The sequence below is a fragment of the Nostoc sp. GT001 genome (genome assembly GCF_030382115.1).
In the GTDB taxonomy this organism is placed as follows: domain Bacteria; phylum Cyanobacteriota; class Cyanobacteriia; order Cyanobacteriales; family Nostocaceae; genus Nostoc.
Genome location: NZ_JAUDRJ010000003.1, coordinates 5,286,992 through 5,344,662, shown reverse-complemented (window position 1 = coordinate 5,344,662; position 57,671 = coordinate 5,286,992). Strand labels below are relative to the sequence as shown.

51 protein-coding genes and 5 pseudogenes (1 of these 56 cut by a window edge) are annotated in these 57,671 nt (G+C 41.2%); 25 read left to right on the top strand and 31 right to left on the bottom strand.

The genetic code is table 11. The annotated features are described in order from the left end of the window. Positions 1-123: 123 nt before the first annotated feature. Complete coding sequence (locus tag QUD05_RS25545) at positions 124-570, bottom strand: hypothetical protein (RefSeq protein WP_289798531.1); 447 nt, start codon at positions 568-570, stop codon at positions 124-126. Between the two features lie 384 nt (positions 571-954). Here QUD05_RS25545 and cruF point away from each other — a divergent pair, with 384 nt between their 5' ends. Next, positions 955-1,863 carry a gamma-carotene 1'-hydroxylase CruF gene (cruF, locus tag QUD05_RS25540; protein ID WP_289798530.1) on the top strand — a complete coding sequence of 303 codons (909 nt, stop codon included), beginning with the start codon at positions 955-957 and terminating at the stop codon, positions 1,861-1,863. A gap of 154 nt (positions 1,864-2,017) precedes the next feature. After that, positions 2,018-3,196, top strand: coding sequence for a 2'-O-glycosyltransferase CruG (gene cruG, locus QUD05_RS25535; RefSeq protein ID WP_289800079.1), 1,179 nt, complete (start codon positions 2,018-2,020; stop codon positions 3,194-3,196). 120 nt (positions 3,197-3,316) lie between these two features. On the opposite strand, the gene rnhA is transcribed toward cruG, so the two are convergent. The 6 genes from rnhA to QUD05_RS25505 form a co-directional block, all read right to left on the bottom strand. Beyond that, on the bottom strand, positions 3,317-4,225 hold the full coding sequence (gene rnhA, locus QUD05_RS25530; protein WP_289798529.1) for a ribonuclease HI: 909 nt from the start codon (positions 4,223-4,225) through the stop codon (positions 3,317-3,319). A 134-nt stretch (positions 4,226-4,359) separates the two neighbouring features. Then, positions 4,360-5,103, bottom strand: coding sequence for a M50 family metallopeptidase (locus tag QUD05_RS25525; RefSeq protein ID WP_289798528.1), 744 nt, complete (start codon positions 5,101-5,103; stop codon positions 4,360-4,362). 298 nt (positions 5,104-5,401) lie between these two features. After that, the gene (locus QUD05_RS25520; RefSeq protein ID WP_289798527.1) at positions 5,402-6,283 is read right to left on the bottom strand and encodes a double zinc ribbon and FHA domain-containing protein; all 882 of its coding nucleotides are present in this window, start codon (positions 6,281-6,283) and stop codon (positions 5,402-5,404) included. A gap of 249 nt (positions 6,284-6,532) precedes the next feature. Beyond that, entirely contained in the window at positions 6,533-7,255 is a 723-nt protein-coding gene (gene pgl / locus QUD05_RS25515; RefSeq protein ID WP_289798526.1) for a 6-phosphogluconolactonase, read from the bottom strand. 266 nt (positions 7,256-7,521) lie between these two features. Next, a complete protein-coding gene (gene rph, locus QUD05_RS25510) occupies positions 7,522-8,265 on the bottom strand; it encodes a ribonuclease PH (RefSeq protein ID WP_289798525.1) in 744 nt (247 codons plus the stop codon). Positions 8,266-8,408: 143 nt separating this feature from the next. Next, positions 8,409-9,032, bottom strand: coding sequence for an adenylate kinase family protein (locus QUD05_RS25505; protein ID WP_289798524.1), 624 nt, complete (start codon positions 9,030-9,032; stop codon positions 8,409-8,411). 449 nt (positions 9,033-9,481) lie between these two features. Here QUD05_RS25505 and QUD05_RS25500 point away from each other — a divergent pair, with 449 nt between their 5' ends. The 4 genes from QUD05_RS25500 to dut all read left to right on the top strand — a co-directional run bounded on the left by QUD05_RS25500 (position 9,482) and on the right by dut (position 12,045). Then, positions 9,482-10,018, top strand: coding sequence for a P-loop NTPase family protein (locus QUD05_RS25500; RefSeq protein WP_289800078.1), 537 nt, complete (start codon positions 9,482-9,484; stop codon positions 10,016-10,018). Positions 10,019-10,104: 86 nt separating this feature from the next. Beyond that, a complete protein-coding gene (gene dcd, locus QUD05_RS25495; RefSeq protein WP_289800077.1) occupies positions 10,105-10,674 on the top strand; it encodes a dCTP deaminase in 570 nt (189 codons plus the stop codon). 28 nt (positions 10,675-10,702) lie between these two features. Continuing rightward, positions 10,703-11,554: a dCTP deaminase domain-containing protein gene (locus QUD05_RS25490; RefSeq protein WP_289798523.1), complete on the top strand. Its 852-nt coding sequence runs from the start codon at positions 10,703-10,705 to the stop codon at positions 11,552-11,554. 56 nt (positions 11,555-11,610) lie between these two features. Next, positions 11,611-12,045 (top strand): dUTP diphosphatase, encoded by a 435-nt coding sequence (dut, locus tag QUD05_RS25485; RefSeq protein ID WP_289798522.1) that lies wholly within the window; start codon positions 11,611-11,613, stop codon positions 12,043-12,045. Between the two features lie 218 nt (positions 12,046-12,263). Here dut and QUD05_RS25480 read toward each other — a convergent pair whose 3' ends face one another. The 4 genes from QUD05_RS25480 to thyX form a co-directional block, all read right to left on the bottom strand. Continuing rightward, the gene (locus tag QUD05_RS25480; RefSeq protein ID WP_289798521.1) at positions 12,264-12,599 is read right to left on the bottom strand and encodes a XisI protein; all 336 of its coding nucleotides are present in this window, start codon (positions 12,597-12,599) and stop codon (positions 12,264-12,266) included. Next, positions 12,587-13,003, bottom strand: a complete 417-nt coding sequence (locus QUD05_RS25475) for a XisH family protein (protein ID WP_289798520.1) — start codon at positions 13,001-13,003, stop codon at positions 12,587-12,589. The genes QUD05_RS25480 and QUD05_RS25475 overlap by 13 nt, the downstream gene beginning before the upstream one ends. Positions 13,004-13,103: 100 nt before the next feature. Then, the gene (locus QUD05_RS25470; RefSeq protein WP_289798519.1) at positions 13,104-13,961 is read right to left on the bottom strand and encodes an RpnC/YadD family protein; all 858 of its coding nucleotides are present in this window, start codon (positions 13,959-13,961) and stop codon (positions 13,104-13,106) included. 100 nt (positions 13,962-14,061) lie between these two features. Beyond that, positions 14,062-14,784 carry an FAD-dependent thymidylate synthase gene (gene thyX, locus QUD05_RS25465; protein ID WP_190942978.1) on the bottom strand — a complete coding sequence of 241 codons (723 nt, stop codon included), beginning with the start codon at positions 14,782-14,784 and terminating at the stop codon, positions 14,062-14,064. Positions 14,785-14,988: 204 nt separating this feature from the next. Here thyX and QUD05_RS25460 point away from each other — a divergent pair, with 204 nt between their 5' ends. Both QUD05_RS25460 and QUD05_RS25455 read left to right on the top strand, forming a co-directional pair. Next, the gene (locus QUD05_RS25460; RefSeq protein WP_094348273.1) at positions 14,989-15,204 is read left to right on the top strand and encodes a CAB/ELIP/HLIP family chlorophyll-binding protein; all 216 of its coding nucleotides are present in this window, start codon (positions 14,989-14,991) and stop codon (positions 15,202-15,204) included. Between the two features lie 146 nt (positions 15,205-15,350). Then, on the top strand, positions 15,351-15,932 hold the full coding sequence (locus QUD05_RS25455; RefSeq protein WP_289798518.1) for a thioredoxin family protein: 582 nt from the start codon (positions 15,351-15,353) through the stop codon (positions 15,930-15,932). Positions 15,933-16,054: 122 nt separating this feature from the next. Here QUD05_RS25455 and QUD05_RS25450 read toward each other — a convergent pair whose 3' ends face one another. Beyond that, positions 16,055-16,567 carry a hypothetical protein gene (locus QUD05_RS25450; RefSeq protein WP_094348271.1) on the bottom strand — a complete coding sequence of 171 codons (513 nt, stop codon included), beginning with the start codon at positions 16,565-16,567 and terminating at the stop codon, positions 16,055-16,057. Between the two features lie 897 nt (positions 16,568-17,464). On the opposite strand from QUD05_RS25450, the gene QUD05_RS25445 reads away from it, so the two are divergent. Continuing rightward, on the top strand, positions 17,465-18,679 hold the full coding sequence (locus QUD05_RS25445) for a type I restriction endonuclease (protein WP_289798517.1): 1,215 nt from the start codon (positions 17,465-17,467) through the stop codon (positions 18,677-18,679). Between the two features lie 182 nt (positions 18,680-18,861). Here QUD05_RS25445 and acsF read toward each other — a convergent pair whose 3' ends face one another. Next, a complete protein-coding gene (gene acsF / locus QUD05_RS25440) occupies positions 18,862-19,938 on the bottom strand; it encodes a magnesium-protoporphyrin IX monomethyl ester (oxidative) cyclase (RefSeq protein ID WP_289798516.1) in 1,077 nt (358 codons plus the stop codon). Positions 19,939-19,984: 46 nt separating this feature from the next. Between acsF and QUD05_RS25435 the strand changes: the two genes are divergently transcribed. Next, positions 19,985-20,122, top strand: a complete 138-nt coding sequence (locus QUD05_RS25435) for a hypothetical protein (protein WP_289798515.1) — start codon at positions 19,985-19,987, stop codon at positions 20,120-20,122. Positions 20,123-20,708: 586 nt separating this feature from the next. Next, complete coding sequence (locus QUD05_RS25430) at positions 20,709-21,206, top strand: TM2 domain-containing protein (protein WP_289798514.1); 498 nt, start codon at positions 20,709-20,711, stop codon at positions 21,204-21,206. Between the two features lie 73 nt (positions 21,207-21,279). On the opposite strand, the gene QUD05_RS25425 is transcribed toward QUD05_RS25430, so the two are convergent. Beyond that, positions 21,280-21,885 carry a DUF2996 domain-containing protein gene (locus tag QUD05_RS25425; protein WP_289798513.1) on the bottom strand — a complete coding sequence of 202 codons (606 nt, stop codon included), beginning with the start codon at positions 21,883-21,885 and terminating at the stop codon, positions 21,280-21,282. A gap of 382 nt (positions 21,886-22,267) precedes the next feature. Beyond that, positions 22,268-23,314 carry a DMT family transporter gene (locus QUD05_RS25420; protein WP_289798512.1) on the bottom strand — a complete coding sequence of 349 codons (1,047 nt, stop codon included), beginning with the start codon at positions 23,312-23,314 and terminating at the stop codon, positions 22,268-22,270. 256 nt (positions 23,315-23,570) lie between these two features. Between QUD05_RS25420 and QUD05_RS25415 the strand changes: the two genes are divergently transcribed. Together QUD05_RS25415 and QUD05_RS25410 are read left to right on the top strand one after the other, a co-directional pair. Then, positions 23,571-23,933, top strand: coding sequence for a hypothetical protein (locus QUD05_RS25415; protein ID WP_289798511.1), 363 nt, complete (start codon positions 23,571-23,573; stop codon positions 23,931-23,933). A gap of 971 nt (positions 23,934-24,904) precedes the next feature. After that, positions 24,905-25,870 (top strand): hypothetical protein, encoded by a 966-nt coding sequence (locus QUD05_RS25410; RefSeq protein WP_289800076.1) that lies wholly within the window; start codon positions 24,905-24,907, stop codon positions 25,868-25,870. Positions 25,871-26,051: 181 nt separating this feature from the next. Here the strand turns inward: QUD05_RS25410 and QUD05_RS25405 are convergent, their stop codons facing one another. Both QUD05_RS25405 and QUD05_RS34515 read right to left on the bottom strand, forming a co-directional pair. Further along, positions 26,052-27,569 carry an NYN domain-containing protein gene (locus tag QUD05_RS25405; RefSeq protein ID WP_289798510.1) on the bottom strand — a complete coding sequence of 506 codons (1,518 nt, stop codon included), beginning with the start codon at positions 27,567-27,569 and terminating at the stop codon, positions 26,052-26,054. A 63-nt stretch (positions 27,570-27,632) separates the two neighbouring features. Beyond that, positions 27,633-28,079, bottom strand: coding sequence for a D-alanyl-D-alanine carboxypeptidase family protein (locus QUD05_RS34515; RefSeq protein WP_502911439.1), 447 nt, complete (start codon positions 28,077-28,079; stop codon positions 27,633-27,635). A gap of 810 nt (positions 28,080-28,889) precedes the next feature. Here QUD05_RS34515 and mnmG point away from each other — a divergent pair. The 3 genes and pseudogenes from mnmG to QUD05_RS25385 all read left to right on the top strand — a co-directional run. Then, positions 28,890-30,812: a tRNA uridine-5-carboxymethylaminomethyl(34) synthesis enzyme MnmG gene (gene mnmG / locus QUD05_RS25395; protein ID WP_289800075.1), complete on the top strand. Its 1,923-nt coding sequence runs from the start codon at positions 28,890-28,892 to the stop codon at positions 30,810-30,812. A 457-nt stretch (positions 30,813-31,269) separates the two neighbouring features. Continuing rightward, a complete protein-coding gene (locus tag QUD05_RS25390) occupies positions 31,270-32,628 on the top strand; it encodes a hypothetical protein (RefSeq protein WP_289798508.1) in 1,359 nt (452 codons plus the stop codon). Positions 32,629-32,929: 301 nt separating this feature from the next. Beyond that, positions 32,930-33,274, top strand: a pseudogene (locus tag QUD05_RS25385) (hypothetical protein); the annotation flags it as partial. On the opposite strand, the gene QUD05_RS25380 reads toward QUD05_RS25385, so the two are convergent. From QUD05_RS25380 to QUD05_RS25365, 4 genes and pseudogenes are all read right to left on the bottom strand, one after another. Further along, entirely contained in the window at positions 33,203-33,397 is a 195-nt protein-coding gene (locus tag QUD05_RS25380; RefSeq protein WP_289798507.1) for a hypothetical protein, read from the bottom strand. The pseudogene QUD05_RS25385 and the gene QUD05_RS25380 sit on opposite strands and share 72 nt — an antisense overlap. 40 nt (positions 33,398-33,437) lie before the next feature. Then, complete coding sequence (locus tag QUD05_RS25375) at positions 33,438-33,824, bottom strand: hypothetical protein (RefSeq protein ID WP_289798506.1); 387 nt, start codon at positions 33,822-33,824, stop codon at positions 33,438-33,440. A gap of 29 nt (positions 33,825-33,853) precedes the next feature. After that, a complete protein-coding gene (gene miaB / locus QUD05_RS25370) occupies positions 33,854-35,218 on the bottom strand; it encodes a tRNA (N6-isopentenyl adenosine(37)-C2)-methylthiotransferase MiaB (RefSeq protein WP_289798505.1) in 1,365 nt (454 codons plus the stop codon). Positions 35,219-35,361: 143 nt separating this feature from the next. Continuing rightward, positions 35,362-35,529: pseudogene (locus tag QUD05_RS25365) on the bottom strand (retropepsin-like aspartic protease family protein); the annotation flags it as partial. Between the two features lie 39 nt (positions 35,530-35,568). On the opposite strand from QUD05_RS25365, the gene QUD05_RS25360 reads away from it, so the two are divergent. Beyond that, positions 35,569-36,260, top strand: a protein-coding gene (locus QUD05_RS25360; protein ID WP_289794349.1) for an IS1 family transposase whose coding sequence is annotated in 2 segments (ribosomal slippage) — positions 35,569-35,893 and positions 35,893-36,260 — 693 coding nt in all. Because the reading frame shifts where the segments join, the coding sequence is not laid out codon by codon here. On the opposite strand, the gene QUD05_RS25355 is transcribed toward QUD05_RS25360, so the two are convergent. Further along, positions 36,224-36,688 (bottom strand): retropepsin-like aspartic protease, encoded by a 465-nt coding sequence (locus QUD05_RS25355; RefSeq protein WP_289798504.1) that lies wholly within the window; start codon positions 36,686-36,688, stop codon positions 36,224-36,226. The two genes, QUD05_RS25360 and QUD05_RS25355, sit on opposite strands and share 37 nt — an antisense overlap. Before the next feature lie 532 nt (positions 36,689-37,220). Further along, a pseudogene (locus tag QUD05_RS25350) lies at positions 37,221-37,703 on the bottom strand (mechanosensitive ion channel family protein); the annotation flags it as partial. Between the two features lie 147 nt (positions 37,704-37,850). Between QUD05_RS25350 and QUD05_RS25345 the strand changes: the two are divergent. Then, positions 37,851-38,228, top strand: a complete 378-nt coding sequence (locus tag QUD05_RS25345; RefSeq protein WP_289798503.1) for a response regulator transcription factor — start codon at positions 37,851-37,853, stop codon at positions 38,226-38,228. Beyond that, positions 38,225-39,652: a HAMP domain-containing sensor histidine kinase gene (locus tag QUD05_RS25340; RefSeq protein WP_289798502.1), complete on the top strand. Its 1,428-nt coding sequence runs from the start codon at positions 38,225-38,227 to the stop codon at positions 39,650-39,652. The genes QUD05_RS25345 and QUD05_RS25340 overlap by 4 nt, the downstream gene beginning before the upstream one ends. An 85-nt stretch (positions 39,653-39,737) precedes the next feature. On the opposite strand, the pseudogene QUD05_RS25335 reads toward QUD05_RS25340, so the two are convergent. After that, a pseudogene (locus QUD05_RS25335) lies at positions 39,738-39,977 on the bottom strand (IS4 family transposase); the annotation flags it as partial. A gap of 38 nt (positions 39,978-40,015) precedes the next feature. After that, positions 40,016-41,530, bottom strand: a complete 1,515-nt coding sequence (locus QUD05_RS25330) for a phenylacetate--CoA ligase family protein (RefSeq protein WP_289798501.1) — start codon at positions 41,528-41,530, stop codon at positions 40,016-40,018. A gap of 229 nt (positions 41,531-41,759) precedes the next feature. On the opposite strand from QUD05_RS25330, the pseudogene QUD05_RS25325 reads away from it, so the two are divergent. The 3 genes and pseudogenes from QUD05_RS25325 (at position 41,760) to QUD05_RS25315 (ending at position 47,622) form a co-directional block, all read left to right on the top strand. Beyond that, positions 41,760-43,446: pseudogene (locus tag QUD05_RS25325) on the top strand (protein kinase domain-containing protein). A gap of 168 nt (positions 43,447-43,614) precedes the next feature. Continuing rightward, on the top strand, positions 43,615-45,795 hold the full coding sequence (locus QUD05_RS25320) for a serine/threonine-protein kinase (RefSeq protein ID WP_289798500.1): 2,181 nt from the start codon (positions 43,615-43,617) through the stop codon (positions 45,793-45,795). An 891-nt stretch (positions 45,796-46,686) separates the two neighbouring features. Then, positions 46,687-47,622, top strand: a complete 936-nt coding sequence (locus QUD05_RS25315; RefSeq protein WP_289798499.1) for a DVUA0089 family protein — start codon at positions 46,687-46,689, stop codon at positions 47,620-47,622. Between the two features lie 207 nt (positions 47,623-47,829). Here QUD05_RS25315 and QUD05_RS25310 read toward each other — a convergent pair whose 3' ends face one another. Together QUD05_RS25310 and QUD05_RS25305 are read right to left on the bottom strand one after the other, a co-directional pair. Further along, the gene (locus QUD05_RS25310; RefSeq protein ID WP_289798498.1) at positions 47,830-48,447 is read right to left on the bottom strand and encodes an NUDIX hydrolase; all 618 of its coding nucleotides are present in this window, start codon (positions 48,445-48,447) and stop codon (positions 47,830-47,832) included. A gap of 104 nt (positions 48,448-48,551) precedes the next feature. Beyond that, on the bottom strand, positions 48,552-49,754 hold the full coding sequence (locus QUD05_RS25305; RefSeq protein ID WP_289798497.1) for a phosphoglycerate kinase: 1,203 nt from the start codon (positions 49,752-49,754) through the stop codon (positions 48,552-48,554). Positions 49,755-49,843: 89 nt separating this feature from the next. Here QUD05_RS25305 and QUD05_RS25300 point away from each other — a divergent pair, with 89 nt between their 5' ends. Next, positions 49,844-50,251 (top strand): universal stress protein, encoded by a 408-nt coding sequence (locus tag QUD05_RS25300; protein ID WP_289800074.1) that lies wholly within the window; start codon positions 49,844-49,846, stop codon positions 50,249-50,251. Positions 50,252-50,393: 142 nt separating this feature from the next. Here QUD05_RS25300 and QUD05_RS25295 read toward each other — a convergent pair whose 3' ends face one another. From QUD05_RS25295 to QUD05_RS25285, 3 genes are all read right to left on the bottom strand, one after another. Next, a complete protein-coding gene (locus QUD05_RS25295) occupies positions 50,394-52,931 on the bottom strand; it encodes a CPBP family glutamic-type intramembrane protease (protein WP_289798496.1) in 2,538 nt (845 codons plus the stop codon). A gap of 296 nt (positions 52,932-53,227) precedes the next feature. Beyond that, positions 53,228-53,938, bottom strand: coding sequence for a GDYXXLXY domain-containing protein (locus tag QUD05_RS25290; protein WP_289798495.1), 711 nt, complete (start codon positions 53,936-53,938; stop codon positions 53,228-53,230). 231 nt (positions 53,939-54,169) lie between these two features. After that, positions 54,170-55,588 (bottom strand): DUF2157 domain-containing protein, encoded by a 1,419-nt coding sequence (locus QUD05_RS25285; protein WP_289798494.1) that lies wholly within the window; start codon positions 55,586-55,588, stop codon positions 54,170-54,172. A 208-nt stretch (positions 55,589-55,796) separates the two neighbouring features. Between QUD05_RS25285 and QUD05_RS25280 the strand changes: the two genes are divergently transcribed. Together QUD05_RS25280 and QUD05_RS25275 are read left to right on the top strand one after the other, a co-directional pair. Beyond that, on the top strand, positions 55,797-56,756 hold the full coding sequence (locus QUD05_RS25280) for an RsmB/NOP family class I SAM-dependent RNA methyltransferase (RefSeq protein WP_289798493.1): 960 nt from the start codon (positions 55,797-55,799) through the stop codon (positions 56,754-56,756). A 422-nt stretch (positions 56,757-57,178) separates the two neighbouring features. Continuing rightward, positions 57,179-57,439, top strand: coding sequence for a hypothetical protein (locus tag QUD05_RS25275; RefSeq protein WP_289798492.1), 261 nt, complete (start codon positions 57,179-57,181; stop codon positions 57,437-57,439). Between the two features lie 106 nt (positions 57,440-57,545). Here the strand turns inward: QUD05_RS25275 and QUD05_RS25270 are convergent, their stop codons facing one another. Then, positions 57,546-57,671 carry the 3' portion of a hypothetical protein gene (locus tag QUD05_RS25270; protein ID WP_289798491.1) on the bottom strand. 120 nt of this gene lie beyond the right edge of the window, so only the last 126 of its 246 coding nucleotides appear in the window; its start codon lies off the right edge, out of view; the stop codon is at positions 57,546-57,548.

The following is a 57,671-nucleotide window of genomic DNA, read 5'->3' as shown; positions in this document are numbered from 1 at the left end:
ATTCCCGACTTTTTAAAAAGTTGGGAATTTGAGCTATAAAGGAAATTGTAGGTAAATAATACTACTTCTAAAGGATTGGCGTAACCCAACCCAGGCATCGCTTGCTTTTTCTGGTATACTTCATCACATTAACGGCATTTGGGAGTATATGAACTTGTAGATTAGCGCACCCAAAGCTAAACCTCCCAATGAAAAGATAGAGGTAGTGGAAAAAGCTAACCCTTCCCTAAGACCTGCTCTTTGAAAGTCTATCCTGACTAATATAGTCGCTGAAATGATAAGTAAAGTATCAAGAAATACCCGAAACCAGGCAATCATAATAAAGAATAAGAAAGCTGCTAAGACGGCAACGCCAAAAGACCTGGTATTTGATTGCAGAAAAAGACTGTAGTAATATGTCATCTTCGTCCAAGGAGCGGTCAACGTTATGATTAAAAGCAAGATAGCAATTACAGTTGCCACCCACACAAATATAGGAGCACGTGTTTCTGATATTACCCAGCCCAAAGTACTGTAACTTAGCAGTACTAGTGCCAGGGACACCCAAGGAACTCTTTTCAAAATTGACATGGGTTTATATTTCTAGTACAAGATTAAGGTTTTATCACATAAATAAGTGTAGTAACTCAAGACTTTATTTTGCTTGAGGACTTGCTCAGTTATGATGGTCTTCTCCCTTCACGATATCCCAGTATCAAAGGAGTTTTTTAAAATATGGAAGGAAGTGAGACAAGAAAGCAGAAGTTCTTACAGATAAAATTATGTAGATTTTGAATATATGGCTTAGACTAGTAAGTTTAGCATCATATTTTTATAGCTTCAATCAATAGACTTTTATGCTGTTCCCAAGAAAGCTAAACAAGTTTGTCGAAAATTGCGGTACAAAGTAGTTAAAAGATTTGTAAACTGTTAGCAGCCGAGTAGCCGCGTGTCACATCTTGTTAAGGAATTATCATGAGACAACTTATTATTGCTGAACGCGTATGCCTCATTGGTCATATCGCGTCAAAAGCCTTTGGACTGGTAGGGATGCTACTGGTAGTACCTAATGCCGAAATAATTTTCAACTTATCGCAGGTAGGAGAAACTGCCGTACAGTTAAGTATGGCTGGCGGCGGTGTAGTTGATATCATCTTAGGGACAGTAGCTGTCTCTATTTATGCCTACCGGACGTTGGGATTAGGAACTTGGCTAGCATTTATGCTACAAGCTATGTTTATCTCTTTGGGAAGTGAACTACTGGGAACTAGTACAGGGTTTCCATTTGGTGATTATAGCTACTTGAGTGGCTTGGGTTATAAGATTGGAGGGCTAGTTCCTTTCACAATTCCTTTATCTTGGTTTTATGTTGGGCTGTCGTCTTACTTAATTGCGAGAACTGGTTTGAAAGTGGCTCAAAAACCCAGTTGGGGTCGCCATATTGCTGCGATAGCCGTTGGTGCTTTGCTCTTCACTTGCTGGGACTTTGCCCTTGAACCAGCTATGAGTCAAACTTCTCTGCCCTTCTGGTATTGGGAACAACCAGGAGCTTTCTTTGGAACACCTTACCAGAACTATGTAGGTTGGTTTGGTACTAGCGCTCTGTTTATGAGTGTGGCAGGATTATTGTGGAGAAATACCTCGATTAAACTAGAGCGATCGCAACTCAATCTGCCATTAGTCGTTTATTTAACTAACTTTGCATTCGCCGCCGGACTAAGCTTGGCAGCTGGATTTTCTATCCCTGTGTTACTTGGCTTATTGCTAGGTGTGATTCCGGCTGTGGTGCTGTGGTCAAGGAGTTCAACCACACTGGCTCAAGTTACTGTTGAACCAGTAACCAAAGAAGTATCAGTAGCAAAGGTTGAAGTTGCCTTGAAATAAGTCTATTTGGGAGCAGAGGAGACAAGGAAACAAGGGGGAATTTATTGAACAAGTCTCTCCCTTGTCTCTTCTCCATATCCAATGCCCTATGCCCATTTATTTTGTATAGTCGCAATTTTAATTGTTAAGTATTTTGACAACATTAGACAACGCTTTGATAGTAGAAAGCGCCATTTCTCTTTTATTGCTACTTATCCAAGTACCAGCAACGGCGATTCTGTTTTCGCGCTTGTTGAAGGGGCCAAGACGCCATCCTCCAATAGAACCACAACAGCCGACACCGGAGCTTTTGGGTAAGGTTAGCATCGTTGTTCCCACACTGAACGAAGCGCTTCGCATTAGCCCTCTGTTGGCTGGTTTAAGTCAGCAAAGCTATGAAGTTCGAGAAATTATGGTTGTAGACAGTAAATCGAGTGATGGAACGCCCGATTTAGTCAAAGCCTCACAGCAGAAAGATCCGCGCTTTCGCGTGATAACAGATGATCCCTTACCCTCTGGTTGGGTGGGGCGTCCTTGGGCGTTGCATAACGGTTTTCTATATAGCTCAGAGGCTAGTCAGTGGTTCTTGGGGCTGGATGCTGATATCCAACCGCATCCTGGTTTAGTTGCTGGTTTGGTGAAAACGGCCGAAGCACAAGGCTATGATTTGGTTTCTCTTTCACCCCAATTCATCCTCAAATATCCTGGGGAGTGTTGGCTACAATCGGCTTTGTTAATGACTTTGCTTTACCGATTTGACCCAGCGGGGATCAATACAGAGCAACCAGAACGAGTAATGGCAAATGGGCAGTGTTTTTTGTGTCGTCGCTCCGTTTTAGCTGCTGTAGGTGGTTATAGCAGTGCCAGAAGTTCTTTTTGTGATGATGTCACGTTGGCACGCAACATTGCTATCCAAGGTTATAAGGTGGGCTTTTTAGATGGCGCAAAAGTGTTGAAGGTACGAATGTATGAAGGGGCGATGGAGACGTGGAAAGAATGGGGGCGGAGTCTCGACCTCAAAGATGCAACTTCTCGCTCTCAGTTGTGGGGAGATTTATGGCTACTCACATCTGTTCAAGGTCTACCCCTTTTAATTGTCCTGACTTTTTTGTTGATTTCTCCCCCACTCTCATATTCGCCCACTCCCCCACTTCTGCTGCTGGGACTGAATTTATTCCTGTTGGTGATTCGCTTTGCGATGCTAATAGCGATCGCACCTTCCTATGATCGCACAAACGCTAAAGCAGGCTGGTTATTTTGGGTTTCCCCTTTGGCCGATCCCTTAGCTGTACTGCGAATCTTTTTATCTGCATTCCGCACCCCACGCGAGTGGCGAGGACGCAAGTATATTTAGTGGGGCATTGGGCATTGGCCAAACAGGGCATCGAGAAGAGACAAGGTAGACAAGGAAGAGGGGGAAGACTTGGGACATACTTGTTCAATAATTCCCCCTTGTCCCCCTTGTCCCTACTCCCTACTCCTCTTCCCCTCCTACTTTATCCCCGCGTTCCAATTCCCAAAGAATTTGATTTCCTTCACGGCGTACCCGTGACACTATCCAGTTTCGCCAGCGCCATTGATCTCCACGACTGGTGACAGCGCTGGCGTGGACATCCATCAAGTCTGCTAACTCAGAACTGGTGATTAAGTAGCCTTTTTCAGAAATTTCGTCAGCTATACGCAGAGTTTCGACCAAGCTGCGGAGTTGTGAAACCCTCATTTCTGGAGGTTTTTCATCGGTTACGGCCGCAGTTGGCCCGGTTGATGGTTCCATAACGGTTATTTCTGGTGCAGAAGTACTGATTTCTTGCGGACTTTGGTTAGTTATTCTAGAGTTTTTTTCATAATCAGCTACTTTTGCTACATTTAGTTCATTTTTGGAAGGTAAAGATTTATAAAAATCTGTGGAAGATAATTTTTGTAGGGAAGGGGTTTTGCCACTTGCATAAGTGCGAGCGATCGCATCACAACGTTCGTTACCTATGTTACCAGAATGTCCCCGAACGTATTGCCATTTTACTTGTTGGGTATTGAGTTCATCTAAGATTTCTAAAAGGTCTTGGTTTTGGACGGGTTTACCATCTGACTTTTTCCAGCCTTTATTTTTCCAGCCTTTCACCCACTTGGTAACACAGTTAATCAGGTATTCGCTATCGGTATGAAGGGTGATGGGTTGGGCTTGTTGAGATGTTTGCAGAAATTGAAGGGCGGCGATCGCAGCTTGCATCTCCATTTTATTATTAGTGGTATGAGGGGATGCATCGCCCATTTCGTGGATTGAGCCGTCGCTGAAGTAAACGACAACACCCCAACCGCCAGGGCTAGGATTGTCGGTGCAAGCACCATCGGTGTATATGCTTTGAATTATGGGTTGGGTGGACATGTTTAGGGTATCGAACCGCGAAGGTAGAAGTTATTAGCGGCGAATTTTTTAACAATATCCAGGCTATTATACTGATAAATTTTTACTTTAGTTCTGAAATCGCTTTGATGCTGCCTCTTACTCACTCTTACTGATTACTCAGAACGATAAGCAACACGGAGACTTTGGATTAAAATCACCAGAGATGCGATCGCCATTAACCCGCCCCAAAACCAGTAAGGTAAAAGCAAATATCGCTGCATTTGCGCTGTATCAGAAATTCCAAGGGAACCAGCAGAACTACTAAATAGATAATCGAGTTGATGGTACGTACTTACACAAGCTTGTACACCCAAAAATTGAATGACAAACCCTTGCGCCCAGCGAGGTGCTTTCAGGGAAATACCCAAGATTATTAAACCTAGTAAGGGAATTGCTACCAACCCAAACCAGGAACGCACCCAAATTAATGTAGAAAACAGCAAAAAACTGCCTAAAATTTTTAAACTTAGAGAAGCTGCTGTAAAACTGCGGGAAGCCAGAATCAAAGCTGCACCAGCAAAAGGCGGTCCCATTGGCCCTGCTGCGGCGATTATTGCCGGACTAATTGGCCCCAATGACGACCGGAGTCCATAAGTTGCGACACCGGAACCATTGCTAAAAATCTCTAATTTCTGAAACTGTCCTCCTAATAGGAGTGCCATTAAGCCGTGACCCATTTCATGAAACCAAGTTGCCAGAATTGTAAATGGGTATAAGATATAATCCCCTCCTGGTACTTGCCACAGTAAAGCAGTTGCGATCGCTGCTGCAACTAGCCAGGTTAGCCCCATACGTTCAACAACTGGCGGGGCTTCTTTGGTAAGCAAGGTTTCAAAATTTTTACTAGGTTCCCTCATAGGTCACTCAATTTTGGATTTTGGATTTTGGATTTTAGATTTTAGATTTTCTGAAAAATTCAAAATCTAAAATTGGCAATGTATTTCATCCATCCTAGTGTAATTATTAAGGGAATGGAGTTGCTGGANNNTGTAACAATTTGCACCTCGAAGCGACGGCTGTCAACTATGGCGCTATCAAGAACAACATAGTTATCCGTCGCTTGTCTGATGCAGTTCATTTGTTGCTCCTCCAAAATGGATGCCGGAGGATGGGCAGAAAATACTTAGACTGATGTCACAATTTAGCAAGAATCAGTTAAGCAAGTTGAAAGAGGAATGTCATTAAGTCTCCTTTACCCAAGCTGATGCGATCGCCTGGTCGCAAGCGATGACGGTTCCCTGGTAAAAGTGGCAAATTATTGATGTAAGTGCCATTAGAACTTCCCACATCCTCTACATAATGGGCATCTCCCTCGACGCGAATATCTGCATGAATCCGCGAGACAATTTCGGAATTGGGAAATCCTGAAACATCTATATCTGGAGGAATCCGGTCATTAGGCTTGCCGATATGAATCACAGAGAAATTTTGCGGCAATTCAATTAAGCGATCGCTTTGAACGTGGAGTAACCGCGCTGTAACCTGCTGCAATTGCGTTCTGGCAGCAGTTGCAGTTGGTGCTGGTGCTGCTGGCGGGGGTACTTCGGCTTCGGAGGCTGGTGCTGGTTCCACAGGTGGTGGAGTCGGAATACTACTTTGTCCAGAGACTACGGGTTGAGCTACAACGGTTGACACAGCTTCTTGAGGGCTGCTTTCTGCAATAGGCATCTGTGGCGTAGGTTCTGGGGGAACTGCCATCTCTGTTGGTGGTAAAGATGATTCGGGAGGATGGGAGTTAGTAGAACCGCTCATTCCCAAAGCATCTGGTTGTAAAAGTTCTAACAATGGATCGGGTGGAACTAACGCTGGCACTTCCACAGGAATATCGGGAGTAACTGTTGTAGCTACTGCGGGATGAACGTGTGGAACTCCTGCTGAGTGAAGGTTATAGCCACACTGACCGCAGAATGCAGCATCTGCCTGCACAGTTGCCCCACAACTGGGACAATTAGTAGTCGCAGGTAATGGTGTATAGCAAGCTTCACACTGGACAGCGCCATCAGGATTGGGATGATTGCAATTAGGGCAGACGATCATCGATATTTAGCCTTTGTTCAAGATCATCATAAATAGTAGGTAGGACTGGCAAGCAGAGGGCGGCCCTAGCTTTAGATTCTAGCAATTACTGCTAATGGAACAATGAATTGGACACTCTTACACGGGGAAGGGGAGCGGGGAAGCAGAGGGGTAGGGGAGCAGGGGAGCAGAGGAGAAGTTCAGTAAGTTTTTCCCCTCTGCCCCTCTGCCCCTTTGCACCTCTGCCTCTTGTCCCCAATGCCCCATTCTTCAATGTTGAAGTTCCAAACCTGCTGCCGCATCCAGCAGCCACCAAAGTTCTCCTTGGGGCTTAATTAAGCGGGATGGGTAAGTAAAGTCATCGGCTACAGGTGCAAAGACTTGCGCTAAAGCTGGTCGTTTATTAGCACCAGCAACCAGAAAAATCACGCTACGAGCAGAGTTGATGAAGGGGTATGTGAAACTTATCCTGGGGTTTCCGTCTTTGTTACCCACAGTCACAAGGCGATCGCGTACTTTAAGAGCTTCTGTGTGGGGAAACAAAGATGCGGTGTGTGCATCATCACCCATTCCTAGTAATACTACATCCAAGGGGGGAAACTCGACCCCAGAAGAATTGAAAAATTCTTTGAGATGTTGTTCATACTTGGCAGCAGCCAGTTCTGGATTGGCTTCTAAAGTTGGTACGGGGTGAATGTTAGCCGCTGGGATGTCAATGCGATCTAGCCACGCACGACGCGTCATCAGTTCATTGCTATCGGGGTGATCTGGTGGTACGTAACGCTCATCCCCCCAGAATATATGAATTTTATCCCAAGGTAGTTTTTGAGTAGCGATCGCTTCGTATAACGGTTTAGGTGTACTGCCACCAGACAAGGCGATGGTAAACCGCCCCCGCTGCTCAATGGCAGTTTCTAACTTGGACAGAATTAATTCTAGCGCTCGTGCAACCAGCGCCAGCTGATCCGGTAGAACTTCAACGGTTTTGTTCATGGCTTCATCATCATATTGCTGGCTTCCAGCAATACAATACCGAACTTATTACAATCCCCCTTTTTAACTTTTGAAACATTTAACATCGTGGATTAAGTAAACTGGAAAAACGTAGACCTCCTTATCACCTTCAAGGGTAAGTTTTCAGTAGTCAGTCGTACTAACTACTCTCATGATTATTTTTATTTACATCGCAGTTACTTGATACTTTGTTGATTAACGCCATAAAGGATACATTTATTAATTCTTATTAAAAATTAATAAACCTAATTAATCACCAACAACGTTTCCCAGTTAGGGATCGCTTCACGTTGGGCAATTAACAATTCCTGAATTCCTTTTTGGGCAATATCTAGCAGTTGATCCAGCTGAGTACGGCTAAAGCTGCCTTCTTCGGCTGTTCCTTGGACTTCAATGATTCCCAGATGTTGATTCATCACCACATTAAAATCTACTGTTGCAGCCACATCTTCGATATAATCTAGATCCAAAAATGGCTCTCCCTCCAGTAATCCTACGGAAACTGCCGCTACCTGTCCACACAAAGGCGATCGCTCCAACACGCCTTCTTGCAATAATTTAGAAATTGCATGAGCCAAGGCCACAAACGAGCCTGTAATGGCTGTTGTCCGAGTTCCGGCATCTGCTTGCAACACATCAGCATCTACAGTCAGCGTGCGTTCTCCCAGTGCCTCAAAATCCACTGCTGCGCGTAAGCTGCGGCCAATTAAACGCTGAATTTCTTGCGTCCGTCCAGATAATTTCAATAATTCCCTTTCTTGGCGTTTTTGTGTAGCAGATGGTAGCATTCGGTACTCAGCAGTTAGCCAGCCTTTACCAGTTCCTTCAAGAAACTTCGGAACTCCCTTATTAACGCTAACAGTACAAAGTACCTGAGTATCACCGCATCTTGCGAGAACAGAACCGGGGGCAAAGCGGGTGAAACTGGGGTGAAAGCTAATCGGACGTAGTTCGTAGGGAATCCGACCGTCAGGACGCTGCCAAGCCATTGGAATTGCCTCAAGTTTTACAATACTGCCTTAAGATTACCTTAGTGTTGTAAATCATCTTTTTGGGCACTGGGCATTGGCAATAATTTTTCCAAACTCCTAACTCCTAACTCCTAACTCTCCCACTCAGCACTCAGTACTCTTCAAGGAACTGAAAGCAGAGTCAAAATATTTTGCTGTACCATTTCTGGCGATTGGTCGCCGTTGATGGTCAATAAGCAGCGACGACGGTCGTAATATTCTAGGATGGGAATGGTGCGATCGTAGAATAATTCTACACGGCGCTGCACGATTTCTGGTTGGTCATCTGGTAGCGATCGCCCCAAGGATCGACTAACCATAACTGCTTCCGGGACTTGGAGATAAATTGCCCAATCTAGCTTTTGCCCTAAATCATCCAATAAAAAATCTAATTCTTCAGCTTGGAAGGCAGTACGGGGATAGCCTTCTAACACCCAATCGCAATTAATATCTGGTTGTCTGAGGCGAATTCGGATCAATTCAACGATCGTTTCGTCTGGAACTAACTCCCCTTTTTGCATGTAAGGCCGTGCGTGGTAGCCTAGTTCACTCAAGCTAGCGTAAACCGAAAGAGAAGTCCGGGGATCGGCTTCCAACCATCGAAATTCCGGTAGGGGCTGATTGCCAGATATTGCTTCTCGTAAAATCTCACCTGTGGAAATCAGAGGAATATCAAAGTATCTGCAAAGCCTTTGTGCTTGAGTGCTTTTTCCCGATCCTGAACCTCCCAGAATCACCAATCTCACAACGATTTACTCCTCATCCTGTCAAATTCACTACTAGCTAAGTCTGTTTTGCCCAAACAACCGACAAATTTAACATTTAGCGATTTTTAGGCGTTGTGCCTAGCTTTTTTAAATAATTGGAACTAGAGATTTTATGTTTTCATTTTTACAACTCATTACAGAGGAAAGACGAAAACTTACAGCAGTTAGCGGTTTTATAAACTACATCTAGAGACGTTATATGCAAAGTCTCTACAGGCTTTCGGGTTTTGTCTATGTACTTCATTTATCTGAAATCTGCTGTAAATCAAGCAGAACTCTTGACTTCAATACAAACCTAGTGTTGACTAAGAATGCAATTTGCCAAATCCACCACACCTGTGAAAAACAGATTGATTATACAGGCAAATTTGTCAGTTTTACCGCCAGTAATAACCCTTTACTTATTGTATTTTTTTGAACTTAACTTTATGGTTGCCCAGCTAGAAACTCAAAGTATCAATTCAACCCTAACTCTACCATATCCAGTTGAAGGTCTAGTGCAAGTTTTCACTAGCTCACATCGTAACTTTTTCACGAGTGTGATGGCTCAATCACTGAGAATAGCTGGACAAGGAACGCCAGTATTAATAGTACAGTTTCTCAAAGGAGGTATCCGCCAAGGGCAAGATCGACCTATACAATTAGGACAAAATTTAGATTGGATTCGCTGTGATTTGCCTCGTTGTATCGATACACCACATTTAGACGATACAGAAAATCAAGCCTTACAAAAGCTGTGGCAGTATACACAACAAGTTGTGTGTGAGAGTAAGTATTCTCTCGTGGTGTTAGATGAGTTAAGTTTAGCGATCAACTTTGGTTTAATTCCTGAAACAGAAGTTTTAGCGTTTTTGGCAAAACGCCCTCCCCACGTCGATATTATTCTCACAGGGCCAGAGATGCCAAAATCCCTCTTAGATGTAGCAGATCAAATTACAGAAATCCGTCGGAGTTATCGACCTTAAACAAAAGACTCAATTCAGGATATCCTAGTAATTCCGTTTGAATTAGCTGTGAAGTTGTGATTAAAAACGATATCTGGATTACTGAAATGGCTCAACAGGGTCTAATTTCACCCTTTGAGCCAAGTTTAATCCGAAAAGTGCAAAAAGATGGATCGGTAGCAGTTAAACATGTAATTAGCTACGGTTTATCTTCTTATGGCTACGATATACGCCTTTCTTCGGCCGAGTTCCGCATTTTTCGTCACATTCCCGGAACTGTGGTCGATCCCAAAAACTTTAATCCTCAAAATCTGGAGCCAACAGCACTGCATACCGATGCTAATGGCAGTTATTTTATTTTACCTGCTCATTCCTATGGACTTGGGGTTGCTCTAGAAAAACTAGAGGTTCCTGAGAATATTACTGTAATTTGTATTGGAAAATCTACGTATGCACGTTGTGGCATAATAGCAAACCTAACGCCTGCTGAGGCTGCATGGCGAGGTCATTTAACTTTAGAATTTTCCAATTCTTCCAGCGCAGACTGTCGCATTTACGCTAATGAAGGAGTGGTGCAATTGCTATTTTTAGAAGGCGAACCCTGCGCTATTAGTTATGAAGCAAGACAGGGTAAATATCAAGATCAGCTAGAGATTGTAACTCTAGCTAAAGTCTAAGTAATTCAAAATAAATAAGGAGTTATATATGACTATTCTAAGTAACGTAGATATAGAAAAGGAAATTGGATTAAATATAGCGATTTACCCCTTTTCTAAGCAAAAATTAAGAAGTGCAAGTTATAATTTAACAGTAAGTAAGTTGGCTTGGAATTTAGAGACAAAGCAAAGTATATATGATATAAATACTAACAAAATTACTATTGTCAAAGGCTCAACTGCATTAATACAGACTAATGAGGCTGTTTGGGTTTCTAATAAGGTCGCCGGAACATATCATTCTAAAGTAGCACTTGTATCTAAAGGGCTATCACATATTGGTACAACTTTAGATCCAGAATATATAGGTGTTTCATTGATTACAGTACACAATTATGGCAACGAAGATATTATTCTAATTGCTGAAAAAGATACTTTTGTGAGTTTAATATTTTACTATGTTGTGACAGAAGCATCTATTTTACAAGGTAGTAATTTACCAGGTAAAAGAGAAGTCTTACAGGGATTTACTGTAACTCAGGATGAAAATAATTGGCTAGATGAAGATTTTAGAAACATACCAGATCAGTTAAAATTAAAATTAAATGAATGTCCTGATTTCCAAAAGATTTTTGAAGGACGCAAATTAGAAAATGAAAAAATTAAAAATGAAGCAGAAATAAAATTTAAATTGGAACGGCAAAAGCGAATATCAAAGATTAAATATATAAGTTCTTTATTTTGTTTCTTTTTTTTGATGGGTTTACTATTATATTTGTCTTTTAATAAGGATGAGCTAGAAAAAAAGCCTTGGTATGATTTAGCAGTAAATTCTGTATATACAGTACTATTTGTTATCCCTGCCTCTTTGTTAGCAAAAGCATTTAATGATTTAAAATAGTAATTAATCAAGTAAAACATAATTACAGCAAACAAGTTATATACGAAATAATAAATATGAAACTCAAAATAATGAAGCTTAATAAACTAGCTATTATTCCTAAATATGAACACAATGATGATTCAGGTTTAGACCTCTTCTCAACTGAAGATGTAGAACTTTTGCCTGGTACAACTCAACTTATACATACAGGTATTGCAATAGAATTACCTCAAGGGACTGAGGCTCAAGTACGCCCTAGAAGCGGTTTAGCACTCAAGTATTCAATTACTGTTCTTAACACTCCAGGGACAGTAGATGCAGGCTATAGAGGAGAAGTTGGCGTTATTTTAATTAATCATGGCAAAAGTTCCTTTCAGGTCTTAAAAGGAATGAAAATAGCTCAGATGGTTATTACTCCAATTATTCATGTTGATGTTCAAGAAGTAGAAAACCTAAGTGAAACTACTAGAGGAAATAGTGGATTTGGTTCAACAGGGATGACTGTATAAAAAATAAAATAATCATTAGTAAGTTATTTCAAAATTAGCCATAAAGTGTAACGTAGGCTAAACCTTAAGTATCAAAAAATCTAAATTGTCTTGGATTTTAGCTTTTGAAGTTTTCAATGATTGATTGAAAATAACTCTCGTAGAGATTTATTCGCCTAACTGGATCTGACGATGATCGCTCTAAATCATACCCAAAAATCAAAGTGCGATCGCTTGCTTTATCCCACTGCAAATTCTGTCAGCTTTCGCATATAAGGAGGCTGATAAGCCAGCACTATATCTTGCTTAGGAATACCATATTCTATTAATTCATTAGCCACGCCAATCTCAGTCCCATCATACTGAATCCAAATCTTACCATCTCGAATATCTAGATGAATTAAACAGCCATAAACTCGACGACGATTTTCCCACCCCGTATTCACAACTTGATAATGATTTTGTTGCACATCAAAAATAGTTTGTCGTTCGATTTCACCATAGGCAGGTTTAATCTGAGCATGAATTGTCAAAACTTGCTGAATGATTTGTCTATACTTTGCTAGTTTATCCATCGTACAATTACCTCATTTTCCGGGTCAAATACTAGCAGTTTCAATTGATATTCATGAATACTCAGTTGTGGCAATTGCCGTGAAAAAAAATCTTCATAAGTTGCTAGCGGAACTGCTAAATAGAGAACTCGCTCTGGTTCTTTTAGTTTTAGTGCAACTCGATAATTTAAACATTGTCCTAAAGCTGTATGAAATTCGGAAATTGCAGAAGGAGCAACAAAACTCTTGATTTCTACAGCAATTCTTTCGTCTTGTTTTTGGGCAGCGATTAACCGTTCTGCACCCAGATCAATTTGCAATTGTCCATCTGCTAAATCAATAGACAGTGGATCGTGTGTAATTGTCCAGCCATCTTTTTGCAAAGCCAATCTAACTAAATTATGGAAAATATCTCTTGCAGACATTCATTAAAATTTTAAGTGTAATAACTCGAAAATTTTATAGTCTAAACTTTCATCATATTCTAGCTCTCAGCCAGGAGTTGGTGCGATCGCTTGCTTTATCCTACAAAACATTCCGTAACTCTTGAATTGTATTTGCTACAACAATCTTGCGTAAAATCTCTTTCAATTGCCCTAAGTCAGAAATTTGCGAAATTTGCGACATCAACTCCAAACCATCGCTGCCAAATTTTGCTTCTAAACTTGTTTCGATGCTAGAGATTATTCCACGTACTTCTCCTTCTGCTTCTCCTCGTGCTTGTCCCTCACGTAAAATTTCTTGATACCAAGGTGACTCTCTTAAGACTGTCATATCCCACCTCATGATTTCCTGAACTAAAGTACTTTCTAATACAAAGGTTGCAAAAAATGCCAGAACTGTCTCAAGTTGATTTAATTGCTCGTCAGCACGCAGCATTCGCAATGCTTCCCTAATTGTAGACTCGTTTTCTCCGCCTTTGAGAATTGGTACAAAGGGAAGCAGCGACGGTAACGGCGTCTCAAAAGCAATATTTACGTCAACCTCCCAGAGATTGATTACGCGGTAATCTTGAATTGCCCTTAACCCGATAAAATTAGATGCAAAACTTGTAGGTATTTCGCTGTTGCTAATTTTGAGAATGTTAATCAGTACAGGGTACGTTTGTAGTTTATATTTCTCTTCCGCAAGAGCAGCATAAGCACGCATCCGACGCGGCATTTCTGATGTGTGGCGTAACTGTAACTCATTGAGGATGAGAAATTTTCCGTATTGGGGACTTTCAGCCTGAATTACAACATCGCTTTGTCGGCTAATCCATTGGAATTCTGTATTTAAGATTTCGCCTGTAACAATGTCAGGAATTCCTGTCACCCATTTTGCCCAATTATTTGGTGCAAGGCTGATTAATTTTTTAGTGCTAATATCGACAGCTTTGTTCATCAAAAAAATAGATGCGATCGCCCTAAATCAAACCCAATAAATCCGAGGATAATCGCTTCGCCTTATCCTACCGCAAATTCTGTCAACTTTCAGCCATTATCTAAGGTGCTAACCTGGCTTTACCTAGACGCTGCTTTTCATACCATTGTGCGATCGCAGGTGCCCAATCTTCAAAATGAGGCCACATCATTTCACACAACTTTTGAATTTCCAATTGAGCATCTTTTTTATTTCTCAGGTCACAAAAATGTAAGAAAGACCTCAAATTAAAACTAACTACAAAATGCTGGCGATAGTCAAAAGGCACTTTACCTCTAGCGTGTTCTTCAGACATTCCACCCTCAAAATCAGCTTTATATCGTTTAGCTGCTTCTAAACACCACTCCAAATCTGCTGCTCGTTGCTCTGGTGAATAGTGATACTTTTTGCCTTGTCTATCAGTGTAATAACCAACGGGACGTAGATAAAAAACATCTTCTATGTCTTTCTTGCCTTCTACTACGTCAATAAATTGGTTGCCTGTATATCTAAAAGATTGTACATCAAATGATACAGAAACGCGATGAGTACGGGCCTGCTGCATTACACTGTGGGGAAAGTAGCCACAATTGAAAACAATCTGGGGATGCTCTAAAGGCCCATAGTGTCCCCTCTCACCCGCTAAAAGCCGCTTAACAATAACTTCGCCGCTTTGTGACTCAGAAGGCCAGGAGTCGCGCTCATCAAACACGAACCCATCGGTATAGTCCTGGTGCATCGCGGCATAAATCACCTGCTGCGGGTTTGGTGTTTTGGCAATAACCTCTACTCGAAATCGATGCATTAGCTGTTGGGGAATGGATTTGTGATTGAAAGTGCTTACGCACAAGGAGCGGAGCCTGTTGCTTAGACATGTATTTGAACTCGATTCATCATCATATCTTTTCTCTGGCTTGCTTGGACTACTACTTGATTAGATTAAGATACTTTACAAATATTAATAACTTTGTTACAGTTATTTACATAAAGAGAAAACAGGGAAAAATCCATGCGTACAAGTACTGCTATCATTGACGACCAAGGCAAGCTGAACAACTTTGCGATCGAGCCAAAAGTATATATAGATGAACAAGGCGATCGCACTGGTTTCACTCCCTATGCAGAAATGCTTAACGGTCGGTTAGCAATGATTGGTTTTGTCTCTCTGATAGCATTAGAAGTATTCACAGGACACGGTATTGTTGGTGTTTTGGCAAGTCTGTAAAAACTAATTTATTTAAAATAAATCTAAAAAAATTATAAGAGACGGTAAATTTACCGTCTCTTATTTTATGGAAAACTTAGTGCTAGAGTGAAAATATACTGATAACAAAAGCCGTTAGTTATCAGCGTAAAAATATTGGGTGAACTATGGCTTTAACTGCTTCAACTATGTTGCCGCTAGGCACTAAAGCGCCAGATTTTAATCTACCAGAAGTAGTATCTGGAAAGGCAACTTCACTTTCTACCTTTGCAGATAAAAAAGCACTATTGGTAATGTTTATTTGTCGCCATTGCCCGTTTGTAAAACACGTCCAACAAGAATTAGTGCAGTTAGGAAGAGATTATTTTACAAGTGATTTAGCGATCGTTGCTATTAGTGCTAACGATGCAAAGAATTATCCAGATGATGCGCCAGAGTCGTTACAAGCATTTTCCACAGAACAAGGGTTTAATTTTACCTTATGCTACGACGAGAGCCAAGAAACGGCGAAGGCTTACACAGCAGCTTGCACACCAGATTTTTTTGTATTTGACGATCAACGTCAACTTGTTTATCGGGGACAATTAGATGATAGCCGCCCCAGTAATGATAAACCTGTAACAGGTGCAGATTTACGCGCAGCCATTGAAGCAGTGCTAGCGGGTAAACCTGTTACAAGTGATCAAAAGCCGAGTGTTGGTTGCAATATTAAATGGAAACCTGGAAACCAACCCAGTTATTTTGGTTAAGAGGGATTGGGAATTGAGATTAGGGGAGAGGTGACAGGGGAGAGGTGACAGGTGACAGGAAATAATCTATACCCTGTAACCTGTAACCTGTATCCTGTTATCTTCTTCACTCCCCACACTTATCAATGTTTAATTTCCAAATTCAGTATGTAGCATCCTAATTGGACTTTTTCTGCCCACAATTCATATTCCAGCCGCAAATTCTCTGGCAAAGGATGTCCGTTGAGAGTTAGGCTACGAGTAAAATTTCGTAAACGAATCGGATCGTTAGGTTGCAATGACTCAGTTGGCAACCAATAGCGACTAATGCCATAAACACCCTGTTCCCAAAAGTGACGGTAACTCACTTGAGCATTACCTTGCATAGTCATGATGACTCGGTAAGGGGAAATCTCCAGCCACAAAATTCTGGGACTGTTAGGGGCGTAAGCTTTGCTCTTGCTTTGAGGAAGTGTGTCTTCTGGACTGATGACACTCTCCACTTCGCAGCTAATTAAAGGCGGTGCGGTCATCAGTAAATGGAATCGATCGGTATCTTTTTGATACAATGTGGCAGCAGTTTCGACAACAGACCAGATCGGTAGGTCAGTGGAAATCAGTGATAAGCACACGGGCTTGCGGTGATGGGTCAGCATGGGAGCGATAAGGGCTAAAAGCTATTGAACAAAGTGAAATGAACACTCTAGCTGTCTAATAGGTCTGGCTAAGAAACTAAATAGTAAAGCAGGCTTAATATTAATGAATCCGTTGATTTGTTAATAAGCTACACAAATCTGGATGAAACAGGTAGAATGTCAGCTTACACAGTAAAAATGGTACTTTTATCTAGAGAGAGCTAATTCGTAAGTAAAGCTTGTAAATATTCTAAGGCTATAGCCTCAAAACAGTGGCAGTCGTTTTAGATGCTAAAAAACCTTCTTCAGGGAGACTTACCGTAGATTGGAGTAAGTTTCATACAGCCAAAAGCAATAGGATACTAGGAAGGAAGTCACCAGAAGCGACAAACTAAGTCGCTGATGAACTTCCGGTGTATTCAAATGCCAGTGTATCCTAATGTCGGCTTCTGTTATATCCGTAAAAACTCACGAAAACCTTTCTCAACAATATTTTGGTGAGTAAAAAGTAAAATTCATTCACTCAGCAATATTTTCGTCTGCCTATTGTGCGTCTCGCAGAAAAGAAAGAGCAAAGATTTCCATTTCAAAGCAGCAACGGCAAGTTAGCTTGTATTAAAAAGCCCACGGATGAATTCGTGGGCTTTATAGCTTGAGCATTTTTTTGAGAATCGCTATAGGCTGAAGCTTCATAAAAAATCATTCTGATTTATTTTTATTCATTACCGATGTCATTGCACCTGTGAACAAGTCATGAGTGTTACAGGTGGGTACTTATTTGGGAATACTTTTATAGGAGTGATAAAAAAGGCGATCGCACTAACACTTTCAATTCAAATGTACTATGTCACCTTACAATCACTCTTATTTTACAAAAAAGACGTATAAATACTCAATAATCTACCAGGAGGAAACAAGATGGCATTCACTGAAGATATTACCAAGCTATCTGAACAAGTGCGTAAGCGGGCTGACCAAGTTGTTGGTGAAGAATCTACTAAGATGGCACTGATTGTTCCTTTTTTGAGTGTTCTTGGCTACGATGTCTACGATCCTAGTGAAGTAATACCGGAATACGTGGCAGATTTTGCTATTAGAAAAGCAGGGCAGTTTGAAAAGGTAGATTACGCTTTAGCTATTAACGGTACTAAAGTTATGCTTGTAGAAGCAAAAGCCCGTGGTCAAAAAGCTGAGGCACATGATGGACAATTGAGCAGATATTTTAATGCACTTTCGACAACAAAAGTAGCTATCGTCACTAACGGTATTGAATACCGTTTTTTTACAGACTTGCGTGAAACAAATGTTATGGACAAGGAGCCATTTTTTACTTTTAACATCCTGGAATATGATACCAAAGATATTGATAACCTCAAATTCTTTCACCGTGATAATTTTGAGGTTACAGCTATTACTAATCATGCCGAGGAAATGGTTTATGTCAAAGGCATGACTCAACTTCTAGGAAATCTTTTACGTTCTCCTTCTGAAGAATTTGTTCGCTTTTTAGTGACTGAACTTGGTACAGTTGCTCCTAGTTATGAAATTAAAGGTCGAATTACTGGTAAAATTATTGATAAATTCAAACCAATTGTTAAAAAGTCGATTCAGGGAAGTTTAGTGGAGTTAATGACTCGCTCACTTACTCCAGTAATAGATCAGCCTGTTGAACCTCCAATAGACATAGATAATGGAGAAGTTGATATACAACCAGATCCTCAAGAATCAAAAGTAGTAACAACTGCTGAAGAAATCGAAGCTTTTGAAAAAATTAAAGCAATTACGCAAACCTCAACGAGTTACAATTATCAACTCCAATACAAAGATACTGTTTCATACTTTGGTATCAATCTTGTTGGCAAAAGTACTTGGTGGTTTCTGCGGCTGTATCTATCTTCGCANGAAAAAAGTTTTGTTACTCGACTAAGTGTAGATGAAGTAAAGTCGCTAGCTTCAAACTTTGAAGTGCAGGAAGTAACAGCTTCTCTGGGAGATGCCGCATCAAAAGTAATTATTTCTTCTGTCGGTGATTTAGATAAGCTGACATCACTGATTCTCAGATGTTACGAGGCAGAAGCAGCCAAGCATCAAACATTGACTCCAGACTTAATCAGAATGGAAAAATCAGCTTAACTCAAGGGATTTACTACAAAACTACACCTAAGCAACTATCTCCGATTTTTGCCTGCTAACAAATTAGCCGCACTACTAATTGGTTGACATATCAGTAATCATTGGCTTGAAAAAAGGACAAAAAAAGTGGCTCTGCAATCAGCAGAACCACCAAAGCTTTCGCAAACAAACCTGTTATCTAATTAACGAACTGCCCCTTGAGCAGAAACAGTATCAATCGGTTTCATCAGGTACAGGCGTAATAACTGCCAGCCATTGGAGATGTAAAGCGGCAGTTTTTGGAAGATTTGCAGGAATTTGGGAGTATTGGAGTTAGCGATCGCACCCAACTTTTCATTATTGCTTATACAAACATCCAACCGCTCATAAAACTCTGGATTCTCTACATCCAGCATCAGCGGGAATACCCGACCTGCGTTTTCGTTGGTCTTCTGAATTACATGGATATCGTATTCTCGCGCATCCAATCCAAGGGTGGCATAAAAGTCCTTGCGTTGAATGTCATTGAGATACATGGTCGCAAATACCGATAATAGGAAGAACCGACTCCACAGCCGTGCTTTCCAATCATTCAACATTTGCGGCTGAGATTTCATGACCGCATCAAAGAAATCACCATGACGGTTTTCATCCTGACACCAGTTTTCAAAGAACCGGAAGATTGGATAAACTCGGTCTTCGGGATGTGCTTCTAAATGGCGATAAATGGTGATGTAGCGCCAATAACCGATTTTCTCAGAAAGATAAGTAGCGTAGAAGATGAATTTCGGTTTAAAGAAGGTATAACTGCGACTCTTAGTCAAAAACCCTAAATCTAGGGACAGATTAAAGTCCGACAAGGCTTTATTCAAAAAGCCAGCGTGTCGTGCTTCATCCCGTGACATCAGGTTAAAACACTCTGCCAATACAGGGTTTTTTCCTTTCAAGCGACGGCCGAGTTCTTTATATAGCAAAAAGCCAGAAAACTCTGCTGTACAGGAACGTTCTAGAAATTCAACGAACAACTTGCGAGTTTCCCCGTCAATGTGATCCCAGGATTGTTCAAACTCGGCATCCCGAACAAAGTGGTGGCGGTTGTAGTCCGTGCGGAACTCTTCGAGAATGGCTTGTAACTCGTCTTCGTTGACGGAGATATCCATCCGTGCCATTTCATCAAAATCGGTAGTATAAAACCGAGGTGTTAACAAGGTTTCTTTTGCCGGGACTTTAATCCCTGGCCGGATTTCTTCAAAGCCTGGTTTTTTGAGGGAATCTACCATGTCTTGATTTCTCTTTCGTCTTTATTATCTTAAGTAGACCTTTGGGGTGACGCTCTTACGTCCCTACCGCCACGGTAACGGCAGTTCCTCATGGGGAGCCAGTGCGTTGGGCGGCTGTGCCGACTTGTTCGCGCAGCGTCTCCCCTTGGGAGAAGCAACTGGCGTGGAAACCCTGTTGGTGTGAGCCTCTCCCTTTGGGAGAAGACCGGACTGCTTCACCAGAAATGCTCCGGCAAACCGTAACAGCCCACAATAATCCAATTGTATAAAGTTCAGTCTACCAAGGTGCGGGTGAGAAATTTCTAAGCAAAACATTAAGAGTTGCAACAATCATTCAATATTTGCGGAATCAAAAATCGCGGATTGGTAGTCAAATAAATATAGTTCAGCAAGCAGCATTATCTCGTTCAAGTGGAGTAGCACTCACCTCTTAATTTTCAAAGCACTACTATCTCAGTAATTTTCTCTGGTTGTTACTACAATAAATTCATAGGGTTCTACTAATACGTTGGGCATCTTAAAATTAACAATCCATGAGTAGCATAATTACTGAAAAAATCTGAGTACTTTAGTTATTTTTTGCACCTTTCTCACTAATTGGAGATTAGACAGTGCCCACAACTTCAAATCAGAAAAGCATTGTCTATTATGAAAATTGTTAGAAAGCAACTGGTGCAAGATGTAAGTCTAGCTATTAGCACTTGGTATAAAAAGCAGTCCGAAAAAACCATCTTAAACAACAAGAGTAAATCCAAAAGGTTGAAAACAAGATGAATCTTGAAAACAATCAGCAGCAGAAAGACCGACTTCTTGTCTCTTATATTTTGTGTGCAGTCGGATTTATCGGGGTGGGAGGATTACAGCGTTTCTACAATGGCAAGATCGGAACTGGTTTGTTATGGCTGTTGACTGGTGGTGTGTTTGGTATAGGGCAGTTCGTGGATTTATTCTTTATCCCCAATATGGTTAACGAATACGAACACAACTTGAGATTAAAAGCGGGTGTATCTCCCTTTGGTGTGCCGTTGAATCAAGCAGTAGTTGCTTCTCAAGTCCACCGCCCAACAGGCAACCAACTTATGATGAAACTGATTGAAGCGGCGGAAAGCAAGGGTGGTATTTTAACTGTCACTCAAGGCGTAAAGTTTACAGGAGCGACCTTTGCTGAAGTGGAAGCTACTCTCAAAGAGATGTACAAATCAGGTTATGTAAAAATTGATAACGACCCCAATACTGGAGCCGTTACCTACCATTTCCACGAACTTTAATTATTATTAGTCATTTGTCATTTGTCCTTTGTCCTTTGTTAAAAACTAATGACCAATGACCAATGACCAATGACTAATTTCTACCTAACCACTTTTGACCGTCTAAGCGCTGAACTAAGCCAAATACCAACAAATCGAGGGTCGTTTTGCGCTCATCGATTAAGAATGACTCAAGAGTGCTGGGTTTTTTGCCTTCATTACAAGAAAATCCCTTTTTTCCTTGAATATCTTCTTCGGGGAAATACAGGTTAAACTGACGCTTACCAATTTCTGACCAACTGCCGATAATTTGCCAGCATTCTTCGGCAGATTCAAAGCCAGTGATTGGCATCTTCTGCTTGGCAAAAGACACCTGTAAATCTTGCACACCTTTTTGAGCGATCGCTTTTTGTAAAGCTGGCAAGTAGTCTTGCTCAATGAACTCTACAAATGGCTTATCTTCAACAGATGGGGCTTTTTCCTTTTTAGCGGCTTTAGCTGCGGCGGGTTTTTCTCCTGTTGCGTCGGCGGCGGGTTTTTCTCGCTTGGGTGGTATAGCAGTTGGTTTAGCAGCTTTGGGATCTGGCGCGTTGGCAGTAGGAATATCTGTGGCTTCGGGTGAGTCTGTACTAGGAACCTGCTTGTCAGCAGTGGTGGGAGCTACTTCTCCCGCTTGATTTTGATTGGTTGGGTCTGCCATTGCTCAGGTCAATCCTTTAATCTAGCTTTGGGAGCGATCGCTCACCTTGATGTATCGGGTATTTTTATTTTGACATACTACTACCGCTGTGCAGAATTCGTAATTTGTATTTGTAATTTGTAATTTATATAGCGGTTCTCGGTTGAGTGAGGTACAATAACCCCACCGCCAACCCCCGCTCTTCGAGAGGAGGCTAAGATGTACCTCATGTGACTAGGAAACGCTATATACCACAAGGGTTTCATTTATTTGGGATGGGTGGTTTACTTGCAATACTGCTCGGTTAAGGTAAGAGACGCGATGAATCGCCGTTAAGACAATATTCAGTCTTTTGTCTTAACGGCGATAAATCATATCTTTAGCGATCTAGAATTTTCATCCTTCAAATCCCTTTGAATCCCATACCAGTTTCTACCTGTTGCTGTGCTGGAGTAGAATTTACCTTGCTGCTAGAAGTCTGACGCTTGGTGCCAACTTGGCTCAAGAATATACCTCCTAAAATCAAGCTACCGCCAATATATTGAGGTTGGGTAGGGGCTTCACCCAAAATTAAATAGGCTGCTATAATTCCCACAATTGGGCCAAATGAGCTAATTAGGGAAGCTGTAGATACAGTGGAAGTTTTCAAGCCTTTAACCCAAAAAGACTGGCCTACCACCACAATCAACCCGCCATAGAGAAACATCCACTGCCACAAGAATGGTGAAAGTACATCAGCAAAATGATCCTTGCCATAGAGGACTAAAGCAATGAAGAAAAAGATTACAGTTCCAAGTGCAGTCCGAAAGATGCTGTAGATTCCCAAAGGAATCTGCGAAAGATGTTTCTTGCTAATAATCGTAGAAGCGGCTATGGCCACAGATGCGGCTGCGGTCAAAAATTCCCCTATGCCTAAACCAAAACCTCCCATGTTCATCATGGTTCCTGTTGCCAGCTGAAGGATAATAGTTAGGATAACGCCAACAAAAGCTGCGATCGCACCAATAAATTCCCAAATATTTACCCGTTCTCTCAATAACCAAACTGATAAAGCCAAAGTTAGAGGTGGTTCCAAGCGTCCCACCAAGATGACATTATTCACCCCTGTGAGTGCGAGTGCCTGGAAAATTAAGCCAGGGGCTAACGCTCCTGATAAGATAGCTACTGCTGTTAGACTGACCCAATCCTTCCTTGAGAGTTGCTTCAAAGTAGCTTTGTTCCACTGCCGCCCATAGATTAGGATCAGAAGTATCAAGGCGCAAAGGTTTCCCACGAATAAAACATTACACAAAGAAATCGGATTGCGATTATCGATAAAATGTTGAGCACCAATTTCTGTTAGCTTCCGAGTAACAGCGCTAGATGCTCCAAAAATTAGCATTGCTAGCCACAGATATGTTTGTCCTGAAATTCTATAGATTTGGCGATGTGGTTTTTTGGGTCTAGTCACAATAACATCACTGCAATGAAAGCATTGCTCATTATATTAAGTTACCTTAACGCGCTTCAAAATGAGGTTTCGTTGAGAAAATACTTAAATTATCCTGTGACTTTGAGCAGCCATGATTAGCTGAGAAAATGCTGAGAATTAATTAAATTTTCTCAAAGGATAAATTCATGAAAATAGTGGCTTAGTTTCAATAAGCTCTCACTGCCACCTGAGATGCTTGGGATGTTCAGGATAAAACAAAGAAGAGAAGAAACAAATGAAACTCGCACCCTTACTTACAAGCGTAGCCTTGGTTGGTTTTTTCACAGTTTGGGACGTACCATTAAAGGCGATCAATCCTTCATTAGTCCAGGCATCAGCAGCCGAAGAAATGTCTGTAGCACAAAAAATAGACTTGCTTACTAAGAGTAAGGGTCAAATTGGTAGTGGCGATCAACTACGTCGTTTCTTTTTTGCTGACTTGGAACCAATCGGTATCCAGGTAGGTGGTGCAGGCCATGTAGTTAACCTTTATAACAAAGCTAATGATGTCACATTCGCTTACTGTTCGCATTACGATGTGATTGTTGCCATTAAGAAAGGTAAGGTAACTAAATTTGAACCCAGCGAAGTGAAGTAATAATAAATCCACTTTCTAATTAATATTTTGCTGAAACTAGAGGAGCAATTTGATTGCATCTAGGTTGCAATATATGAAGAAAAGCCCGGAGTCACGGAAACGTCTCCGGCTTTATGCTGTGCGTTTGCGCTTTAGCAAAAGTCTGATTTAGTCCTTCTCAAAAAAAATATTAAGTTTCTGGAAGATCGGGTCAAATAGAAAAGTTAAAATATGAAACTTTTTTACCCTTAAACTCTTATTTACTTATTTTCGTTCCAGGTATTTTACAATGAGGCTTTTAAAAGCGATCGCTTGTGAACAAAAATTGTTTAATAGCTATTAAAGCAATTATTCTATGCTACCTCATAGGTAATCGGTAGCAGTTCCAGATTAATGTAGTCAATGATTTTCCTTTTTTGAAAAAATATAAAAGCATATAATCGAGTCAAAAAACTTAGGAAAAACTAAACCTTAACCAAGATGCTATTCAACCTTAATGATTAGGAAAAATATTCTTAACATTATTCAAATACACTCTTGCTAAGATAACTCCAAATACAGATTACAAACTTAGTTTTTGACTTTTAATGGGTAAACAGAAGATGTTTAACTCTCGGTTAATTGTAATCAAATTTGGAAATGATGAGTTCCAAAAAAAATGTGTGAAAGTTTAGCTAGATGTAGTTTTGAGATTTCTACATCCGACATCAAGTTCTCACATATCCTAATTTCACAACTTGAGCAAATAGTAATTACAACAATCTTGAGTTAAGTTTTTCTAGCCTATTTACAGTCAAAAGTTTAGTAATTAGTATTTCAGTTTTGCAAATTTCTCTGCTACATAAGCAAAGTAAGATAACGCAGACTAATCTTAAATCTCAGCCTAGCAAAGTTAGCTTTGTTTGTGTCGTACAGGCTTTTAGTCAGATAGCAATTTGCATCTTTGGAGTGTTCCCAAAAGTTTNTACAGTTTGAATAAGGATAAAATTCTCATGGCTCTTTACGGCTATACAATTGGAGATGCGGATATCAATCCCAGCCAAGCTGGAGAACAATTCGCAGTTTACCGCTTCCCCATAGGCCCCTTCAATGCTACTCCCCAAAAAGTAGGCGAAATCAATGCTGCGAATATTCCAAACGCAGACCTAGAAGGTTTGGGCACTAACCCCACTACCGGAAGAGCAAGTGCAATTAACGAAGCACGTGCCTCTGGTTCTACAACAGCTGGTTCTGTTATTCGGGTAAATAATGTAGATCAGGCTTTTGCTCCAGCTAGTACCTCACCTACACCTACACCATCTGACCTACGTCGTTTTGGGTTTGACTCAGGTGCTGACTTTGGACGTGACTATTCAGTAGCTGGTCAACCAATTGTTCTGTACAACATTTCAGGAAATAATAGCAGCAGTAATGCAGGTAGCTCTCTTTATAAAGTTACTACAGCTAGCCCTGGAACTATTAGCCTTGTAGACGGCTTTGGCCCAGCTACTACTGCTGCACAAAGACAAGGAACTCAGGCTACCAACCCTGGAAAATTTGCCGACGGATTAGCTATCGATAATCTCAATCCTGGTCGTACTCGCGCTCTTGCTAGCGATTTCAGCACTGCTGATGGAGATGGAGCGCAGCTTTACAAAGTTGATTTGCTCACTGGTGAGCTATCTGCGCCTATTACTGTGAGAAATTCATCAGGTCAACCTCTAAATGTCAACGCAGATTCTGGGTTGTCATTTAGTAACTTCGGTTCTCAAGGATTGTTCGCTTTCCTGGAAACTGGTGCCGTCTATCAAATCACAGGCTACCAAGATGAACTTGCTGCATCAGGTTTAGGTTTAGGTAGTGCTGGTGGTACTAATGGTGCTGGCTTTGCAACTGCCACCTTAATTGGTAACGTTAATTTACCAAGTGCTGTGAGTGGAGCCATTGATTATGAAGGCTTTACGATTGTTAATGAATAACAGTCGTTAGTAGGATACTCTTTCTTCAACTCTTGTAAAAGTAGTTTTTATAAGAGTTGAAGAACGGAGCTAAAGATAAAAAAAGTTTTATTTGCCAAACTACCTGTACTTTTTGTCAAGACTAAGTAGATTTTTATTTTTAAATTTATTAAAACAAAATACGTCCGTCAGTCGCCATAATTCAGGATTGGGTGACGGAGTTTGTAGTAAGCACTCTAGTTCTTAAATAAGGGCTACCACCATTTAAAGTTCTATTTGATGAGCCATTAGAGCCTAAAGTTAAGGTTTCTCTCAAAATTAATTTATTGTTATCACTTGATAGACAAATATCTGTTCCTTCAATGACTTTCTTTAAAAATTTTGCCAACTTGTAACCATGTTGTTTTCTTCTTTGGTCAAAATTGGGAATATTATCTTTCAATATATGGTAAATCTGATTCAGATAAATACCACCTTCTTTAAGCTGACTTAATTGCTCGATGTTCTGCTTTAAATCTTGTAAAATTTTATTAGTTACTATTAAAACATCATCATTTAATAAACTTTCACTAGTTACTTCATCAATTGAAATATCCTCTATTGTTACCTGGGGAGTAGGTATAGGTATAAAGCAATCACAAACAGACTTGAGAATACGATTAATTTGTCCTTCATAAGCGCATCCGATTACAGTCTTCCCATATTCATGAAGCTTTTTAGCTAAAGCGGCAAATGCACCATCACCTGATACAATAACAAAAACTTGCAGCATAGGACGACTTTGGGCTAATTCCATGATATCAATGGCTAGTTGCATATCTGCTGCATTCCGTTTGTGACTATAATCAAAAATTTGAATTGCTTCGATGCCAAGTTCTTGAATCTCATTCTTGAGTGGCCTTAATCGAGAATCACTCCAGTCAGCATAAGCGCATTGGATAGCTATTTTATTAACTAGGGTAGTGTTTTCCAGATTTATTTGAATTTCTTTTAGAGAAAAATTTAAGTTAGGGTTGTTTCTACCCATTGTTAAGTTTTCAATATCATAAAAAATAGCTGTATTGAACTGCCCAGCTTTAGGTGAAATGTTAGCTGTAGTAGGAAACTGTTCTACACAAATCTGACGTTCCTTTAACTCTTTGAACTCAGCTATTAAAGATATTATCTCTATCCTTGATTCGGAATCACCTTTTTTCTGTTTCAACTCTGTAATTGTTGTTTTTAAGTCATTGACTTGCAGCTTTGCTTGTTGTAACTCTTCTTGTAATTGCTCAGTTAATGTATTGATTTGAGTCTGGGTTTGGATAGTCTGTTCCCGGAGTTCCCCAATGGTTCTGGAAAGAATTTGCTGGCGTTGCTGATAAGCTACTACTAAAGCTTTCTGGACGACATCCCATTCTTGGGGGAAAGCCTCACGGGTACAAACTTGCAAAACTGTTTCATAACCTGCAATTACAATTTCTAAATTACTAGCAATGTTCCCTTGTTTAAACTCTTGAATAATAGTACTCAGTTTGATAATGACTCTAGCTAAATTAATAGCAATGGCAGGTTCTTTAGCAAAGCGATCGCTTACCCATTTTCGCAGCATTAAAGCCAAATCATCATTGAGTTTACTTAAGTTATGTTGCAGAATTGGATATACTTCCTGATTTTGATAAGTCGCTCTTAATAAATTAATTAGGAAGTCTTGCTCCTGGTTAGCACCTTCATTTGGCATAGCTAAATCCCTGACAATACATCTTTTAAGTTAGTATTCCCAAGTTTTCATCATATTGAACAATCAAAGCGGCGTAATCCAATAAGTAATGCCTCGAATAGCTTGTTGTTTAAAACCAAATAAAGGTAAATTATCTTCAGGTAAACCCACATAAGTCCAATGTGGAACATCGTTTGCTACAGTTTGAAACCAACCATTTTGATTAAGAGCTTTTCTCTGTTCTTTACTACCTACGCGTAAATCAATGGCTAATCCCCAGAGATGTTGTGAAGTTCCAGGGGGNGCAACTAAACCGAGAATTTTTGTTTCTTTCCCCTGTTGAACTTTTGCTAAGACTTGATTGTTAGCATATTTATTCCAAAATTTTAAATTAGTATTGAAAGTGCGAGTACAATCACCAGATCCATAACCAGATTTGAGCGGAATTTGTTGCTGGACTCGCGCTTTATTTAAAGCATCAGCCGCCGATTTTTGTAAATAACAGTCGTTAGTACCATCAACATGACCCATTGTTAAAGTAGCTTGAAACTCTTTGGTTTCTTGTTCATTAACAAAGATATTTTTTTGTGGCAATTTAATCCCAATATCTGGATTTACGAATACTGCACCATAGCTTCGCAGCAAAGTATATTCATAAGTCTCAGGCTGGGGAATTGTGGGTAATTTTCTAGCGATCGCAGATAAAAAACGCTGTTTAACATCTAATTTTGGATCGGGAATAAATGGTTCTGATGTTGTATTTTTAGAGGTATCCATACAAAGTAATGAATTATTACTCAAGCATTCTTGTAATGGTTGAGCAGTTATAGCAACTTTGTGGTGGGTAATTTCATTGCTAGCTACTAATACAAAAATCATCAATATAACGATACTGATGAAACTTGTCTTTCTAATAAACCTAGTAATATTTTTTTGATTTCTGAGGGTGAGTTTCATTTTTAAATAATTGTTTGGTAATTTAAAGAATAAAATCAAGAAGCTTTTAGGAAATATCTATTATTGCTAAATTAAAACTACAAATAATTTATCGGTATTGAACTATAGTTTCATCCAAGTTAGAGAAAATATCTAATATATACCAACTATAAATTAATTTACATTGGCTAACGATATGAACAATAGCTGCGATCTCTAAACCGGAATGTTGTCACAACTTTTAAAAAATAATATTTTTCACTTCCTACTAAAGTTAAAAAATGGAACCTTGCTTTTAATTGAGTACTAGTAAGTTTGATAACTTTTTTATCAGAAAGTTACATCCATGAAACCACTGGAACAGCTAAAATTGAAAAGAACTCTAAGCTTGCCGATCCTGTAAGTATGACCATGCACAATTCCGTTGAATTCCAAGACGCTTTTGATGTCATAGTCGTCGGTGCAGGTCACTCCGGTTGCGAAGCAGCTCTCGCCTCTGCACGCCTCGGTTGTCGTACCCTGTTATTGACGCTCAATTTGGATAAAATCGCTTGGCAACCTTGTAACCCAGCAGTAGGTGGCCCAGCCAAATCCCAGTTGACTCATGAGGTAGACGCACTCGGCGGGGAAATTGGTAAAGTAGCAGACCGCACCTACTTACAAAAACGTATCCTCAACTCTTCACGGGGGCCTGCTGTTTGGGCATTACGCGCCCAGACTGATAAGCGCGAATATGCAGCGGTGATGAAAAATATTGTTGAGAACCAAGATAACTTGACAATCCGTGAAAGTATGGCAACAGATTTGGTGCTGGGTGCTAACGGCGAAGTCATCGGCGTTGAAACTTATTTTGGTGTAGGGTTCCAATGTAAAGCAGTCATTTTGACAATGAGCACGTTCCTGGGAGGCAAAATTTGGGTTGGTAACAAATCAATGCCAGCTGGACGTGCTGGAGAATTTGCAGCGGAAGGATTGACACAAACCCTAAATCGTCTGGGATTTGAAACGAGCAGACTTAAAACTGGAACTCCAGCACGGGTAGATAAGCGATCGGTAGATTATAGTAAAATGCTCATCCAGCCAGGGGATGAAGATGTGCGCTGGTTTAGCTTTGACCCAGATGTGTGGGTAGAACGGGAACAGATGCCTTGCTACATTACCCGTACAACCGCCGAAACCCATCGTTTAATTCAAGAAAATTTACACCTGTCGCCAGTTTATGGCGGTTGGGTGGAAGCCAAAGGGCCGCGCTATTGTCCCAGTATCGAAGATAAGATTGTCCGGTTTGCCGATAAAGAAAGCCACCAAATCTTTATTGAACCGGAAGGAAGGGATATACCCGAACTTTATATTCAAGGGTTTTCTACAGGGTTGCCAGAAAATTTGCAACTGCAAATGTTGCGGACTCTCCCCGGTTTGGAAAAATGTGTGATGCTGCGTCCTGCCTATGCAGTGGAATATGACTATTTACCAGCAACTCAGTGTTATCCCACACTGATGACTAAAAAGATTGCGGGGCTGTTTTGTGCTGGGCAAATTAACGGCACTACAGGTTATGAAGAAGCTGCTGCTCAAGGGTTGGTGGCGGGAATTAATGCCGCTCGATTCGTTCGCTCTCAAGAAATGATTGTCTTTGCCCGCGAGCAAAGTTACATTGGGACGCTAGTTGATGACCTGTGTACAAAAGACCTACGAGAACCTTACCGGATGCTTACAAGTAGGTCAGAGTACCGATTGCTACTGCGTTCTGACAATGCCGACCAACGTCTGACACCCTTGGGAAGGGAGATTGGTTTAATTGACGATCGCCGCTGGGATATGTTTACTCAAAAACAGGGTAATATCACCACAGAAAAGCAAAGATTGCAAACCACACGAGTTAAAGAACATGATGAAATTGGAATAGCGATCGCATCTGATACCCAACAAGCAATTAAAGGTTCAATTACCCTCAATGACTTGTTACGTCGTCCAGGATTACATTACGTTGACCTCGACAGGTTCGGACTGGGAAACCCCAACCTCAACCGGGCCGAGAAAGAAGGCGCAGAAATTGACATCAAGTATTCTGGCTATCTCGCTAGGCAACAAAATCAAATTGACCAAATTGCCCGCCAAGCTCACCGCCAGTTACCTGGGGATTTAGACTACACAACAATTGATACTCTTTCTAAAGAGGCACGGGAAAAGCTGACCCACATAAAACCACTTACCCTTGGTCAAGCTGCACGTATAGGTGGTGTAAACCCAGCGGATATTAACGCCTTATTATTATATCTAGAATTGCGTAGAAGCAAGAGCCAGTCAGAGTTTCCAGCGTTAGCTTAACACAAGCTTGATAAAGACTGAGTATAGTAGTAGGGAGAGAGATTGGTATGATAGATGACATAAAGATTAGTAGTGCCATCATCAACAATCCCCAGATGAAAGTTGAGTTTAATACCAACACTCAATCAACTTATCTCAATCAGATGGGGGATTGGATGTTTCATTATTTAGGAGGCAGTGTTTCGACTACGCTCAACAACCACGCAGGAGTAACCCACGCACAACTGCATAGGATTGGCGCAAGACCAGAGGCAAAGCGGCTCCTCTGTTTGTATCTTGCTCCACACGTCTCAATACAATTCTTCTTTTTCATCAGGGTAATCACTTAAGAGTAAAGTTTTTATTCATACTTTTTTTTCAATAAGAACTGCCCTCTACCTGCTGCCTCCTCTGATAATCCTAATTTCCAGGCAGTAGGGGTGGCGTTTCCTCGTCCAAGCAACAACCCAGAACGTCTATGTTACAAGAAGCCAGCACCCGTCTCATAGTACCAGAACCATCAGAAGACTTAATCACCAACGAGCCTTGGTCGATAGAAAACTATGCTGATGGTCTAATGGATGAACTCTTTGCCGATATCGACTACATTCTGGATGCTAGTGGTAATCTGCCTTCTCAAACTGTTAGGCACAGTAGTCAGAACAGATCGAGCCACTCTGTTGCTGGAGTTTCCGCCCAAGCTCAACGCCAATCGCCTCCAGAATACGTACCTCTGCAAACAGTTACGATACCACAGATTATCTTACCAAACACCCTGAACCAAGGAGTACAGTCAGTTGCTCAAAATAACCATAAGCAATTGAGTACCGTTGTATTTGACACCTCTACTGTTAAATCAGTTAGTAGAAAGCGTCAAAAAACTAGTTCGATTTTGGGCAAACTGCTGATTGTAGGAACAACTTTAGGCGTGGCGATCGCTAGTACAATCTACTTGGTGCAGTCTGGAGTTGTATATCTTTTAAATAATAAATTGCCTGAGTCAGCGCTTCTATTGCCGCAACCCCAGTCACGATTGCCCGTAAAAACAGAAATTGAGGCAGAGTTAGTTGACTATATGCTCCAAGCGCTGGCTGTTATAGACAAGCAAGGAGCAAAAAGCAATCAAAAATCTTTCAATCCAGGATTCTCCAGTCAGGCAAATACTAACCAAATAGGCCTTGGTCGCCAACAAGCAACTGGTAATCTACCAGCACTTCCACTTCTAGCTAATAATACACCACCAGCTCCCAATCGTTCTGGAAGCGTTGTTGAGCGCATCTATGTCCCCGTTTATCAAGCGCCGTCACCAATGCGCTACGCCCTTCCAGCCATTCCGGGGACTCCTACACTACCACAAGTTGCCAGTGCGTTACGGGTATCTCAACCTAATGTTGTCAAAACTGCCCTGAATACAGTCCGACAAGCTGCCAAGCCTGTAACTGTCAATATGTTAGCTGCGGCTGTACGAGCCGAACTCAAACCGGTGGCAGCAAAAACTGCACCCATTACCGTGCGCCAAACACCCAAACCTCTGCCTGCATTACCAGTAGTTCCATTGCGTGCTGCACTTGCACCAGAGTCAGAACCAACTATTACCCAGGAACAAGTATATCCGGCAACTGCGATCGCAGTGGCTCCAAGTAATACCTTAGAGGGATTGCTAGAGTTGGGTAACAAATCTGCCGCTTTGTTTAAAATTGATGGCGTGACTCGCCGCATCAATATGGGTGAAAGTATCGGCTCAAGCGGTTGGACACTAGTAGATGTCAGTAATGGCGAAGCAGTCATCCGACGTAATGGCGAAGTGCGATCGATTTATGCAGGACAGAAACTATAAATTTTTTAACCCACTGGCTGGTTGAAGAGAGTTTAAAGATTAAACTCATCTATGGCCATTAACAGAACTGCGACCAGCAATAATTGATTGAAATAATTTGATTGCGTCAAATAGTTCTCTGTCTTTGTCTGCACTGTTAGGATTGCCTATTTATATGTAGCCTAGCTAATGCGATCGCGCCTTAATAGTTTTAATATTATCAGCTTTATTGATAGCAAGATAGCTTTTACCTCCAACAGACCATGATAGATTTTGGGAAGGTCGTCAACTATGGGGAGCTTTAGTTAATACATCGCGTAACTTAACTCGTGGAATTGCGATAATAGTTAAAGAGAAAACACCACAAGATAAATTAGAAAAGGAAGCAATGCTTCGGTTAGTAACTGCTTTTGCAGTTGCAATGAAGTTACATCTTAGATCGGTGCCTTTAGACACTCAGTTGGCATCATTAATGTCTGAAAAACAATATTTACATCTCCAAGACAGCGATCATGCTCCACTACAAATTGCTTATTGGATAGGAGATTACTTGCAGTATCAGCATGATCGAAATTGTCTAAATGTCTATAATAGTTTAATAAATTATTCGCCAAGCTTTTACCGTCCCTTTACCAATTTCGCTATCAACAGTTTGACCTCCTTCTAAGACTAATCTGATATCTAAGTTCTCATCTGGAGCATTTTTCAAAGCAGTGGCTAATTCTTTACTGACAGCAAATGTGCCGGTTGAACCATCTAATTGATAAACTTTTTCTCTGATCTTGAGCAAAAGCTTATCGACTTTTTTAGTCGTTACAAATCTAAGATAGTCAGGTCTGGGATACACACGACCTAGCGGTGTAGAAAGAAGACATTGCTTGACCCGAATTTACTGTTACGAGTACTCGAATACTCGAAGGTGTCCACAAACTAATAACTTGCGTTGAACCCTCACGGAATAAATAGCCACCTAATGAATTGCGATCGAAAACTCCAACAAACTCCCCTTCAAAGGGGTCAACAATTTTTACGGCTTTCGACCAAGGCACACCCATTTCGGGGGACAGCCCAGCCGATTTGACCATTGGCAAATCGCTTGATGCTTGAGCAAGAATAGCTATTTCTTGAACAGTGAAAGCAGCACAATGTTGAGGGGAAATTACAGCCAAGCTAGCCCCAAAAAGAAGAACTGGAATCGTTTGCGGTAACTTCATCATAAATCAGGGGTATAATCTTCAAATGGTTCTTACTGCAAAACAGTTTGCCTCACTTCAACTGGTTCACCCGTCAAACTAAAAGGTCGAACTTCGGTAATTTTTACCTTCACTAACTGCCCTTTGAGTTCTTTGATGTCACCGCTAAAAAAGGTCAATCGATTACCGCCAGTGCGTCCCATTACCTGGGTTGGATCTTTAGGATTTTGATCTTCTACTAAAACTTCTTCAATGCGTCCAAAGTAACGTTGCGATCGCTCTGCTACTTTCAAGTTTCCCAGATGATTGAGTCGTTGCAGGCGATCGCTTTTAATTTCTTCACTCAGTTGATTGTCCCACAAAGCGGCTGGTGTCCCTGGACGTGGCGAATATGCTGCTGTATTCAACATATCAAAGCCAATATCTTCCACCAGTTTTAGGGTATTTTCAAACTGTGCTTCTGTTTCCCCAGGAAAACCGACTATTACATCGGCACTAATAGAAGCATCTGGCATATACCGCCGAATTGTATCGATAATTCGACGATATTTCTCATGGGTATAACCCCGCGCCATCGCCTTTAAAAGTTCGTTATCCCCAGATTGAAAGGGAATGTGAAAGTGTTCGCACACCTTGGGTAACTCAGCACAAGCTTGAATTAATCTCTCAGTAAAATAACGAGGGTGGCTAGTAGCAAATCTTAATCTTTCAATCCCCGGCACATCATGGACGTAATAAAGTAAATCTGTAAAGTTGTGTAGATGCCTACCTTCTGCTGTCACTCCAGGTAAATCTCTGCCGTAAGCATCAATATTTTGACCGAGTAGAGTAATTTCTTTGTAACCTTGCCGTCCTAATTCCTCCATTTCAGCCCGGATAGCTGACGGCGCGCGAGATTGTTCGACACCGCGCACATTGGGAACTACGCAATAGGTGCAGCGTTCGTTACAGCCGTAAATTACGTTTACCCAAGCGGTGACTGTACTATCTCGTCGCGGCTGGGTGATATCTTCAATAATGTGAACTGCTTCGGTTGCGACAACTTGGTTGCCCTCAAATACTGACTCCAACAAGTCTTTCAGACGGTTGGCGTGTTGTGGCCCCATTACCAAGTCTAATTCTGGCACTCGCCGCAACAGCGCTTCTCCTTCTTGTTGGGCAACACAACCAGCAACGATGAGGGTTAAATCAGGCTGTTCATGTTTACGCTTTGCTTGTCTGCCAAGGTAGGAATATACCTTTTGTTCTGCATTATCCCGAATTGTACAGGTATTGTAGAGAATCACATCTGCATGATTCGGATCTTCACACCACTCAAAGCCCATGTCTTCCAAAACGCCAGCCATGCGCTCTGAGTCAGCTTTATTCATCTGACAACCGAAAGTAGTAATGTGGTATTGGCGTTTAGAAGTGGTCATGGGCAATTCTGCTGAATCAGCGTAATGTATGTAAGGTTTCTTTCTATTCTATAACGCTCTTAAGCTGCTTCAGGAGTGCTGAGTACCTTGGCTCAGATTCCTTTTGATATTTCAATAGTAAAAATCTAAAGAAGTTGCAAACATTAGCGGTGATGAAATTCTACCTCTTTCTCCAGAATTTTAATATCATAATTGCCAAAGAAATCATGACCTAGTAGCCCGATGCTTGCTTTTGGTGCGATCGCCACTTGAAGATTATTGGCTGTAACTCCACCTACTGTAATAGATTTTACCTTACTGGTTGAGAATTTGGCGTTGCATAATGGCGGTATGAATTGAGGTAAAACTGGATGGAATGTCCGCGTTGTGGGTCGTCTCATATCCGTAAGAACGGAAATAAAAGAGGTAAACAGAATCACATTTGCTGTAATTGCGATCGCCAATTTATTGATCGGTACGAACCACCTCAAGGATACAGTGATGAAGTGAAACGGGAATGCCTGAAAATGTACGTTAATGGTATGGGATTTCGTGGCATTGAACGGGTCAAAGGTGTGCATCACACGACATTGATTACTTGGGTAAAACTTGTAGGAGAACTGCTACCTGATGTTTATGATCCAGAGACAATTCCAGAAGTTGGCGAACTCGATGAACTAGAAACGTTCGTCGGCTCAAAAAAAACAAAGTTTGGCTTTGGACAGCAGTGAACCACTTCACACAAGGTATTTTAGCGTGGGTTTTGGGCGACCATAGCGCCGAAACTTTTCGACCGTTATGGGATATTGTAGGTACTTGGCAGTGCTATTTCTATGTCACGGATGGATGGTTGGTCTATCCAGGCTTTATTCCAGAGGGCGACCAGATTGTGAGCAAGACTTACATGACACGAGTTGAGGGGGAAAACACCCGGTTGCGCCACTATCTCGCTCGATTGCATCGAAAAACGCTATGTTATTCCAAATCAGCACAAATGCTGAAATACTCGATTCGATTGCTACTTCACTATCTCAAGTTTTGGGATGTTCCAGTTTCAGTATGATTCATACCGCCATTATGCAACGCCGAGAATTTTACTTCACTACCATCAGCAATTTGGGCTTGCATTGTACCTGTAGCCTGGAGTTTCAGTGTATTCGCCATATCTTGAGTGATAATGGTTCCACTAGCACCTGTATCTACAATCATTTCAAAGGTTTTTTTGTCGTTGAAGGTGACATCAATCACAGGAGTTCCACCAAAACGGCGTTTGATTGAGACTCGAAAAACTCTATTGTCTGAAGGTGCGGCTATGATATTGCCACAAATCCTTCCCAATCCAACGGTTTTACCAGAGGAAGTTATCATGTAACACGCTCCGGGATCGTCTGCTATTGCCTGATGAGAGAATGCTAAAAATATCACCGTCGGCATTAGTGCAATTGCAGCTAGATTAACGGTTGTAATCCAACGCCTCCAAGCATTCTTCATGTTATACTGCGCTCCAATTTTTTGGACTACTCTTAATATCTAAACTCATCATGGTGGCTGTAAAACATGGTGTTAAAAGAACAGGCTTTTAATATAAAAATTCAAATTATATCCATTTAAAATAGACATTTATAACGATTTTTTTAGTTTTAAATTAGCTAATTATTTGTATATGTATCTCAGAAATATGAAATTGCATCTTACTCAATACATCTTACATATAATTACTGATTGGTAAATTAAAGATTAGATAAAGACATGATGAAACTACTTAGAGCAGATTTAATCTGACATACTAATCCCGCATTTCTCACAAGCTCAAGGCGTTTGATGGAGCAGAGGAGAAGTAATGAGTAATGAGTAATAAGTAATAAGTAATAAGTAATAAGTAAAAACTTCTTACTTCTTACACCATTTATTTGTGAGGCTGCGCCCACTTGTGTCAACTTAACGCGAAACCGCACGTCCGCCAGGGATTGTAAATCCCTGGCGGGTGAACTGGCGGGTGAACAACTTCACCTTTACCTGCTGGCTAACCTTCATGCTGACGTGAGCGGTTTCCATCTGTCTCTTCTGTCTGGTCGTGGAATAGAATTTGTTGAGTTGGGAAAGGTAAATCAATGCCGTTTGCAACGAGCGTTTTCTTAATTGCAGTAATCACTTTATCCCGCGATCGCAGATCGTCTATCCGTCGTGGTGGATTCATCCACCAGTGAACCCAAATGTTAACAGTGCTTTCGGCTAGTTCCATTACCAGTACATCAGGAGCCGGGTCTTTTAAAACCTCGTCTACGCTATGCATTGCCTCTAGCATTAACTGCTTGGCTAGGTCAATGTCGTCGTTATAGCCAATGCCAACATCGTATTCTAATCGTCGGTTATCAAAGGCAGTATTTACAGTCACAGAATTAGTAAATAATTCCGAGTTAGGAATGACAATTCGCCGACCATCATAAGTTCTAATTGTTGTTGCACGTGTCTCGATATCTTCGACAGTTCCTTCAAAGTCTTTAAAAAATGTTTTTTTTAAATTTTTTTATATTTTCAGGCTTTTATACTTACTAATTAACAATTTACTTCCTTAAGAAGGATGTCAGAGATCCATCATAAATATGAAAATTTTAATTATACAAAAATAACGTTAATTAATTTGGAATGAAAAATGCCACACGTATTACTTGTAGATGATGAAGCACCTCTGCGCGACAGTCTCACCTATACACTCCAAAAAGAAGGTTACACGGTGACAACAGCCGCAGATGGACATAGTGCAATTAAACAATTCCACAAGCAAGTACCAGATGTGATTTTGCTCGATCTTATGTTACCGGAAGTTGACGGTATGGAAGTTTGCTGGCGGATTCGAGCATTTTCCAATGTACCTATCGTCATGCTCACAGCTAAAGATGAGGATATTGATAAAATTTGGGGTTTAGAAGCAGGTGCAGATGATTATATTACTAAGCCCTTCAACACCCGCGAACTACTAGCACGCATCAAAGCAGTATTGCGTCGTCGTTCTGGGGAGCAGCCTTCATGAGAGGGTGGATACCTGGGATTAAATTAAATACAATTTATGCCAAGTTGTTAGGCACATACCTGATGCTAACAGCTTTTGGAACGTCACTCATGGCAGGTTATATCCTTTGGTCGTTCCATGATTACTTCATGCGATCGCGACAAGTAGATTTGGATAACTGGACGATCGCCTTGAGTGAAAGTGTTGCAGATGCACTAGAAGAAAAAGATATTAAACAAGTAAAGGTACTGGTGCAACGATATGGCGCACCACAAACTATAACTCTACGTGTTTTTAGTCAACAAGGCAGTCTATTAGCCACTTCTGACCCAAGGTTAGATAGTCAGGTTAAAGATTGGTCTCAGGTTCCGGGGATACGGGAAGCTCTACAAAACCGTGTCAAGCAAGGAATTGCTAAAGGCGTTTTATCAAATAGCGATCGCCTCTACATTACCAGACCTATTGAGCGTAACGGTCAATTGTTGGGCGTAATCCGAATGTCTATGACTTTGGAGCAGCTTCAGCGACAGTTTGCTAGGGTAATTTGGAGTATTTTGGGAACGCTAGCAATAACAATTCTACTATGTGCGTTAATTAGCAGTCGCTTTGCTCGCAGTCTCTCAAAACCAATTGAGATTATGCGGAACTTTGCCATTCGCTTGGGTGGCGGTCATTTTGGTGATAAGCTAACGATGCATGAAAACAATGAGTTAGATCAATTGGCAGCAGAACTCAACCGGATGAGTGAACGGTTAGCTTCCTTAGACAAAGAGCGACGGGTGTTTTTAGCCAATGTTTCCCATGAACTGCGTACCCCTATCAGTAACGTTCAGGTGACAGTAGACGCACTCAAAGCAGGAGCATCTGAAGAACCAGAATTACGCGATCGCTTTTTTCAAACTATCGAAAGCGAAATCAAACGTTTATCACGATTGATTCATGACTTGCTGGATTTAGGGCGTTTGGAAGCAGGAGTTACTGAACTAGAAAAGCAAGCTATTTCGCTGGATGGATTGATTAACCGTGCTGTCAATGCACTAGAACCGCGAATGCGAACTCTGAGAATTTCTACACGGGTGAATGTAGAAAACTTAATCATACAGGGCGATCCAGAACGGCTATTACAGGCAATTTTCAATTTGTTGGATAATGCGATTAAGCACTCACCAGCCAACTCTCAAGTATTTATTTCTGGATACATTCAAGGAAAACAAGCTATTATTCAAATTCAAGACCAGGGGAAAGGGATAAAAGAGGGTGATTTACCCCGAATCTTTGAGCAATTTTATACAACAGACCCCGCACGCAAAGGTAGTGGCAATGGTCTGGGGTTAGCAATTTCTAAGCGGATTATTGAAGCCCATCAAGGCAGTATTATCGCCAGCAGCACATCAAATCAAGGGGCAACTTTTACTATACATTTGCCGATAATTCGTAATTCTTAATTTGTCATTTGTCATTTGTAATACTCTACGGCTAGGGTTGCGCCTATGTAATTAAGTTTTGACCCTTACGGGGCTACAAAAAGGGCTAGGATGCAGATAGAATAAGCCTCATAGCCCTCTCTCCTTGCTGGTAGTACTTACGCTTATTAGGACTTAATCTCAATAATTCTGTGACTAACTCATAAGAATTTTCCATGAAATTGACTCAATTGTGACCATAAAGACCAATATAAAAACTACTATGTCGTCGAACAATCCTTAAGGATTCTTTAATTCGTCCAACATATTTTTGAACACCCATGCGTTTAATTTTTTGACCAGATATCGCGTCTTCTTGTGTTTGATTATTCATTGCGCCCAGTACTATTGACGCGTATAACGGTGTTTCACCCCAATCGGGAAATATTCAAAATCACCCATTGGCGCTAATGTAACCTGTGGTGTTTGATATTCTACCGGAACATAATTAGCAAACTCGCTATTTAGACGTAACAATTGTGAAAGAATAGAAGATGCGATCGCAAGTCTTTGATCTTCACTACCCTCTACCCCTACTGCTAATTCCACAACTACAGATAAAAATCGGTTTTTGTCAGCATCTTCCTTCACCTGCAACACGAATTTACCTGTAACCCATTCTTGAATTACTGGTTGCTCTAATCCCACCGTTACATTTTCGGGATAGATATTCGCACCAAAGTAAGAAACTGTAAAATTAGAACGACCGAAGACATACACAAAAGGTAGCTGATGAATACCTCTAGCTGATTCTTGAGTATCAGAACGAAGATTTTCAAGCGGGTTAAATCCCCATTCTGCTAAAAATTGCAGCATGGCATCATAACTAATTATCCCGCCAGTATCTAAAATGTCATAACGCACTAAGGGAATACCGTTATCTCCCGAAAACAGCAATCCGCCATCTTGAACTTCAAAAAAGCGAGTGAAAGGATCGTATTGTACTAGCGTGGGTAAACGCGATTCCCCAAATAGACTTTTAGCTGCATCGGGATTTTCTGCCAAAAAGCGGCGAATGCAGATACTTAGGGGTGTTTCATTACCCAAAACTCCCGCATCCGCAGTGCCGTAAAGTGATGCAGAATCATAGCAAGGATTTCGCGAACCAACTCTTTCGCCAACTAAACTCCGCCATTCTTCACTAAATACTTCTCCCGCCATCACTAATTTAATCTGATATTGCTGCCACTCCACACCACGAGCGATACCAGTATCAATGACATCTTTCAAAAATGGCGGATATCCCAATAACACCACTTGCTCAAAACCTGAACCAAGTTCTTGGACAACTCGCAATATTTCTTCTTTGTTGTTACCAGGAGTAATTACAGTGATCAGATAACCTTTGCTAGCAAGATAACGACAGCAATTAGTAGTAAACATTCCACCTACCCAAGTGCCTAAAGTGAAACAAATCACTGCTAAGGTACGTCTGCTATCTGAATAGAAACTATCGTGAAAAATCTGTTCAAAGCGTGTGGCGATTTGGAGTTCATCTGTAAAAAAACGAGGCCAAAATGTCGGTTTACCACTAGAACCTGATGAAGCAGCTATCATGTCGCACGCTTCTAGTTGTCCGTTACGGCACAAGTCAGGTAGAGGATAACGCAGTATATAATTTTGTTTAGCGATCGCTGGTAGTTTTTGAAACTCCTCTAAGGTTTGAATAGTCGCGGGATTAATTTCCCTTTCTGCTAAAAACGCCTTGTAGGCAGGTACATTCGCCGCCACATCGTGAAATAAACTCAAAGCTGGCGAAGTTTGAGTGTTGAGATGCCTTTGCAGTACAGTTTCTAGGGAGGTAGATAAAAAATCTTCAAATGCTTTAATTACTTGCTGCTGTCTTGATTTCGGGTTCATGACGCTTGCTTATTTATCCTGAAGTAGAACCAACACCGTTTAAAATAATTCGTAATATTTCGGCTGCGCTCAATACAAGTTCGTAATTCGTAATGACGCTCCTGCGGACGCTCGATTACTCGCTACCGCAACGCTTTCGCTAACGCTGCGCGTAATTCGTAGAATATCCGAAAATGAGGGTATGCGCGTTGTAGTCATTCAATAAAACCTTAATTTATCCTTCAGCACCATGCAGCTTTATTGCAGTAAACAACACACAAATAATGGTAGTAACCGCTTTTGCACCCATTGTGGTGAACCATTACCTCTTGCTGTGGGACAGGTTGTGGATAATCGCTATCAAATTATCCGTCATCTAGGACAAGGCGGCTTTGGACGCACCTATTTGGCGGAAGATATTAATAAATCCCATCAAACCTGTGTGCTGAAGGAATTTGCACCCCAAGTACAGGAAAATCAAGATTTACAAAAAGCTAAAGAGTTATTTGAGAGAGAAGCGAATGTCTTGAAAAAACTCCAGCATCCACAGATTCCGCGTTTTCACGCCTCGCTACAAGTGAAGATAGGCAGTAAAGATTTTTTCTTTTTAGTGCAAGATTATGTGGATGGTGACAATTACTACCAGTTATTAGAACAGCGTGAAAGTCAAGGCAAAACCTTTAGTGAAGAGGAAGTAATCACTCTCCTACAACAGATTTTACCTGTATTATCATACATCCACTCACGAGATGTAATTCACCGTGATATCTCTCCCGATAATCTGATATGGCGGCGTTCTGATAATTTGCCAGTGCTAATTGATTTTGGTGGCGTTAAGCAATTACCAGCTTCTCAGGGTTTTTGGCGCACTAAGTTAGTTGGAAATAACACTCTGCTGGGTAAAAAAGGCTACGCTCCAGAAGAACAGCTACGGCAGGGAAAGGCGTTTTTTAGTAGTGATTTGTACTCTTTGGCGGTGACAGCATTAGTGTTGCTCACAGGTCAAGAACCGCAGAAATTATACGATAGCTATCAGGGAATTTGGGGATGGGGCAAGGAAATCCGAGTTAGTCCAAAACTAGAAGCAGTGTTAAAAAAGATGCTGGCTTATAGACCGAGCGATCGCTACCAACGAGCCGAGCAAATCCTCAGAGATTTACCATCGCCAACTGCAACTAAATCTCCAGGCAATTATATTACCACCAAGATTAAGACAATGGTCGTTGCTCCGGGAAGACAACGCGCCAGTGCGGTTATAAGTAGATTCCAGAGGCAAACGCAAGCAATTGCTAAACCGAGAACTTTCCCTGTTTGGATTCGCCCTTTTATGATGAGTTTAGGGGTAACGGCGTTAGTTGGCTTAACTTTAGCGGCGGGAAATGCAGCTATTCGGGCCGTAACTTCAATCACCATCCCATCAATTTCATTACCTTCATTACCGCAAATCCCACAGTTTCCAACTGGAAAACCAGCTTAGCGACAAAGGAAAAAATAGCGACCTCCAGAAAATTATTAGTCGTCGTCAAGAGTTAGAAATTACTGAAGGATTTTTTATTCGCACAGTAGATGATTCATTTTATACAAAAAAACCAGAATTAAAAGGACGTAGCCTAACATCTAAACCTGAAGATGCTGGTTTACGAGATGAATGGTCTGATATGGCTGATGATTTATTGGATAAACTAGAACAGGCTAACCTCAGTACAGCAGCTCGTCGGAAATTGGGGAACTATAGTCAAAAAGATTACGATACATGGAGACGACAAGCGCGATCGGGGCAATTTGGGAACTATACAATCGATCAACTGACCAAAGACACCAATGAAAAATTTGATCGGTTATTTCCCGATCAGCAGCGTAGGAAACTCAATCAACAGACTTTTGGTCAAATTTGGTATGCGATCGCAGCCGATCGAGTCAGTAAAGTACAAAGATAAAGTTAGGAGTGAGGAGTTAGAAGTTAGGAGTTATGGGTTATGAATTAGGGCAATTTTCTTTATAGACTACGGTTTCAGACCCGGAGTAGTGTAGTTAAATCAAGTAGAAAATGCTACTTGCTACTCCTTGTTATTATTAACTCCTAACTCCTAACTCCTAACTTTCCAATGAATTCAATCTATTGTTCTAAAGGACATGAAAATTCCCCAGGTAGTCGTTTTTGTCTCCAGTGTGGCGAAAATTTGTTGGATACACCCATGAGTTATAGTATTCAACCGGGACTGACTTTAGGCGATCGCTATGTAATTGTGCGTCAAATTGGCCAAGGTGGCTTTGGACGCACTTATTTAGCTGAAGATGTCAACCGTTTCCGCGAACTTTGCGTTTTAAAAGAATTTTCCCCCCAAGTTCAAACCGCTTACGTTGTCCAAAAAGCTGAAGAACTCTTCGAGAGAGAAGCAAGTGTTCTTTATAAACTGCAACATCCCCAAATTCCCCGGTTCCGAGAACTGCTACGGCTAAATTTAGGGGGCAAAGAATATCTGTTTTTGGTGCAAGATTATGTAGAAGGGGAAACTTACAATTCTTTGTTAAATGCCCGGATACAACAGGGTTTGCGCTTTACAGAGGCAGAAATACGCCAATTATTCTTTTCAATTTTGCCAGTGTTGGAATACATCCACTCACTAGGAGTAATTCATCGAGATATTTCTCCAGATAACTTAATGCTTCGCACTGTTGACAAACTGCCAGTTTTAATTGATTTTGGCGGTGTCAAACAAGTAGTAGCAACTGTGGCTTCCGAATATTACCAACCCGGTATGGTTGCACCTCCGCCAGCACCAACCTTATTAGGTAAAATCGGATTTGCGCCCCCAGAACAAATGCAAACTGGGTTAGTATCTCCCCACAGCGACTTGTATGCAATGGCTGCAACAATGTTGGTTTTACTAACAGGGAAACAACCCCAAGAACTAATTGATACCTATACTCTCAGTTGGCAATGGCGACGGGAAGTTAATCTGAGTCAAGATTTGGCACAGGTATTAGATAAAATGCTATCTGCCAGACCAAGCGATCGCTATCAATCAGCCCGTCAAGTACTCCAAGCCCTCAACTCACCCCCAGCAAACTATCCGCCAACTCAATATCCCACTCCACCACAACCCACAGCCGCCACCGTCGCTGTCTCTCCACCTCCCCCACCTTCGCCAACCCCTGCATATCCTTCATATCCCTCATCTTCCCCCTCTTCTTCCTGGTGGACACCAACAAAAACCTTTCTTGTGGCGGCGCTAGTTGCTGGTAGTGTGGGCTTAATTTGGTGGGGATTGAATGGCAGACGAGATGTCGGGCAAGTCGATCCTAATCCTACAGCCAGCCCCATTCCAACCAGCGAACAACCAACCGATCCTCTAGCGCAATATTCGCCAGCAGAACGAGAACGCAAAGAAAGATTAAGCGATCGCCGTCAACAGTTGGGTATTGACTCTAACTTCTACGTGAACTTGGTGAATCAAGTTTTTTGGGACAGAAATCCCAGTTTACGGGGACGTACTCTCAGCAATGGCCCTGAAGATGAGAGTTTGCGCGCAGAGTGGGATAAAACAGCTTCGGAATTGCTGGAAAAGCTTGCACCACTGAGTAATAACGCACGCCAAAAGCTGGGAACTTACACAACTGCTGAACGCGATCGCTGGAAAGCAGAAGTCAACAAAATCAACGTTGGTAGCCGTTCTTTATATGATTTGGGAGATACAGCTTTTTTAAGTGTATTTCCTGAGCAGCGGGGTAAAAGTTTTCAAGGTCAGCCCATTGGACAAGTTTGGTATGGATTTGTTAGCGATCGACTCAGTGCAATCCTTGGCGGTAGCGCTTTCCAGAAACTTGTCTTCGATCCTGGGGCTACTGGCAAAACAGTCAGCAGTACTCTCCAACCTGGTGGTGGTAAAGTATTCATTGCTGGACTTGCCAAAGACCAATCTCTAGACTTGAAGCTAGAAGCAAATTCCCAAGTTTTGTTATCAGTCTATTCACCCTCTGGCAAAATTCGATTTTTAGAAGATTCTAGCAAGCGTAGTTTGTCAACTAAATTACCAGAAAATGGATTTTATGAGTTTGTTGTAGTTTCCACAGCAACGAAACCAGTAGATTATCAACTCACTATTACAGCGGAAAATCCCACAGTTCCCCCACCACCAACACCCACACCCACAGAAACACCCACGCCCACGGAAACATCCACGCCTACACCAACTCCTACGCCCACGCCCACACCAACTCCTACACCGACTCCCACAGAAACCGCCACTCCTACACCGACACCAACGCAGGAGACAACGCCTTAGTAGAGAGTCATCCTCTGCATCTATCTGGAGTGGAGTGTCTCTACGTTAATTGAAGAAGAATGGAGAATTCAGCAATCTTTGAGTGAGGGATTCAGACCCGCCACTCAATTGTTGCACCACCAAATCTACGATTTGGTGGGGTCTTAAACCCATCTATTCAGCGTTCGATTGAGCGCTCACGCCGAAGTCCGCTAGTCGCACAGAATTCATGCTGTTAGCGGTAGCGGGGCGTTTAGCCCATTCTGACTTCTGACTCCTAAATTCTGTTTCGATAAAATTTATGGGAAGCATCCCAATGCAAGCAAAAATACACAGGACTGGCACAAAAACCTAATTTTCCGATCCCAAATAACTATATAAAATCTGATGTTGAAACTTAACTTAACAACGATACCACCTTCATCTGAAAAATCTCGCAACGTTCACCAAAAAGAACAGTAGTTTTAAACAATATTTAATTAAATTTAACACCTATTTTTTCATGTCTTAATCAATCGCATTTATTGCCTTTTTAAGATTTGTTAAAGATGTTGATGTAACCTTGTACTTCATGATATGCATGTAAGTACAACGTAGGTTCAAAAAGATTTCAAAAAAGAACCAAAATATTTAAGCTAATTACTTACCATTTGGGTAATCATCAATTAAGGAATTTTCAGAAAATTGATTATCTAATTTTGTGGAGTAGGCGTCTCGTTCGCCCGCAACCAAATATGGGCTTTTCGGGTCAGCCTACAACAAATAGTTGGATATTTTTTTCTTTAGAAGTTCCTAACCAAATAATTAATGTTTTCTAACTTAGAGATTACTTAAATGGCAAGTAATCTACAATGAATAGTTCTTTGACTGAGGCTGAACTTACGTATTAGTGAGAAACTCAGGAGAGATTATATGGCATTTAAATTCGGCACTCCAGATTCTGAAACGATAGATGGGACTCCGGCAAATGATACGCTAGACGGTGGTTTCGGCAATGATATCCTCAATGGTGGCGACGGCGATGATAGTCTACAAGGCGGACCCGGCAATGACGAACTCAATGGGGGGTTTGGAAACGATATCCTCATCGGTGTTTGGCCTGGTAGTCCGCTTCCACCTGGATTAGGGGAAACTGATCAGTTGACTGGCGGGGCTGGAGTAGATAGATTTATCCTGGGCGACGCTGAAAATGTTTTCTACGACGATACCAACACTACAAGTCCTGGTTTTGGGGACTTGGCTACTATTTTTGACTTCGACTCTAGCCAAGATCGAATTGAACTCAAAGGATCTCCACAGAACTACCGCCTGCAAGTTGTTGGAAGCAGCACACGAATATTCTTAGACAAACCAACAGGAGAGCAAGATGAGATCATAGGTGTTGTGCAGGGGAGAAACAATCTCAGACTTGATAGTGATGACTTCTTGTTCTATGAGCGGGAAAATGCTGGAGAAGCTACAAACGGTACACTGGGCAGCGCTGAAGGGTTAGGTTCCTTATCATCAGGCTCAAACGTTAATCTTTCAGGCCAGTTAACAACAGTTCAACCGGGGAGTAGTCCTGGTTTCGACTTTTTTACATTTTCTTTAGCAAATCCAGGAACTGTCACTATCAGGACAGTGACATCGGGAGATACAGTTCTCGGACTATTTAACAGTGCTGGGAAGTTAGTGACCAGTAACGACGATGGTGGCGGTGGCAATTCGTCATTAATCACCAGTTTTCTGGGTGCAGGTACGTACTCCATCTCAGTGAGTGACTTTCCTTTCTTGCCTCAAGATGGCGGAACTTTCTCTGGTAGCGGCTTTAACCCTCTTTCTTATACGTTACAAGTCAGTTTGGCATAAGAACGTTGTCAACTTAAAAAAGTACTGACATCAGAGGGCAGATTCAAGGATACTTTTCTTCCTAGCTAGGGGAACACGGTAACGTGTCCCCCTTACCCGACAAGAGACTATTTACAAGTCCGGGTTATTTTATGAGTCCGAATTCAGAACTCAGGAGTCAGAATAAACCATGAATTCTGTATGCCAATTTTTGTAATGCAGAGATATTTAATCAAAGTCTGTTGGTAAAGCTGGTTGGCGGTAATGCTGGAAAAGTCGCGTGATTTGCGCTGGTGTCACACGTCCGATGGAAAGTACTGGTAACGCATCTTCACGGAAAAAACCTACTTCTTCAGTTTCAATACTTGATGATGGAGAACCACCAATAAGTTCGCAGTGAAAAAACAGCTTGTAGACATAAAAAGGTAATGGTGGATGTCCCTGTTTGTCTCTGTCATAAACTGCTAAAAGTTTGATAGCGCGTGCTTGATATCCCGATTCTTCGTATACTTCTTTCACAACTGCCTCACTGGCAGACTCGCCAACATCAGCCCATCCACCAGGCAAAGTCCAGCAGCCGTCTACCCGTTCCTTGACTAACAATATAGTATCGTCACGAAAAATTGCTCCTCGCACATCAACTTTAGGAGTTGCATATCCGACTTCACGGCTAAATAAATCGAGGACATAAGTGTGTTCTACATTTGAGTAACTCGCCATAATTTCCGTGGCGATCGCTCGTAATTGTTTGTAACGTTCTATATCGTAGACACCCTCAGAATAAGTCAACCCATTTTGAGCGATCGCTTGTAACTTCTGTCCCCATTCCAGCCATTTAGGTTGCATATATTTTTCTTATGTAGTGACTTAGGTATTGGGAAAAGGTGACAGGTGACAGGTAATAGGGAATAACCTGTAACCTGTACCCTATTCCCTTCCCCAATTCCTAATTACGCATCATCTAAAGCTGCAATTCCAGGCAATACCTTGCCTTCAAGTAACTCCAAGCTAGCGCCGCCGTCGGTGGAGATGTGGCTCATTTGGTCGGCTAAACCAACTTTTTCCACAGCCGCTACTGAATCGCCACCGCCGATGATGGTAGTTGTGCCAGTTTTACCGATTTCAGCGAGGGTATGAGCGATCGCTTCCGTACCTTTCGCAAACTTATCAAACTCAAACACACCCATTGGCCCGTTCCAAATTACCGTTTTGGTATCTGCAAGAGCTTCTTGGAAAAATTTCACCGAGTCTGGCCCAATATCCAAACCCATCCAACCATCGGGGATGTTTTCAATGCTAACGGTTTGAGAATTGGCATCAGGGGCAAAATTATCTGCCAATACCACATCTGTGGGAAGCAATAAAGCAACGCCCCGTTCTTTAGCCTTAGCTTCCAAAGACTTCGCTAGTTCTAGCTTGTCTTCTTCTACCAACGACTTACCAACATTCAAACCACGGGCTTTGTAGAAGGTGAAAATCATCCCACCACCGATGATCAGCTTGTCGCACTTCTCCAGTAGTGTTTCAATCACACCAATTTTGCTGGAAACCTTGGAACCGCCAATAATTGCCGCTAAAGGACGTTGGGGATTTTCAATGGCGTTTTGCAGATATTGCAATTCCTTCTCAACCAAATATCCAGCCACAGAAGGGCTGAGGAATTTAGTCACACCTTCAGTAGAAGCATGGGCGCGGTGTGCAGTACCAAAAGCATCATTTACATAAAAATCAGCATTAGCTGCCAATTTTTTCGCAAATTCTGGGTCGTTCTTCTCTTCTTCTTTGTAAAAACGGACATTTTCGAGTAACAGCACTTGGCCATTTTGCAACGCGCCAACTTTAGCTGCAACTTCATCGCCAATGGAATCATCAGTTTTAATGACTTCTTGCCCCAGTAACTCAGACAGACGCTTGGCAACGGGAGTTAGGCGTAATTTGTCATCCACACCCTTGGGACGACCAAAATGGCTGGTGAGAATGACCTTAGCTCCCTTCTGCGTCAAATCTTGGATGGTTGGTAGAGCGGCGCGAATGCGAGTATCGTCAGTAATGTTGCCTTGATCGTCCACAGGCACGTTAAAGTCAACCCGCACTAAGGCACGTTTCCCAGAGATATCAGCCGAAGATAAACTTGCTAAACTTTTTTTGGACACACCAAACTCTCCTGATTGCCTTTTTGTTATTGTTTTGAAAGTAGAACCATCAAGATTTTACCGGAGTCAGGGGTACCCAAGTGACAGATATATTTAAGACAGTACTATTTCCTATCGATCAAAGCCGGGAAACGCGGGAAGCTGCTGACGTTGTTACCAACGTAGTTAAAAAGTACAGCAGTCGCTTGGTGCTGCTGTCTGTGGTAGAAGAACCACCTCCAGACGCGCCTAGTGCCGATCCGATGGTGTCGCCAGAGGTAGTTGCGAAACTGCTGGAAAATGCCCAATCTTTATTTTCTGAACAAGGAATTCAATCTGAAACCTTAGAAAGGCAAGGCAAACCAGCTTTTACGATCTGCGATGTCGCTGATGAAATTGGGGCAGATTTAATTATCATGGGCTGCCGGGGGCTAGGTTTGACTGAAGAGGGAGCAGATGATAGTGTTACCACTCGTGTGATTAACCTTTCCCCTTGCCCAGTGTTGATTGTGCCTTAGCAGTGTGTTGCTCAATACTAGTGGTAGTGCGATCGCTAATAAAAAGGGGGCTGAGGAAGGTTGTCCTAGATTTATTGGTGCTAAATAAAGGCATCAAGTTTTAGCCTTAACCAAGCATTATTAACTCCTGCCCCCTACCTCCTTAAACCTTAGCGTTCTGAATTTTTTGATTATTATCTAATTTTCTGATTCCTCCAAAAACAATTAACCAAACTACTACTACAACCCAGTGAATTAAAACGATCACAAACAAAGATCCTGTGAGGGTATATCCAACAGTACAGATAATTCCCAAAAATGCAGCTAAAACAAGAAAAACACGATTAAAAAATGTGGTAATTCCAGCTTTAAAAAATGTTTTAGCATTCAAGGGATGATACAAAATAAATAATAATAAACTCACTATTGCCCACAAAGACCATTGGAACCAACTGGTAATTTCGCTAGGATGAGGAAGCAAAAAAACGCGAAAAAAGAGTTCTTCCATAATTGCAGGTAAAAATAAGCAACGTAATATCAACAAGCATTTATTAGTCCAATTTGCAGACCAAAGTTCTATCTGTAAAAATCCAAATTTCCAACCATAAGGTAGAGCAAGAATACTATAAATTATCAACAGTACAACAATAACTAACCAATCTTTGAACCTCGGAACTACTAAGGACGCTAAAACGCGATTTAAAAGAATTGAAAGTGGTGAAATATTGGTAAAAGGAATCTTAATTTGTCCTAAAAGTGCTGTTGGGGCAATGGGTGTAATATTAGATTCCCAACCACCAACTTGATTGGTTCGCAATACTTGCATAGTTGCGCCATGTTTTAAAAATATTGCAGCTAGGTCATCGTGTGCAAGTCTTGGCATTATTGTTCGCCATGTTGTCAAACCAGCCCAAATACTACGATCTTGAAATGGTTTCGTCGTTTTTCCTATGCCCGTACCTGCAAGTATACCTGCTTGACTTTGCCAATCAGCGCGAACTATACCCAAGGGTGCTAACTGTTGTTCAAAAGATTGACCTAATTCAACTAGCTGCTGAAAGCGTAATGTTTGCGGGTGATTGGGGTTGGCGCGTATCCAAGTTTGAATTTGAGGAGTTGTAGTAACTTGGTTTTTAATTGCTAATATCGCAGCATAAAGTGCTTGGCTTGAGTCTTGGACGCATGAGGTAGCAGGTGATACCATTGCACCACCAGTTCCATCACCAACTCGATAACGTGCCATTGTTATCTGTAATTGTTGCTGAAATTGTTTTAAAGGCGAAAGTTTGACACCATCAAAATCATAATCCTGCGTTACAGGGTCGAATTCGATCAGAATATCTGATACTGGACGTGTTGCCAGCCAACCACGTTGTAAATTACCCATATAATCAGCCCATGTATGCGTTCCGGCAATAATTCCATCGGGGTTATGGGCATAAATTTGGTGGTATTTAGTCTCGAAGCGTAATTCGTTAGTAAACTCGTCGCGGACAACTTCTGCAATTCCAAAAGCAAAATGTCCAGTAATAGTATAAGGTACTCCCAGTGGTTCAGCTTTACGTCCGCCAATTCCACCAAATAGGTGTAGAACAATAGCTTTATTGCCTTCTTGCCATGTTGATATAGATTGATTAAGTGAATTTTGTGTTTCTCTAGGCTTTAATAATACAGTATTGAATTTACCTTTATTTTTCTCAGTATTTTGCCAATTTACATCTTGGATGTAATTTAGACCTAATTCCTTACCAGTAATAATTTGACGGGGTTGAATTTGCAACAGAGAACGAGGTGCAAGTGCGCGTACTGTAAATACGCCCTTTGCATCGGCAGCGCCATAAATATACCACCCATCGTCACCCGCAGGCGATCGCTCGATTTGCTGCGAACTTGAAGGAGTAAAATTTCGCGAATCTATTGCTTGTTGGGGAATGCGAATAGTTTCTTCAATACCATTAAATTTATTTGTATTAGGATTATAATGTTGTACTAAAAAGTAATCGTTTAACTGCTTTTGATTTGGAAATAAACTAGTTTTATATTGAGATTCAATCGGTTTAATTATTTTTACCAACCCATAAAATCTACCAGTTGCCAAAACAGGTTCGCGTTCAATTTGCAAAATAGATTTTTCTTGATTTGCATCAATGATTGTACTTGAATCTAAAACAACAATTGTTTCATCATCAGGATTTGCACCAGTTAAAGAGCGTAAAATCCCTACCTGACGAACTCCATTTAGTCGAAAAGGATGAATATTTCCTTGTTTTTGGCTTTTAATCACTTCAGGAGTGAAATTTATATCTCGCGTTACAACTCGTTCTAAAGCCAGCAAATTTTTATTCTTCCACTCCAAACGTACAATTTTACCTACCAAATTTTGTGCTGTAGGTGGTGCATATTGTACTTCCATCCATACCCAATCTAAACCATCTTGTAATTGCTGTTTCGTTGGTAAAATTAATCTTCCTACCCAATCGCCAATAGGTTTATAAAGGTTTGTAGATGGAATTTGGGCAATGGGATAAAAAGCAGATTGATTAAAGTTTTGTTGAATATGTATTGCGTAATTACTTTCTTTCTGTACTAGCTGGGCTTGTGTTGGGGAAAGTTGCCACAACGCAATTACTGCAATGAACACTAGCGTTAAAAATATAGTAAATAGTAGCCTTGCTTTTTGACTTAATCCCCGAAAAATCATATATTATCAGCAAATAAAACTTGCTGATAATCTTACTCTAAATATACTGCTTTGAGTCTCTGCCATAATCAAGTGCTATTTTATTTTAAATGTGGGCGATATATAAGACATCCGATGAAAATAAATATGCTTGTTATAGAACCTTTGTAGAGACGTAGCATTACTACGTCTCTATATTCTTTTTCAGCAAATATCTAATGACAAACAGAAAATTCTGAGCGTCGGAAGTCGGCGCTCAGAATTTCAAAGACCAAACTGGCGTGGTGTAAATATGCACTGTTTATTTGCTTAACAGCTTAAAAACGATAGTTGCGATCGCGCACCCACATACTAACTGGCACAGCCTTACCTTGTGGATCTACTTTCGCCTTGACCACAATAGGTGGTACTTGTCCTCTGCGGGCGCGTTGGGCTTGTAAGTCGTTCCGAATCTGCTGCCGTTGGTTTTCTGGGATGTAATATGTTTCTAAGCCGTAGTTAACGGAACCATCCTGATAAACACCTTTTAAGGCTGCCTGATTGGCTCTAAGAGTTGTGGGGCGATCGCTACTTACTCGTAACGGTCTCCAAGCTCTCGGAACACCGCGCCCAGTAGAGAATTGCTCTTGCAAAGTCACGTAAATATTAGTTCCTTCAGGCAATCTCCTGCCGCTTCCACGACCTTTGCTGACTAATGTTTGCCAACCAGGTAGTCTGCTCAAATTTGAGGTACGAGAGATGTTGTAATCTAACGCTAAGGTGTTACCTGCGATCGCATTGTTAGGGTCTACAGGTACGGTTTGTAAAATCACCGTCTTACCTGTTACGTCTGTATAAACTGCTTGGGCTGGTACTGCCATAATTAGCCCTGTTTGCAGCGCCAGGGGAGCTAGTAACCGCCAAAAAGGCAAGGGCTTATTCGATTTTTGTTCAGTAGCAATCAAGTAATCCCGAAAAGTCACCTTACTGGAAAATTCGGCTTCAGGAGACAAGGGTTTATTCTTAGATTCAGAAGAAGTATTATTCATGAGCGTAGTCCTACAAAGCAGAGGTCTTGAGGAGGTTAAAAGTAATGAGATTAGGACTGACGCAGAGAAACTTTAAAAACTTTGACGCACAGAGATTTTTAGTTAGGAGTTAGGAGTTAGGAGTTGGGAGTTAGGAGTTAGGAGTTGGGAATCATTCAATTTTAAATTAAGTGAACTTTTCCTGAATTCTGACTCCTGAATTCTGACTCCTGAATTCTTTCATCTTTTGCCCTACTTTTTACTTGCAGAGCTACCACCGGGTAGGCGGCGTTCAAACCAGAGTCCAGCGCTAATTAAAGCAGAACCGCACAGGACATAGACTAGCGACTTAAAAAGTAAGTCGGTGTCGTACTCCTGCACGCGACTGATAATTTGCAGTGTTACTAACAGCATACCGCCCCAGAAGGAACTTCTGTTGCTTAATTTCAATCCTTCTTGAATTAGTCCCCAGGCTAATGTTGCAAGAAGTACATTGAAAATAAAAATGCCAAGTTCATCAATCCGGCTGATAGTTTGATGCCAAAAAGGTACTATTGCAATAAAGACAAGAAATGTACTAATGACAGCAGTTGTGAAAATCACTTCCCGGCGCGGAGGGTTATTTCTTTGGCGCAGTAGAAACAACCATTGTAAAACCGCCAAGCCGCTGAGAATCCCCAAATCAATGATCGGCAGAGACTCAAATAAGTTTGTCAAATTCGTTGGCTGATTAAAACTATAATCAGGAGATTCCCAGACCCAACGAAAAGACAAAACGTAAAAGACGATGCCAAAGCTTAACAACGCTAAATTACGGGCTAGAGATTGAAACAATCTGTAATTTATGGTTGGAAAGAGTAAATCATCGTAACTCCAGAATAATGCAGGTGGCAGTGTAAAAGCAAAAGATGCCACCCAAGGGGCTATATCAGCATAATTTAGCAGTGGCAGAGGATTAAGGTTAGCTTGTAAGGAACTAGCAAAAACAAAGGCTGCTAGACCAAAAATCCAACGGGAACGACAGAAGTAGGCTAAGGGTACAAATACCAGCCATGCTAACAAAGGCAAATGCTGCACTACTAGCCGCGACCAAGTTAGCTCACCTGAAGCGTACCATAAGTCTTCTAGTCCAGTCCAGTAGCCGATTTCCACAAGGACAATTGACAGAATTCCTAAAGAATTCAAGGACAAACTGAAGGCCATGACTACAACACCAAATCCCCAGGCGAGAAACAGTTGGGAAGCTGAACCGATGATATTGAACATCTGGGCCATCAGCAGTAAATTTGCACCGAAGATGAAGGCGCTTAAAATTAGTAACCCCTCTCCTAGTAAGCGTTTGCTTCGTTCTGGTTTCTTTCCTTCAGGTGGTCTCCAGCTGTAAAATCCAGTGATGGCGATCGCAAAAAACAAACTCATCATCAGAATAAATTTGACTTCTCGCGATCCTCCTTGCCAGTTTCCTGATACAAAGGTAATTATGCCTAAGCATAAAAGTATGCTACCGATTGCGATCGCGATCGCTTTGTTGCGATCGCGTGCAGCAGCTTCCAGGTTTTTAAATTGATAACGTTCTGCTATCTGCTCATACTGCGAAGAACTAATTAATCCTTCATCCCTCCATAATTGTGCTTGTTTGCGTAATTTGTCCTGAAAACTATCTAAAAACATGACCTTCTCCGGTGCAGTGGGGTAGCTTGGCCATTGCGTTCCCAATGGCGGTCATTATATTTTGAGTATGAAGCCAAAAGCCTTAATTACATTGTTCTTGTGTAACAGTTTGATTTTGATTTAGATACAACGTACTAATTCGTAATTCGTACCTCGGCTTCGCTCGGCAACCTAATTCGTAATTCGTAATTGATAACTCATTATCTACATGGAAAAACCTTCTAATTTATTACTTAAAGTCTCGCGGCGTTTGTTCGCTAATCTAGATGAGCAAGAAAAATTTATTGAGGCTTTAATGAATCCTCAGCCTTTTTCACCTAGTATTATTTGGTGTCAAGAAAAGCCAGATATTGCACCTTTAATAGTGGAAACACCAACAGCTTGGCAACCACAATTTATAGACCGCTTATCTCTGGGAGAAAAACCTGGTAAGCATCCCTTGCATGAAAAAGGATATTTCTATTGTTTAGATTTTTCTTCGGTGTTTGCAGCTACTACTTTGTTAGCTATTCCTGAGTCGGTGCGTTTAGTTTTTGATATGTGTGCCGCACCGGGAGGTAAAAGTATCTTCGCTTGGAGAGCTTTAAAACCTGAATTACTCATCAGTAATGAAGTAATTGGCAAACGTCTAGGAATGCTAATTTCTAACTTGAAGCGTTGTCAGGTTAGCCCTAACGCAGTGGTTAATCGAGATTCGAGCATATTTGCCGAAATGTTTCCCGGCTCTAGCAATCTAGTCATAGTAGATGCTCCGTGTACTGGACAATCTTTACTTGCCAAAGGTGAAAAAGCACCCGGATGTTTTCACCCAACTGCTATTAACAAGAGTGCAAATCGGCAAAAGCGCATTATAGCTAACTCTGCTAAAATTGTTTCACCACAAGGCTATCTTGCTTATATGACTTGCACATATTCGCCCGAAGAAAATGAGCAAGTTTGTGAATGGTTTGTGGAACGCTTTCCCCAATTTGAAGCGATAAAAATTAGTAATTTAGCCAAATATCAATCGCATTTAACGACGATGCCTTGTTATCGAATATTTCCTCAAGACAGGTTAGGTGCTGGTGCATTTACAGTCCTATTTAAAAATACTAATGAGGATGAAAATGAACCGAAAGAAATAGATTTCAATACAACTTCTTCGCTGTATATCTACCAAAGTTTTTAAAACAAGCTATAGGTTTGATACAATTCGTTTAACAGGAGGTAAATAGCGGCGTAAAAATCATAAGTGATACTTAATTTTATGAGTAAAATATAAGACTGAATTAGATTTTGGAGATAAAGCAAGGCTTTGAAAAAGATTCCAAATCATCATTTTATTTTTCTTTATTCAGAGATATAAAAGATTGCTAGGGCATCCTACTTCAAGCATCAGTAAACTTGTAAGCTAACTCCTTAACAAAAGTTAAAACTGTTAAAATCTTTGTGATTGCTTCTCTATGAGACACCACGCGAATGTTGTACTCACAATGATATATTTTAAATTTTCCCAATTAATTATTTAACACATTTGGTGCTAGTATTTATCTTGTCCTTTTTCACGGAAAAGAAGGGCAATAAAACTGAATTTATCAAAGGATAATACTCATGTCTTATCTTGCAAAGCTAAGTCGTTCACCACGTTTAATGACTCTGGCAGCTTGTGGTGCAATCATAGCTACAATTCCTATTAATCCTGCTTTTGCAGCACCCACTGATTCTAGTAGTTATCCAGCTTCCTGTCGGAATATTAGGGTTACTGGAGCTACCTTAACGGCAAGTTGCCGCAGAATTAATGGCACATATAGATCAACATCAATTCTGATTCGGGGAATATTCAATGGGAATGGAGTTTTGCGCTATTTATAGGTAGACATTAGGCTGCGTTAAAGTCAGTTGTGTTACCAAAATTTAGGTGAGGTAGATAAACTACCTCACCTAAATTTTAAAATATAATTTACTGACAAACAGTCCATCAATTCGGAGAACACTTGGCACAAAAATCAGGACTGAATTTGCAGTATTGACTACCTGTTACTGGGTAAACTGTACAATAAGGAAAACTTGTAAGTTCAATTTTGGCTGCTTGTAATTTGGAACC

Bases quoted from the DNA above. Each gene is read 5' to 3' on its own strand.
- QUD05_RS25545 (WP_289798531.1), bottom strand. From the start codon at position 570: ATGTCAATTTTGAAAAGAGTTCCTTGGGTGTCCCTGGCACTAGTACTG.
- cruF (WP_289798530.1), top strand. From the start codon at position 955: ATGAGACAACTTATTATTGCTGAACGCGTATGCCTCATTGGTCATATC.
- rnhA (WP_289798529.1), bottom strand. From the start codon at position 4,225: ATGTCCACCCAACCCATAATTCAAAGCATATACACCGATGGTGCTTGC.
- QUD05_RS25525 (WP_289798528.1), bottom strand. From the start codon at position 5,103: ATGAGGGAACCTAGTAAAAATTTTGAAACCTTGCTTACCAAAGAAGCC.
- QUD05_RS25520 (WP_289798527.1), bottom strand. From the start codon at position 6,283: ATGATCGTCTGCCCTAATTGCAATCATCCCAATCCTGATGGCGCTGTC.
- pgl (WP_289798526.1), bottom strand. From the start codon at position 7,255: ATGAACAAAACCGTTGAAGTTCTACCGGATCAGCTGGCGCTGGTTGCA.
- rph (WP_289798525.1), bottom strand. From the start codon at position 8,265: ATGGCTTGGCAGCGTCCTGACGGTCGGATTCCCTACGAACTACGTCCG.
- QUD05_RS25500 (WP_289800078.1), top strand. From the start codon at position 9,482: ATGGTTGCCCAGCTAGAAACTCAAAGTATCAATTCAACCCTAACTCTA.
- dcd (WP_289800077.1), top strand. From the start codon at position 10,105: ATGGCTCAACAGGGTCTAATTTCACCCTTTGAGCCAAGTTTAATCCGA.
- QUD05_RS25490 (WP_289798523.1), top strand. From the start codon at position 10,703: ATGACTATTCTAAGTAACGTAGATATAGAAAAGGAAATTGGATTAAAT.
- dut (WP_289798522.1), top strand. From the start codon at position 11,611: ATGAAACTCAAAATAATGAAGCTTAATAAACTAGCTATTATTCCTAAA.
- QUD05_RS25480 (WP_289798521.1), bottom strand. From the start codon at position 12,599: ATGGATAAACTAGCAAAGTATAGACAAATCATTCAGCAAGTTTTGACA.
- QUD05_RS25475 (WP_289798520.1), bottom strand. From the start codon at position 13,003: ATGTCTGCAAGAGATATTTTCCATAATTTAGTTAGATTGGCTTTGCAA.
- QUD05_RS25470 (WP_289798519.1), bottom strand. From the start codon at position 13,961: ATGAACAAAGCTGTCGATATTAGCACTAAAAAATTAATCAGCCTTGCA.
- thyX (WP_190942978.1), bottom strand. From the start codon at position 14,784: ATGCATCGATTTCGAGTAGAGGTTATTGCCAAAACACCAAACCCGCAG.
- QUD05_RS25460 (WP_094348273.1), top strand. From the start codon at position 14,989: ATGCGTACAAGTACTGCTATCATTGACGACCAAGGCAAGCTGAACAAC.
- QUD05_RS25455 (WP_289798518.1), top strand. From the start codon at position 15,351: ATGGCTTTAACTGCTTCAACTATGTTGCCGCTAGGCACTAAAGCGCCA.
- QUD05_RS25450 (WP_094348271.1), bottom strand. From the start codon at position 16,567: ATGCTGACCCATCACCGCAAGCCCGTGTGCTTATCACTGATTTCCACT.
- acsF (WP_289798516.1), bottom strand. From the start codon at position 19,938: ATGGTAGATTCCCTCAAAAAACCAGGCTTTGAAGAAATCCGGCCAGGG.
- QUD05_RS25430 (WP_289798514.1), top strand. From the start codon at position 20,709: ATGAATCTTGAAAACAATCAGCAGCAGAAAGACCGACTTCTTGTCTCT.
- QUD05_RS25425 (WP_289798513.1), bottom strand. From the start codon at position 21,885: ATGGCAGACCCAACCAATCAAAATCAAGCGGGAGAAGTAGCTCCCACC.
- QUD05_RS25415 (WP_289798511.1), top strand. From the start codon at position 23,571: ATGAAACTCGCACCCTTACTTACAAGCGTAGCCTTGGTTGGTTTTTTC.
- QUD05_RS25410 (WP_289800076.1), top strand. From the start codon at position 24,905: ATGGCTCTTTACGGCTATACAATTGGAGATGCGGATATCAATCCCAGC.
- QUD05_RS25405 (WP_289798510.1), bottom strand. From the start codon at position 27,569: ATGCCAAATGAAGGTGCTAACCAGGAGCAAGACTTCCTAATTAATTTA.
- mnmG (WP_289800075.1), top strand. From the start codon at position 28,890: ATGACCATGCACAATTCCGTTGAATTCCAAGACGCTTTTGATGTCATA.
- QUD05_RS25390 (WP_289798508.1), top strand. From the start codon at position 31,270: ATGTTACAAGAAGCCAGCACCCGTCTCATAGTACCAGAACCATCAGAA.
- QUD05_RS25375 (WP_289798506.1), bottom strand. From the start codon at position 33,824: ATGATGAAGTTACCGCAAACGATTCCAGTTCTTCTTTTTGGGGCTAGC.
- miaB (WP_289798505.1), bottom strand. From the start codon at position 35,218: ATGACCACTTCTAAACGCCAATACCACATTACTACTTTCGGTTGTCAG.
- QUD05_RS25355 (WP_289798504.1), bottom strand. From the start codon at position 36,688: ATGAAGAATGCTTGGAGGCGTTGGATTACAACCGTTAATCTAGCTGCA.
- QUD05_RS25345 (WP_289798503.1), top strand. From the start codon at position 37,851: ATGCCACACGTATTACTTGTAGATGATGAAGCACCTCTGCGCGACAGT.
- QUD05_RS25340 (WP_289798502.1), top strand. From the start codon at position 38,225: ATGAGAGGGTGGATACCTGGGATTAAATTAAATACAATTTATGCCAAG.
- QUD05_RS25330 (WP_289798501.1), bottom strand. From the start codon at position 41,530: ATGAACCCGAAATCAAGACAGCAGCAAGTAATTAAAGCATTTGAAGAT.
- QUD05_RS25320 (WP_289798500.1), top strand. From the start codon at position 43,615: ATGAATTCAATCTATTGTTCTAAAGGACATGAAAATTCCCCAGGTAGT.
- QUD05_RS25315 (WP_289798499.1), top strand. From the start codon at position 46,687: ATGGCATTTAAATTCGGCACTCCAGATTCTGAAACGATAGATGGGACT.
- QUD05_RS25310 (WP_289798498.1), bottom strand. From the start codon at position 48,447: ATGCAACCTAAATGGCTGGAATGGGGACAGAAGTTACAAGCGATCGCT.
- QUD05_RS25295 (WP_289798496.1), bottom strand. From the start codon at position 52,931: ATGATTTTTCGGGGATTAAGTCAAAAAGCAAGGCTACTATTTACTATA.
- QUD05_RS25290 (WP_289798495.1), bottom strand. From the start codon at position 53,938: ATGAATAATACTTCTTCTGAATCTAAGAATAAACCCTTGTCTCCTGAA.
- QUD05_RS25285 (WP_289798494.1), bottom strand. From the start codon at position 55,588: ATGTTTTTAGATAGTTTTCAGGACAAATTACGCAAACAAGCACAATTA.
- QUD05_RS25280 (WP_289798493.1), top strand. From the start codon at position 55,797: ATGGAAAAACCTTCTAATTTATTACTTAAAGTCTCGCGGCGTTTGTTC.
- QUD05_RS25275 (WP_289798492.1), top strand. From the start codon at position 57,179: ATGTCTTATCTTGCAAAGCTAAGTCGTTCACCACGTTTAATGACTCTG.